A 54,453-nucleotide genomic window follows, 5' to 3' on the forward strand; every position below is an offset into this window, starting at 1 on the left:
GCTTTCAACGACACCTCGACGATCGCGTAGCCGCTTTGCTTGTGCGGCTTGACGTTGTTGCGGGCGAAGCGTTGCAGGGCCGGGCTCAGCGCCCTGGCGGCCTCGAAGCTTTCGGAACGGGCCGGCAGGGTTTCGAACCTGGTCTGGGAGAAGGCGGCGCGGACGCGGGCCAGCTCGGCGGCCGGCAGGTCGGCGCGCTCGGCGCTGATCTTGCCCCACTCCTCGTCCACCTGGCGGCCGAACTCCTCGGCCCCGAGGGCGGCGACCAGGATCTTGATCCGGGCCTTGTAGATATTGTCGCGGCGGCCGTGGCGGTTGTAGACGCGCAGCACGGCCTCGACATAGCTCAACAGCCGCTCGGCTGGCAGGAACGGCTTGATGGTCGGACCCACATAGGGCGTGCGCCCCTGCCCGCCGCCGACGATCACCTCAAAGCCGATCTGGCCTTCTCGGCCGTGGCGCAGGATCAGGCCGATATCGTGCACCTTCACCGCCGCGCGGTCGCTCAAGGCGCCGGTGATGGCGATCTTGAACTTGCGCGGCAGGAAGCTGAACTCGGGATGCAGGGTCGACCACTGGCGCAGCACTTCGGACCAGACGCGCGGGTCGTCGATCTCCTCGGCCGTGGCGCCGGCATAGGGATCGGCGGTGACGTTGCGGATGCAGTTGCCGCTGGTCTGGATGGCGTGCAAGTCCACCTCGGCCAGGGCGTCGAGGATGTCGGGCGTGTCCTTCAGCTTCACCCAGTTGAACTGGATATTCTGACGCGTGGTCATGTGCCCGTAGCCCTTGTCATAGGTACGGGCGATCCAGGCCAGGCGGCGGGCTTGGCGGGCGTTCAGCGAGCCGTAGGGGATGGCCACGCGCAGCATGTAGGCGTGGAGCTGCAGATAGAGGCCGTTCATCAGCCGCAGCGGCTTGAACTGGTCCTCGGTCAGTTCGCCGGCCAGGCGGCGGGCCACCTGATGCCGGAACTCGTTGGAGCGGTCGGTCAGGAACTCGCGGTCGATGACGTCGTACTGATACATCTTACTTCCTGCGGATCAGGTCTACGCGGCCGGTGGAGCGGGCGGCGCCGTGGGCATGGCGCAGCGCCTCGATCACCTCGCCGCCGACGGCCTGCTTGCCGTGGGTGGGTTCGTTGGTAGGGCCCAGGGCCCGGATGCGTTCGCGGTAGCTGACCGGGGCCAGGCCGCCCTCGACCTGCGCCACGTCGATCAGATAGGCGTCGATGACCGTGGTCGCCTGGGTCTTGCCCTTGGCGACCGCCGCCTCGGCGTCGGCCTCATGCGCTTCGTCGAACAGCTCGGCCTCGCCGAAGCCCTCGACCCAGCGGCCGGCCTTCCAGAACACGACGTCGCCGTCGATCAGCCGATTGGCGGTGAGGACCTTCATGACCGGGGGCTCGCGCGCTGGAGGGTGGAGGAGATGATGTCGGGCGCCGCCTCGACGGCCATGGCCATCGATTCGCCGACCATCAGCAACGCCGGACCTCGCAATCCGTCGGCGGCGACGGCCATCTGGCCGAGCGTGGTGAGGATACGGCGCTCGTCGGGGCGGCTGGCGTTCTCGACGATCAGGGCCGGGGTGGCGGCGTCGCGGCCGGCCGCCGTCAGACGCGCAGAGATCAGGGCGGCGGTGCTGACGCCCATATAGACGACCACCGTCTGGTTCGGTCGCGCCAGCGCGGTCCAGTCCAGATCGGGATCGCCGTGCGCCGCATGACCGGTGACAAAGGTCACGGCCTGGGCCGAGCCGCGATGGGTCAGCGGCGCGCCGGCCCCTGCCGAAGCGGCCAGGGCGGCGGTGACGCCGGGGATCACCAGGCATTCGACGCCCGCCTCGCGACAGGCGGCCAGCTCTTCGCCGCCGCGACCAAACAAGAACGGGTCGCCGCCCTTCAGCCGGACGACGACCAGACCCTCCAGGGCCAGGGCCACTAGCAGCTGATTGATGTCATCCTGCGGCAAGGTGTGGCGCGACTTGCGCTTGGCGACATTGATCCGCTGAGCGCCGCGCGGCGCCACGTCGAGGATCTCGTCGGACACCAGGCCGTCATGGACGATGACGTCGGCCGCTTGCAGGGCCTTCAGGGCCTTGATCGTCAGAAGCTCAGGATCGCCGGGGCCGGCCCCGACCAAGGTCACGCGACCCGGCGCGCGGACGCTCTCGCCGCCGCCGATGACGACGAGGCCGGGGGTCGTACGGGCGGAGGCGGATCGGACCGTGGGCCGAGCCATGATTCAGGTCCTCTATAAGCCAAACGCCATCGACGAAACGCCGGGCCGGCCTCTTGGCCAAACCGGTTAGCGCCAAAGCATTACGGGGCGAACCCTAGGGTCCGCCCCGCTCGCGTTCACCGATGAAAAGGGCCGTCTCCATCAGCGAACGCTTGCAAATTGGTCGCGACCGGGTCACTTCGCAAACAAGGTCTTCTGCCGGGGCGTTTAGTAAAACTCATGGAAAGACAGTCGGAACGGCGTCGCCTACCGCCCCTCAACGCCCTGCGCGCGTTCGAGGCCGCCGCGCGCCATCTGAACTTTAGCCGCGCGGCCGACGAGCTGTCGGTGACGCCCGGCGCCGTCAGCCAGCAGATCCAGAACCTTGAGGACTATGTGGGCGCGGCCCTGTTCAAGCGCACGCCCAAGGGCCTGCTGCTGACCGACGCCGCCCAGACCGCCCTGCCCGCCCTGCGCGAGGCTTTCGACCGTCTGGCCGAGGCCGCCTCTCTGCTGACCGCCGCCGTCGATGGCCGCCGCCTGACCCTGACCGCCGCGCCCTCCTTCGCCGCCAAGTGGCTGGTGCCGCGCCTGGGTAAGTTCGAGCAGGCCCAGCCCCAGGTCGATGTCTGGCTGTCGGCCGGCATGGAGGTCGTCGATTTCGGGGCCGGCGAGGTGGATCTCGCCATCCGCTACGGTTCGGGCCGCTATCCGGGGCTGGAGGTCATCCGCCTGCTCAACGAGACGGTGATCCCGGTCGCCTCGCCTGAGCTGCTGGCCAGCAACCCGCTCGAATCGCCCGAGGGCCTTGCCCACCACATCCTGCTGCATGACGGCTCGCCCGACGCCGACGACAGCTGCCCCGACTGGGCCATGTGGCTGGCGGCGCGCGGCATCCGGTCGGTGGACGGGGCGCGCGGGCCGCGCTTCAACCAGTCGAGCATGGTGATCGAGGCCGCCGCCAATGGACGGGGTATCGCCTTGGCCAAACAGACCTTGGCCCAGGCCGATCTGGACGCCGGCCGACTGGTCATCCCCTTCGAGATTCCCACGGCCGTCGACTTCGCCTATTACGTCGTCCATCCCAAGGCCAAGGGACGACTGCCGCAAGTCAAGGCGTTCGTTTCCTGGCTGCAGGCCGAGGCGGCCGCCCACGAGGCGGCCCTCCTCACCATGGACAACGGCGCGGGCATCTAGGGCTAAATGGTCAAGACGAATATCGAGGTCGGCGAACGGCTGGTTCCCGCCGACTGTCAGTCCATGGCCGACGTGCGCCAGGGCGTCGACGCCCTGGACCGGGCCCTGGTGGCCCTGCTGACCGAGCGCCAGGGCTACATGGACGCCGCCGCCCGCATCAAGCCCGACCGCGGCAAGGTGTTCGACCGGGCGCGGATCGAGGACGTGGTCGCGAAGGTTCGCGCGGCGGCCCGCGAGTCGGGGCTATCCGAAGCCATCGCCGAGCCAGTGTGGCGCACCCTGGTCGACCGCTGCATCGCCTATGAGTACGACAGCTGGGACCGGACGAAGGGCTCATAGGCCTTCTGAGTCAGTCACGGCACCACCGCGTCGGCCTGCAGGCTCGAGACATCAATGGCTGCGACGAGATCAGAAAGGCCCTTGGCTGCGGTCGGGCATTCCTCCGCTAAGCAAGCGATGCTGAACTTGATAAAGCTGTCGGTGCCTTTGACGAAAACTGTTCCACGCTCTTGGATGGCGTGTCCCTCAAAGGTCCCGCTACGCTCGCAGTCAACTTTGAGCATTCCAAGGGTGGTGGACGAGGTACAAACGATGGCAGCCGGGTCGCCCTCGGGCATCATGCCCCCCCTCAGCAAACGCCGAGCGAGGTCCTCGGGACCTGCATAATCTTCCGGGCCACCGATATCGACTTCGAGGCTGAAGTTCACAAAGGCGGGGCCATGGTCCGGATCACAGGTGTAATAACCCCGTCCACCATGCTGGAAACTCAGGAATTCGCCGAAGCCTGCCACCTGAACACGCACCCCATAAAAGCCCCTCATAGCGCAATGGTCGGTACGAAGCGGCAACGTCAGGCCGGTCGCTACGTGCCGCACCCGGTCGTCGGTTACGTCAAGCGCGCTGTCGAGCATGTTTTGCGAGAAGTCAGGCGTTCGCCCTGCCACAAAGACGTCTGAACCAAGGTAGGCCCGCCCATCGGGGTGGGTTTTGATAGCGTAGATCGCGGCCCCAGCGCTGGCGTTCGCCGGCAACAATACACTTAGGACAATAAGAAATCCGATGATGGCCGAGCGCATGTGGTTCCCCGATAAGCGTGGCCTTTCCATGCCCTAGGGTCGGCCAGCGCGCAACCTTGAGACGCCCTAACCCTTCAACGACCGCAGCGCCCGTTCGTGCGCGTAGGCGGCGATGTCCATCAGCGCCAGGTCCAGCGCGTTGCGCACCGCTTCGAGGCTTCCACTGCCGTCCTCCGCGTTCTGGCACACGTCGCCCAGCGCGAAGGCCCCCACGCCGCGCGCAGCGCCCTTGACCGTGTGGACCGCATCGCCCCAGCCCGGATGGCTCTTGCTAAGCATCGGCGACCACAGGGCGGCCTGTTCGCGAAACAGGGCCAGCACCTCGTCTATGACCGCCGAATCGCCGGCCGCGAACCCTTCCAGATAGGCGAAATCGACCGCGCCGCTGATGTCTCGTCTGGCCAAAAAATAGTCCCTTGCGTTCCAAGATTCTTTGCGTATGTTCCGCGCCTCGCCGCCGAGGCAGACCACCGCTTCGGGCCGGACGGGCGCATAGCTCAGTTGGTAGAGCAGCTGACTCTTAATCAGCGGGTCGTAGGTTCGAATCCTACTGCGCCCACCATTCTCCCCCTCGTAATCTAGTTATACCCCTGTGGGGAATGACGCACGGATCGCGTGAGCCCAAACGCGGACAATCGTTTGCATGGGGTCTCGATAGGCAACCGGGACCGCCGCCGCGCGGTTTAAGGCCCCTAACGCGACTCCATCGCGGAAAGGGAACCATGCTCGCCCAACCCGCCGATCCCGTCGCGCCGTTCTTCGACATGGTCGGCCTGGCCGCGTCCGGCGATCCGGTGATGCTGCGAAACCTGGCCGCCACCCTGGGCGCCTTCTCGGTGCGCATCCTGGTCGCCGCCCTGATCCTGGCCGGCACCCTGTGGGCGGCCAACCGCCTGGGCCGCCTGGCCGAGGCGGGACTCGAACGCGTTCAAAGGCAGCAGCACCCGGCCGACAAGGCCCTGGGCAGCTTCGTCTCGGCCCTGGTCAAGTACGTCATCGTCGCCATCGGCCTGATCGCGGTTCTGCAGCAGCTGGGCGTGCAGGCCACCTCGGTGATCGCGGTGCTGGGCGCGGCGTCACTGGCTATCGGCCTGGCCTTGCAAGGCACGCTGAGCAATGTCGCCGCCGGGGTGATGCTGCTGCTGCAGCGCCCCTATCGGGTGGGTGACAAGGTCGAGCTGAACGGCCGCCAGGGCGTGGTCCAAGCCATGGACCTCTTCAACACCAGGCTGCTCGACTATGACGGCCTGACCCTGTTCCTGCCCAACGGCAAGGTGTTTGGCGACATGATCGTCAACATCACCCGCGCCGGGCGCCGGCGCATAGAGCTGGCGTTCAATGTCGACTACGAGGACGATCTAGACCTGGCCCTGGCCACCCTGCTGGAGGTGGCCAACAGCGACCGCCGGGTGCTGTCGGAGCCCAAGCCCTGGATAAAGGTGACCGCGCTGCTCGACAGCAGCGTCAGCGTGACCCTGCGCTGCTGGGCCGCGCCAGGCGACTGGATGGACACCCGGTTCGACCTGCTCAAGGCCGGCAAGGAACGGCTGGAGGCCCAGGGGCTGAGCTTTCCCTATCCCCACCAGGTGGCGATGGAGCGCAATTCGGGCCGGCCGGCGTCCGCTGAGTCCGCTGAGCTCAAGGCCAAGGTCCGCGACCGGGCCTCGGCGCCGTAGCGGCACGGTGGCGCGGCTCGCCGTTCCGTCGGATGCTCAGCGGAGAAGCCAGAGGCCCCTGGATGATCACGCTCTATCACTGCGTCGGCGCGCGCTCGTTCCGGGCCCTTTGGGCGCTTGAGGAGCTGGGCCTGCCCTATGAACTGCGGCTGACGGCCTTCCCGCCGCGAGTCCGCGAGCCGGGCTATCTGGACGTCAACCCGCTCGGCACGACCCCGACCCTGTTCGACGGCGACACGATGATGAGCGAGTCGGCGGCGATCGGCGAGTATCTGGCCCGCCGCTACGGGCCGTCCGACCTGACCGTCGGGCCTGAGGAGCCGGGGTTCGGGGCCTATCTGAACTTCCTGCACATGGGCGAGGCCACCCTCACCTTTCCGCAGACCATTCACCTGCGCTACGCGGTGTTCGAGCCGGAGGAGCGCCGCCTGCCGCAGGCGGCGGCCGACTATGTGCAGTGGTTCCTGTCGCGGCTCAAGGCGGCGGCCAAGCTGCTGGACGATACGGGCTATGTCGCCGCCGGGCGCTTCACCATGGCCGACATCTCGGTAGCCTACGCCCTGAAGCTCGGCGAGAGCCTGGGCTTCTCTGACAAGTTTCCCAAGGCCTTCACGGATCACCTGGAGCGGATGAAAGCCCGTGCCGGCTACCAGCGCGCCCTGATCGCCGAAAGCCACGGGGAGCCCGTGCTGTGAACGCCCCTCTTGCGGATCTTGGCCGCATCCCCGTCATCGTCGGGATCGGCGAGGCGCTCGACCGGCCGACCGACCTGAGCCAGGCCCTCGACCCGTTGGCCCTAATGGCCCAAGCGCTGCGCGAAGCCGATAGCGACGCGGGCGGCGGGTTCCTGGCCAAGGTCGGCTCACTGGATGTCGTCAACCAATTGAGCTGGCGCTATGCCGACCCCGCCGCCGAGCTGTGCGCCCGGCTGGGCATCGCCCCGGCCCGCGCCGTCTACGGCCCGGTCGGCGGCGAGAGCCCGGTGCGGTTCCTGCACGAGGCCGCCCAGCGGATCGCCCGGGGCGAGGCGCAGGTCTGCGCCGTGGTCGGGGCCGAGGCGCAGTGGAGCGTCAACAAGGCCCGCGCCGCAGGGGTCGACCTGCCCTGGCCGGCCAAGCCGCCGGCGACGGGCGGCGGTCCGCGCATCGAGGTCCACCCGCTGGCCCTAAAGCTGGGCGTCTTCCTGCCGGTCAGCGTCTATCCGTTCTACGAGAACGCCAGCGCCCATCATTGGGGCCAGACGCCGCGCCAGGCCCTGGCCGAGTCCGGCGCCCTGTGGTCGGCCTATGCGGCGGTGGCGGCGGAGCAACCCAACGCCTGGATCAAGCGCGCCTTCACCGCCGAGGAGATCACCACCCCGCGCCCCGACAACCGGCCGATCGCCTGGCCCTATACCAAGCTGATGGTCGCCAACATGGCGGTGAACCAGGGCGCGGCGGTGATCCTGACCAGCCTTGCTGCGGCGCGGGCCGCCGGGATCGCCGACGAACGGCTGGTGTTCGTCTGGGGCGGGGCGTCGGCGCGGGAGCCTGGCGACTATCTGCAACGAGACCACTATTACGGCTCGGCGGCCCAGGACGCGGTGTTGGAGGCGGTCGGCGGCATGGTTGCCCAAGGTTTGGGTGGCTTCGACGCCCTGGAGCTCTACAGCTGCTTCCCCTGCGTGCCGAAGATGGCGCGGCGCACCCTCGGCTTGCCAGAAGGCCTGACCCCGACCGTGACCGGCGGCCTGACCTTCTTCGGGGCGCCGATGAACGACTACATGACCCACGCGGCGGTCGCCATGACCCGGCGACTGCGCGACGGCGGCGGGACCGGCCTGCTCTACGGCCAGGGCGAGTTCGTCACCAAGCACCATGGCCTGGTGCTCGGTGACCGGCCATGCCCTGACGACGGAGCCCTGCTAAGGCCGGCCAGCGTGCAGGCGCAAGCCGACGCTCGGCGCGGCTCCGTTCCGGCCTTCCTGGAAGCCGCCGAGGGGCCGGCGCGGCTGGAGACCCACACCGTGCTCTACGAGCGCGACGGCGCCCCGACCCACGGGGTGGCCATCGTCCGCACGGCAGGGGGCCGCGTCCTGGCCCGCGTGCCTGGTGACGATGGTGACACCTTGGCGGCCCTGACCGCTCAGGACGCCTTCGCCATCGGCCGAGTGGGGACGTTGAGGGCAGGCGGCGACGGGGTCACCGACTGGCGGTTGTGAACCTGTAAGCTCTACCGGCGTTCTCCTAACGAAGGGGAACCCGCCCATGTCTCGCCGCCTGATCGCGCCCGCCCTGTTTCTGGCCCTCGCCCTTGGCGCCTGCGCCTCGGAAAGATCGTCGGCGCCCGGCTACGGCTGGAGCTACATGGACAATACGGGCGACGGCCTGAAACTGGCCTATGGCCGTCCCAACAGCGACGACGTGGTGATTATGCTGGCCTGCGCGCCGGGCACCTCGGCGGTCACCGTGACCGCGACCAGCCTATCTGGTCGCGAAATCGCCCTGGCCTCGGGTCGCGTCGTCACCCGCCTGCCGGCCCAGCGAATGGCCTCGGACATGGCGGAAGGCCTGCTGCAGGCCCGAACCACGACCGACGCCTCGGCTCTCAGCGCCTTCCGCCGCACCGGCGACCTGACCCTGCTGGTCGCCGACGAACGCCACAACCTCGACGCCGCGCCGAGCGACCGGGCGGGGGTGAAGGCGTTCTTCAAGGCATGTGGGGCCTGACGCCTTCCTTGGGGTGATTGGCGCTTTGAGCTTTGAGCGACCGACCTGCTCCAAGCCATCTCCTTTTTTTGACCGTCATTCCCGTCCTTGTGGCGGGAACCCCTGGTTCAGCCGACGGTGAAGCGCCTTGGCGCGCGGGCGCGCCACACCCCTGCCCTTGCGGCGGACAGAGGGGTTCCCGCCACAAGGGCGGGAATGACGGTCGAATGGGGGCGCGCGGCTGAATGTCGACAGCTTCACCGCCCCTGCTGATAGACCCGCACATAGTCCACCTCGAACCGGGCCGGGAGCGCGGCGTCGTCTATGCCCTTCTGGCCGCCCCAGCCGCCGACCGCGAGGTTGAGGATCAGATATTGCGGCTTGTCGAACGGCCAGGCGCCGACATCGCCCGGCTGGTCGTTGTCGATCCGCACGAAGGCGCGGTCGTCCACGCCGATCAGGATACGGTCCTTGTTCCAGTCCAGCTGGTAGCGGTGAAAAGCCCCGCAGACGTCGGGCAACTTGGCCGCCCCGCCGCGCGCCTTGCCGACCGCGTGGTTGTATTTCCCGGTATGCAGCGTGCCGTGCACCACGCCCTCGTCCCAGCCGACATGCTCCATGATGTCGATCTCGCCGCCCTGCGGCCAAGGCGCCTTGGGGTCGGCGGGCATCATCCAGATCGCCGGCCAGGTTCCGCGACCGCAGGCCAGCTTCGCGCGCACCTCGAAGAAGCCGTAGGTCCAGCCGGCCAGGCCCTGGGTCATCAGCTTGGCCGAGCTGTAGCGCTGGCCGCCCCAGTCGGTCGGCTTCGGATCGGCCAGGTCGTCGTGGCGCGCCTCGATGATTAGCCGCCCGTCCTCCACCCGCACGTTCTCGCGGCGACCGGCGGCATAGTACTGCCGCTCGTCATTCCACCAGCCCAGCTTGTTGCGCGAGATGTCGAACCGCCATTTGCGCGGGTCCACCGCGCCGGGGCGGTCGAACTCATCGGCCCAGACCAGTCGTGCGTCGGCCGGGCGGCCGCCGGGCTGGTCGACGGTGTAGCGGGTCTCGCCCTTGGGATCGGCCAAGGCCGGGCTGGCGGCGAGGAGCAGCAGGCTCGTGATGATCAGATTACGCATCGTCCCTCCCTTGGATGGTAGCCACGTCCGGCATCAAAACGTGCCGCGGAAGGCAACCGAAGCCATCCGCTCGAACGAGTGTCCACGCCCCCAATGCTGCAGAGTGTCGCCCCGCTTACGAGGCCAATGTGGAACGGAGCGTGTGGCTATCTACTTCGATCTCATTGTCGGCTTCACCCAACCTGTGCGAGATCTCTCAACTCTAGAGCGGAGTCCATCCCTCCGCAGACGCTGGCCGCAGCGTCCGCTATTACGGGTAAAGGCATATTTATCCATGCAAACAACATCGCCGCACACTTGTCGTTCGCCGCCGCGTCACTCGCGTTCAGTTCATATCTAGGCACGTTCAACATCGCCACACGCCCCGGACTGCCATTGAGTCCAGCAATATACTGAGTGATTTGTGTCGAGCCCCGAACCGCCATAGCGCGTTGGCGCCAATTCGCTGACCGCTCGAGATCGACCGGAACTCCGCGTAGACCTCGGGCGGTTAACACCGATAAGCCGTACTGCGCTTGGGCATCTCCAGCTTCGGCGCGCGCCCGCAGTTCATTGACGGGCGCGGTCAAGGCTAGGCGCAGCGCCGATAGACTTTTTGCTCCCGTGTCAGGCGCCGTTGTCGCGCACCCGGACAGACCAAGCAGCCCAGCCAAGGCGAAGCCCAGGACGCGGCAATAGGTCCGACCTGATTTCACCGCTCGCTCCCCCCGCAACGCCCGAGCACCCTAGGGGGCGCTAGTCTAAGCCCGCCGCCCCGCCGCGCTGATGTTGTCGATGCCCAGCGCCGACAAACACCCGCGCAGGATGCCCTCGGCGTCGAGGCCGGCCTGGGCGTACATGATCTCGGGCTTGTCCTGGTCCTGGAAGACGTCGGGCAGGACCAGGGTGCGGATCTTCAGGCCGCGATCGAGCGCGCCGTGCTGGGCCAGGGCCTGGAGCACGAAGGCCCCGAAGCCGCCCATGGCGCCCTCTTCCACCGTGATGATCGCCTCGTGCTCGCGGGCCAGCCGCAGCAGCATATCCACATCCAGCGGCTTGGCGAAGCGGGCGTCGGCGACGGTGGCCGAGAGACCGCGCGCGGCCAGCAGGTCGGCGGCCTTCAGGCATTCGGCCAGGCGGGTGCCCAGCGAAACGATGGCGACGCTGGTCCCCTCGCGGACGATGCGGCCCTTGCCGATCTCCAGCGGCTCGGCCAGGGCCGGCAGGGTCAGGCCCAGGCCCTCGCCGCGCGGATAGCGGAAGGCGCTGGGGCGGTCGTCGATGGCCACGGCCGTGGCGACCATGTGGGCCAGCTCCAGCTCGTCAGCGGCGGCCATCAGCACCATGCCGGGCAGAGCCCCCATAAAGCCGATGTCGAAGGTGCCGGCGTGGGTCGGGCCGTCGGCGCCCACCAGGCCAGCCCGGTCCATGGCGAAACGCACCGGCAAGCGCTGGATGGCGACGTCGTGGATCACCTGATCATAGCCGCGCTGCAGGAAGGTGGAATAGATCGCCGCGAACGGCTTCATGCCGTCGGCGGCCAGGCCGGCGGCGAAGGTCACCGCGTGCTGCTCGGCGATGCCGACGTCGAAGGTGCGCTCGGGATAGACCTTGCCGAACAAATCCAGCCCTGTGCCCGAGGGCATGGCGGCGGTGATCGCCACGATGGTCGGGTCGATCGCCGCGTGCTTGATCAGCTCCTGGGCGAAGACCTTGGTGTAGCTGGGCGGGCCGGCGGCGGCCTTGTGCTGCTGGCCGGTGACCACGTCGAACTTGACCACCGCATGGAGTTTGTCGTCGGCGCCCTCGGCCGGGGCGTAGCCCTTGCCCTTCTGGGTGACGACATGGACCAGCACCGGCTTCTCGTCGAAGTTCTTGACGTTCTTCAGCACGCTGACCAGGGCGTCCATGTCGTGGCCGTCGATCGGGCCGACATAGTGGAAGCCCAGTTCCTCGAAGAAGGTGCCGCCGGTGACCATGCCGCGGGCATATTCCTCGGCCTTCTTGGCCGCGTCGCGCAGCGGCGTGGGCAGCTTCTCGACCACGGTCTTGCCCAGCTTGCGCACCTTGCGATAGGCGCCGCCGGAAACCAGGTTGGCCAGATAGGCGCTCATGCCGCCCACCGGCGGGGCGATCGACATGTCGTTGTCGTTGAGGATGACGATCAGGCGCTTGGTGGTGTCGACCGCGGCGTTCATCGCCTCATAGGCCATGCCGGCGCTCATCGAACCGTCGCCGATCACGGCGATGACGCTGTTGTTCTCGCCTTTCGCATCGCGGGCGGCGCAGAAGCCCAGGGCCGCCGAGATCGAGGTGGCCGCGTGGGCCGCGCCGAACGGGTCGTATTCGCTCTCGGCCCGCTTGGTGAAGCCCGACAGGCCGCCGCCCTGGCGCAGGGTGCGGATGCGGTCGCGGCGACCGGTAAGGATCTTGTGCGGATAGGCCTGGTGGCCGACGTCCCAGATGACGATGTCCTTGGGCGTCTCGAACACGTGGTGCAGGGCGACGGTCAGCTCGACCACGCCCAGGCCCGCGCCCAGATGGCCGCCGGTCACCGAGACGGCGTCGATGGTCTCGGCCCGCACCTCGCTCGCCAACTGCTTGAGTTCAGCCACGCTGAAGCCGCGCGTGTCGGCCGGTGACGAGATGGTGTCGAGAAGAGGGGTCAAAACAGGCATGTCCGAAGAAAGCGCGGTCAGTTGCGTCGGTCCAGCACGAAATCCACGCTGCGGCGTAGATGATCGGCTCGTTCGCCGAATATATCGAGATGTGACTTGGTTTGCACGGCCAACAGGTTGACCCGCTCCTTGGCCGCGTCGAGGCCCAGCAGCGTGACATAGTTGGCCTTGCCCTTGGCGTCGTCCTTGCCGCCGGCCGCCTTGCCCAGCACAGCCTCGTCGCCCTCGACGTCGAGAATGTCGTCGACGATCTGGTAGGCCAGGCCGAGGTCCTGGGCAAATCCCATCAGGGCCGAGCGCTCTTCCGGCTTGGCCCGGGCGATGATCAGCGGAATCTCGAAGGCAAACGCGATCAGGGCGCCGGTTTTCAGGCGCTGCATGCGGGCCACGGCCCCCAGGTCGTCGCGGACGCCCAGCAGGTCGATCATCTGGCCGCCGCACATGCCTTTGGCGCCCGAGGCGATGGCCAGCTTGCGCACCAGCTCAGAGCGCACATTGCCATCGTCGTGAGTGTCGGGGTGGGCCATGATCTCAAAGGCCGCAGTCTGTAGCGCGTCGCCGGCCAGGATGGCCGTGGCCTCGTCGTACTGGATATGCACGGTTGGACGGCCGCGACGCATGTCGTCATCGTCCATGGCCGGCAGGTCGTCATGCACCAGGCTGTAGGCGTGGATACATTCCAGCGCGCAGGCCGCCCGCAGCACCGGTCGCTCGGGCAGGTCGAACATCTTGCCGGTTTCCAGGGCGAAGAATGGCCGCAGCCGTTTGCCAGGACCCAGGGCCGCATAGCGCATGGCCTCGGTCAGCCGGCTTTCCGGGCCCTCGGCGCGCGGCAACAGCTCGTCCAGCGCCACGGTGACGATATCGGCAGCTTGGACGATGCGCTTCTCGAGGTCGATCAAAACAGTTTTCCCCCGTTGGGAACGTCACGGTCCACATCGACCAGCACCACCCCGCCCTCGGCGTCGGGGAAGCCCAGGCACAGGACCTCCGACTTCATGGGTCCGATCTGGCGCGGCGGAAAATTGACCACGGCGGCCACCCGGCGGCCGACCAGCTCGTCCAGCTGGTAGTGCTTGGTGACCTGGGCCGAGGACTTCTTGATCCCGATCGCGGGACCAAAATCGATAGTCAGCTTGTAGGCCGGCTTGCGCGCCTCCGGAAATGGCGCGGCCTCGATGATCGTGCCGATGCGAATATCGACGCGCTCGAAATCCTCATAGCCGATCTGGGGAGAGGCCTGACCCATCAGTTGAACTCGGCCGCCTCGGCGGTCACGGCCCCGCCTTGGCCGAGCACGATCTTTTCGACCTTCAGGCGAGCGGCTTCCAGCTTCTTCTCGCAATGGGCCTTCAGCGCAGCGCCATCTTCGTAGATCTCGATCGAGCGCTCGAGCTCGGCCTTGCCGGACTCCAGCTCGCCGACGATCTGCTCCAGCCTGGCCAAGGCCTGCTCGAAGCTCATGCCTTCAAGATCTTGCGGACTGATCATTTCTACTCCGGGGCGAACCGGCGCACCCTAGTGGCGGGGCGCCGCTCGGGCAACGCCGTTGGCTCGGCATTTGGTGAACGAAGTTCAGGGGATGGACGCGGCTGACGCTCTGACGGGCGCCTAGACCCGCTCGAAGCGCTTCACGCACCAGTATTTGAACCCCTGGTCCAGGGTCTTCTTTAGGCCGCGCTTCTGCAGGGACAAGCCGATCATGGTGTTGAAGAAGCCATGGGCGATCAGCAACACTTCCTGGCCGTTCTCGGACAGGCCGATCAGCAGGTCGGCGGCCTGGTCTGCGCGGGTGTCGGCTTCGGCGCGGCTCTCCTGGCCGGCATGGTGATCGAAGAACCACCACCAGAAACGGGCGAAAAAGCCCCAGTTCTTGGGCGACATGCGGATCCAGGGCGGCCAGGGCGGCGGCGGCAGCGGAGCCTCGATGAACAGCGGATCGCGCGCGAACACCCTGCCGGCGGCGACCGCGTCAGCGGTCTCGATCGAGCGGCGGCGGGTCGAGGCGACGATGACGCCGGCCCGCTGGGCGGTGGTCAGCAGCGAGGCGGGCGGCGTCTGGCCGGGCAACAAGCCGCCCTCCTCGTAGCGCGCCCACCATTCGCCATAGGCCGGAGCGTTGAAGCGGATCTTGCGCGACAGGGCCGGTTCGCCGTGACGAGCCAGCGTGATGGCGCCGGGCCGGACAGCCGGGAAAAGGTGGTCGGCGCTGGGTTCGTCGGCCATAGATTCTGGAAGCTCGACTTCGCGCCGTGCGCGAATCCCTGAGCCCTTCACCCCTCCTGCAACGCTTTGACATGGGCGGCCGCCGAGCGGCCGAGCGCTTCTAGGTCGTAGCCGCCCTCGAGCGAGGAAACAATACGCCCGCCGCATCGGCGGTTGGCCACCGAGACGATCGCCCGGGTCGCCCAGGCGAAATCCTCGGCCTCCAGGCTTTGCTGGGCCAAGGGGTCGCGGACATGGGCGTCGAAGCCGGCCGACACCAGGATCAGGTCCGGCGCGAAGCCATCGACCTGATCCATCAGCCCCTCGAAGCCGTAGCGCCAGGCTTCTCGAGGCGCATGGGGCGGCACGATGGCGTTGGCGACATTGCCGACTCCGGTCTCCGCCGGATCGCCGGTGCCCGGATAGAGCGGCGACTGGTGGATCGAGGCGAAGAAAACCGAGGCGTCGTTCTCGAACGCGGCCTGGGTGCCGTTACCGTGGTGAACGTCGAAATCGACGATGGCCACGCGCTTCAGGCCCGAGGCCTGGGCCACGCGAGCGGCCACGGCGATGTTGGAGAACACGCAAAAGCCCATCGCGGCGTCCGGCTCTGCATGGTGCCCCGGCGGGCGAACGGCGCAGAAGGCCCGGGTGCGTTGGCCCGCCGCCACGGCCCGCACGGCGGCGGCAACCGCCCCGGCCGCCCGGCGCGCGGCCTTCAGGCTGCCGGTCGACAGGATGGTGTCAGGGTCCAGGGCCCGGGTCCCGCCATGCGGAGCGGCGGCCAGGATGGTCTCGATGTAGTCCTGCGGATGCACCAGGGCCAGATCGGCCAGATCGACCAGCGGGGCCTCGAAGATCTCCAGGTCCAGCCCGCCGTCGTCCTCCAGCGCGTCGATCACCGCCCGCAGGCGCTCTGGTCGTTCGGCATGGCCGTCGCCGGGCCGATGGTCGAGCATGTCGGCATGGGTGTGAAGCGCCACCTCCATGATCAGCCCACCTTGCGCGACGTGAAGACGACCGGCGGACTGGCCAACAGGTTGGCGTCGCCCCAGGCCTTGAGGGCCACGATCACCGGCTCCAGACTGCGGCCGCGCGCCGACAGGGCGTAGTCGACGCGTGGCGGGACCTGGGCGTGAACGGTGCGGACAATCAGACCGTCGCGCTCCAGCTCCCGCAATTGCTTGGTCAACATCCGCTGGGTCACAGCGCCCAGTCGCCGCCCCAGGGCGCTGAACCTCAGCCCGCCGCTCAGCAGGTGGTAGAGGATGACGCCCTTCCACTTGCCGTCGATCAGACCCAGCGTCGCCTCGACGCCGCACTCCTTCGGATCGTCCACGGCTCGCTCCTTGGTATCCCGATGGATACTACGTACAGAAAAAGTCCGTACTTGCGAAGTTGGCTGCGGCAAGCGATCTCGTGCGGCGCGGCGGCGCCGCAATTTCGGAGACACTGCCCATGAAGATCGTTGGCTTCCGCGAGCCCTTGCCTCTCACCGAGCCGAGCGCCTTGCTGGATCTTGAGGCCGCCGAGCCGACGGCGACGGGCCACGACCTTCTGGTCCGCATCAAGGCGGTTTCGGTGAACCCGGTCGACACCAAGGTCCGCAGTAGCGCCGAGCCGCCGGCCGGCGAGCCCCGGATCCTCGGCTTTGACGCGGCCGGTGTCGTCGTGGCTGTCGGCGAGGCCGTCACGCTGTTCGCGCCCGGCGACGAGGTCTTCTACGCCGGCGCTATCGGCCGGCCGGGCTCGAACGCCGAGTTGCAGGTTGTCGACGAGCGTATCGTCGGCCGCAAGCCAGCAAGCCTAGGCTTCGCCGAGGCGGCGGCCATGCCCCTGACCTTCATCACCGCCTGGGAGATGCTGTTCGACCGGTTCGACGTAGCCCGTGACGGCGGTGAGGGCCAGACCCTGGTGATCATCGGCGGGGCCGGCGGGGTGGGGTCGGCGATGATCCAACTGGCGCGCAAGCTGACCCAACTGACAGTGGTCGCCAGCGCCTCGCGCGGCGAGACCCGCCAATGGGTCGGCGAGCTCGGCGCGCATCAAATCTTCGACCATTCGCAGCCCCTGGCCGACGAACTGGCCCGGTTGGGCGCCACCGACCCGGCCTATATCGCCTGCCTGACCCATAGCGCCGAGCATTTCCCGGCCGTCACCGCGGCCATTGGCCTGCAGGGCAAGATCGGCATCATCGAGGCCGACGGACCGATCGACATTCGCCCGTTGCATTACAAGAGCGCCTCGATCCATTGGGAATTCATGTTCGCCCGACCGCAAGGCACGCCGGACATGATCGCCCAGCACCATCTGCTCAATGCCGTGGCCGACCTGGTCGATCAGGGCGTGTTGCGCACCACCCTGACCGCCGTGGTCGGCAAGATCCGCGCCGCCGACCTGATCGAGGCCCATCGTCAGGTGGAAGGCGGCCGGGTCATCGGCAAGCTGGTGCTCGAGGGCTTCTAGACGATCGGCGCGCGCGGCGGCTATGTCTCGGCCATGAGCCTCGACATCCGCCGCGCCACGCCCGCCGACGCCGACACCCTGTCCTCGCTGGGGGCCCGCACCTTCAGCGAAACCTTCGGCCATCTCTACCCGTCCGAGGACCTGGAGACCTTCCTGGCCTATGCCTACGGCCTGGAACGCACCCGGCGAGACCTGGCCGATCCAGCGAAGGCGAGCTGGCTGCTGGAGGACGAGGACGGCGAGGCCATCGGCTACGCCACCGCCGGACCCTGCGGCCTGCCCCATGCGAAGGCCTCGGCCGAGCACGGGGAATTGCACCGGCTCTATGTGCTGAAGGCCATGCAGGGTGGAGGCCGAGGGTCACTGCTCCTGACCACCGCGCTCGACTGGCTGGTGAAGGCCGGTCCTCGCCCACTGTGGATCGGCGTTTTCTCGGAGAACCTGGGCGCGCAGAAGCTTTATGCGCGGCTGGGGTTCGAGAAGGTCGGGGAATATCGCTTCCCGGTCGGCGAGACGCAGGACCTGGAGTTCATCCTGAGACGGGGGTGAAAACCCAATTCCTCCCCCCATGGGGCATGGCAATCGCAGATGAGCGCGAGACGACTTCCCCCTTCCCCCTTTGATGGGCGAAGGGCCGGGGATAGGGGTGAAAGACTGTCCGGACGGGGGCGCGCAAGGACGAATATCTCGGGCGCCTTGCCTGCGAAACCGCAGCATCACCCCCACGCCCGCCCCTCCCCCATCAAGGGGGAGCGAGAAAAAGTCAGCTCCAAACCATATGCGATAGACCTGCCCACAAGGCCCATAGGGGGAGGACCTGTTGCCTTGGCCGCCCGAACCCGCCATCCTTCGAACAACCGTTCGAAAGCACGCCTGCCATGTTCCTCCGCTTCTTTTCCGAGCTCCGCGCCGCCAAGGTGCCGGTCTCCCTGCGCGAGTACCTCCTGTTGATGGAGGCGCTGGACAAGGACGTCATCGATCGCCGCATCGAGGACTTCTATTTCCTGTCGCGGGCCAGCCTGGTGAAGGACGAGAAGAACCTCGACAAGTTCGACCGAGTGTTCGGCCATGTGTTCAAGGGGCTTGAAACGGTCGAAGACGGCCTGACAGCCGACATCCCGGCCGAGTGGCTAAAGGCCCTGACCGAAAAGTTCCTGACCGACGAAGAGAAGGCCCAGATCGAGGCCATGGGCGGCTTCGACAAGCTGATGGAGACCCTGCAGGAGCGCCTGAAGGAACAGAAGGAGCGCCACGAGGGCGGCTCAAAATGGATCGGCTCGGGCGGCACCTCTCCCTTCGGAAACAACGGCTACAACCCCGAGGGCGTCCGCATCGGCCAAGACAAGAGCCGGCACGGCAAGGCGGTTAAGGTCTGGGACAAGCGCGAATACAAGAACCTCGACGACAGCGTCGAACTGGGCACCCGCAACATCAAGGTCGCCCTGCGCCGCCTGCGCAAGTTCGCCCGCCAAGGCGCGCAGGAGGAGCTGGACCTCAACGGCACGATCCGCGGCACAGCGGAAAAGGGCTATCTCGACATCCAGATGCGCCCCGAGCGGCGCAACACCATCAAGGTTCTGTTGTTCTTCGACATCGGCGGTTCGATGGACGGCCATATCAAGCTCTGCGAGGAGCTGTTTTCCGCCGCCAAGACCGAGTTCAAGCACCTGGAATTCTTCTATTTCCACAACTGCCTGTACGAGGCCGTCTGGAAGGACAATCGCCGCCGCCAAGCCGAGAAGACCCCGACCTTCGAGGTGCTCAACAAGTTCCCCCACGACTACAAGGTGATCTTCGTCGGGGACGCCACCATGAGCCCCTACGAGATCACCTATCCGGGCGGCAGCGTCGAGCATTGGAACGAAGAGGCGGGGGCCATCTGGATGACCCGCCTGACCGACATCTACCAGAGCGCCGTCTGGCTGAACCCGACGCCCGAGCGGCACTGGGACTACACCCAGTCGATTGGGGTGATGAAGCAGTTGATGAACAACCGGATGTTCCCCCTGACCATCGACGGCCTGGACAAGGCGATGCGGGAACTGGTGCGAGGCTAGTCGGCCTGGTCCGGCTCGCACGCCGCTTCGGGCCTGGCCAGATCGTTCAGGAGTACTTGGCGGCTTCGAGGTCGTGGAGGCGGCGGTCGACCGGGCAGCGCGGCCTGGGTTTGCGGTCTTCGGGCATGGACGTCGGCTCCTTCCAAAGCCTCCCCCTGGGTAAGGTGGTCGCGCAGCGACCGGTGAGGGGTCTCTCGGACCTGTCCGGACAAGGCTTTCGACCCCTCATCCGACCTGCTTCGCAGGCCACCTTCTCCCGCAAGGGGGAGAAGGAAACTCCGGCAGCAACCCGCCCCCAACAGTCCTTCCCGACGTCCGCTTGTGAACAGTCTCGAGCCCTCTGGCGTTGCCCATGGCAAGCCCTTGCAACGGCGGCGAACCATCAACGATCCGCACGACCTCGACCGCTTCGTGACCGCCCAGGCGTCGACCTATGACACCGCCTTGGCTGAGCTTCGCCGCGGCCGCAAGGCTAGCCACTGGATGTGGTTCATCTTCCCGCAGGTGGCCGGACTCGGCTTCAGCGCCACCTCGCAACGCTACGCTATCGGCTCGCTTGACGAGGCCCGGGCCTATCTGGACCATCCGGTGTTGGGCCCGCGCCTGGTCAGGGCCGTCGAGGCCGTCAACGCGGTGGAGGGCCGCGCCCACACCATCTTCGGCGCGCCCGACGACATCAAGTTTCAGTCCAGCCTGACGCTGTTCGAACAGGCCGCGTCCACCCCAGAGGTTTTCGCGGCGGCCCTGTCGCACTATTACAACGGCCAGCGCGACACCCGCTCCCTGGCCCTGTAGGATCGCGGCCGCAGCCGATAAGGCGGGCGCCCGTCACTTTCCTCCGCCCACCGCCCATCTTGACGCTTGCGCCAATTTCGAACGGCCGTAAGACTTCCCCGCAGGTAAAGGGGGATACCGTCAGTGAGTCCGAAGAGCGAGGCCGTGGCCGCTGCCCAAGCGCCCGAGGCCGACATCGAGAGCATCGACAACGAGGCCGTCACCAAGAACCTGGTGTTCGTGGCCGCCGAGCGTCTGTTCGCGCTGCACGGCTTCCAGAACGTGTCGGTGCGCGACATCACCGCGGCGGCGGGGGTGAACCTGGCCTCGGTGAACTATCATTTTGGCTCCAAGGACGCTCTGATCTACGAGATCTTCCGTCGCCGCACGGTCGAGCTGAACCGCGAACGGGCCAAGAAGCTGCACGAGGCCATCGACCGCCACGCGGGTTCGCCCCCGGTGCGCGAAATCCTGGCCGCTCTTCTGACCCCGCCGCTGACGTGGCTGGCGCCCGACCATGAGCGCCGCATCTCGTTGCAGTTCCTGATCCGGGCCCGCAGCGAGGGCACCGATGAGATCCGCAAGGTGCTGCAGACCGACGTCACCCACCTGCGCCGCTTCTCCGACGCCCTGCTGAAGGCGCGTCCAGACTTGCCGGCCGAGCAGATCTACTGGCGGCTGCACTTCACCCTGGGCATGCTGCACAACAACCGCTTCGCTGAGTTCGACCGCCTGAACGTACTGTCGGAAGGCACGACCAGCGAGGCCGACGTCGAAGCGCTGCTCTCCCGCATGCTGGCCTTCGCCGAAGCGGGCTTCGCGGCCTAGGACTCTTCTGTCGCCAGCGTCCAGGCCTGCTTCAAGTCCTCGACCAGCTGTGCATAGGCGCGAGCCTTGGCGTCGGGGTCGGGCACGCGCAGCAGGTAGGAGGGATGCCAGCTGACCAGGCCCTGGCCGCCGTCGCTCAGCGGTTGGGGTTGGCCCCGGCTCTGGCCGATCGGCACGGCCTTGCCGAACACCGCCAGTCCGGCCGTCGCGCCCAAGGCGAGGATCACCTTGGGTGCTACCAGCCGGCGCTCGGCGTCGAGCCACCAACGGCAAGCCTGGACCTCGCCCCGGTCGGGGGTCTTGTGGATCCGCCGCTTGCCGCGCGGCTCGTGCTTGAAATGCTTGACGGCGTTGGTGACGAAGGTCTGGGCGCGAACGACGCCGGCCTCGGCCATGGCCTTGGCCAAAAGCTGGCCGGCGGGACCAACGAAGGGCGCGCCCTGCAAATCCTCCTGGTCGCCCGGCTGCTCGCCGACGATCATCAGATTGGCCCCTCTTCCACTCAGGAGGGCCGGCCCGACGCCCGGCACGCCCTGGGTGGCGTCGCGCCACAGGTCGCAGCGGCGGCAGACCTGCACCCCGGCGGCCACCTCTTCCAGGTTCACCAGGTTGCTCTCGCCGTAAGAGCCATCGCGGCTATGGCGCAAGGCGGCCTTGAGCACCCGTTCCGAGGGCTTGGTCGGTTGGGCGGTGACCATCAGATCGGTCCGGTTCTGGGCTTGCTCGATCAGCTGCGGAATGAGCGCCGCCTCCGGCAGGTTCCGCCAATAGCGCTTGGGCATCTCCTGTTTCATCATCACCGGGTTCAGCCGGGCCGGGTTGAAGATCGAGGCGTAATAGGTGCGCCACATCTCCTCCTGGGCATCCTGCGACGGCGCGTCGGCCGGATCGGCGCCGGGCGACATCGTCAGGAAGCTGCGGTCCCAGTGGACGCAGGCGTCGGGGGTCAGGATCGACCAATTCATGTTGGCGAACCGCCGGGCGAAGAACGGCGACGCCGCCTCGGTGACCCGGTGGGCAGGCTCGAACCAGGCGACGAAGGTCTCGGGCGTCACGTCCTCCACCAGGCGGAAGCGGACGAAGGCGTGCATCTTGTGGATCGCCCGGCCCACGTTCTTGGCCATGTCGCGGGCCTTGGCGACATTGGCGTCGGCGGGGTTGTCCAGCAGCTTGGGCTGGGCCTCAAGGCGGTGGAGGATGCGGTAGAGCAGCGACAGGCGCTCGGGCGAGCGGTGAAGGATGACAGTCTTGGCGAGATCGACGAAGGCGGCGGGGACCTTAAGAATTCTTCCCTCTCCTATTTCAGGCGCCCTTCCCTCCCCTTTATGGGGAGGGAAAGAACCGGCGCCCTCAAACAGGTCCCGCTCCACCGTCCACACGACCGCCTCCGGCGCCACGCCTTCGGCCCGCAGCGCCCGGGCCGCGTCGCGCCAGCCGTCGAAATCGATCTCGGACTCCAGCCGCACGACCCGCATCAGAACAGGCTCAGCTGCTGTGGCTCGACCAGCGACGCCCGCAGGCCCGCGCCGTCCGTGGCGGCTCCTGGCGTCCAGTCGGCGGTGACGATGAACGGCTTGGCGCGCTTGACCGAACCGCAGACGCGCTTGACGTCTTCCAGGGTGAGCCGCGTCTGGATCCGGGCCAGCAGGATGCGGTCGACCCCCTTGGTCCCCAGGCCCGGCGTGCGCAGTAGGGTCTCGCGATCGGCGGTGTTGACGTCCACCGGGAAGTCGCCCCGGTTTCGCAGGGCCCAGGCGGTCTTGGGGTCCATGGTCAGATCCAGGTCCTCGCCCGGCGCGACGATCTCGCCCTGGCTAAAACCGTAGAACCGCATCAGCCAGTCGGCTTGATAGAGCCGGTGCTCGCGCACCAGCGGCGGGCGGATCAACGGCAGGCGGGCGCTGCTGTCGGCCATAGGGCTGAAGGCCGAATAGTAGACGCGCTTAAGCTGGTAGGAGCCATACAGCGCCGCGCTGCGGGCCAAGATGTCGCCGTCCTTGGTGGCGTCGGCGCCGATGATCAGCTGGGTCGACTGGCCGGTGGCGAACTTGCGAGGCTTGGCGCGCCCGACCTTGACGGGCTCGTTGCGATCCTCGATGGCCAGCCGCATGCGGCCCATGGCCTTCTTGATGCCGGCTGCGTCCTTCTCCGGCGCCAAGGCCGCCAAGCTCTCGTCCAGCGGCAGCTCGACATTGATCGACACCCGGTCGGCATACAGCCCCGCCTCAGCCGCCAACTCCGGCGAGGCCTCGGGGATCAGTTTCAGGTGGATATAGCCGCGGAAGTCATGGTCCAGCCGCAGGCTCTTGGCCACCCGCACCATCTCTTCCATCGTGTAATCGCCGGTGCGGATCACCCCCGACGACAGGAACAGCCCCTCGATATAGTTGCGCTTGTAGAAGTTCAGGGTGAGGTCGACGACCTCCTTCACCGTGAATCGCGCCCGGGTGACATTGGACGACACCCGGTTGACGCAGTAGGCGCAGTCATAGATGCAGAAGTTAGTCAGCAGGATCTTGAGCAGGCTGATGCACCGCCCGTCCGGCGCGTAGGCGTGGCAGATGCCCATCCCCTCCGTCGAGCCAACGCCCTTGCCGTCCGTCGAGTTTCGCTTCTGGGCGCCCGACGAGGCGCAGGAAGCGTCGTACTTCGCCGCGTCGGAGAGGATGGCGAGCTTGCGTTTCAGATCGAGGATAGCCATTCCCCTATCCTATTGTTCTTATTTTGTTCTGTCGACTGCGATCACCTGGCTGTGACGGAACGAAGCGGGTTTCCTCGGGTTATTTTGGCCCATGGCGCGGCTCGGCATCCTTCATGAAACGCGGTACGCCTACGCCCGGCCGGTCGGGTTCGGGGCTCACCGGCTGCTGATCCGGCCGCGCGACAGCCATGCCATCCGCATCGTCAAGGCGTCGCTGCAAACCTCCCTGCCCGGCGAGACCCGCTGGACCTACGACGCCGTTGGCAACTGCGTCTGCTGGTTCACCCCGCGTGGCGAGGCCGACGGCTTGACCATCACCAGCCGCCTGATCATCGACCGCTTTCCCGCGCCCCTCACATCGTTGCAGATCGACGATCCTCACACCATCTCGCCCATCGTCTATTCGCGCGAGGACCGGGCGGTGCTGAACCCGTTCATCACCCCGGCCACCGACGACGACGACCGCTTGCTGCTGCGCTGGCTGCGCCAGCAGATGGAACGGCCCGACGAGCCGGCGATCGACTTCCTGCTGCGGATGAACCGCACGATCCACGACCACTTTACCTATCAAGCCCGGCCCGAGGCCGGTACGCAAGCGCCCGCCGAGACCATCAGCCTGGGCAGCGGCACTTGCCGCGACTTCGCCTGGCTGATGGTCGAGGCCTTGCGCCGGCTAGGCTATGCTGCGGTGTTCGCCACGGGCTACATCTATAGCGGACCAAGCTCGGCCCTGCGGGGCGCGGGCGCCACCCACGCCTGGTGCGAGGTCTTCCTTCCCGGCCTGGGCTGGACCGAGTTCGACCCTACCAACGGCCTGGCGGAGTCGCCGGACCTCATTCTGGTGGCCCATACCCGCACCCCCAGCGAGGCCAAGCCGATCTCGGGCACCATCCTGGACGATCCGGGCGAGGCCAAGCTGAACGTGTCGGTCGAGGTGCGACTGTTGGATGGCCTCAGCGCGGCGGCCTGAAGACAAGAAAAACACAAGGGAGGACCGATATGATCAAGTCTTTCGAACACCAGGCTAGAGCATTTTCGAGCGAAGTGGTTCCGGTTCGCTTGAAGAAAAATGCGTTAAAACAGAAGATTAGAGCTCACGGCCTGACGCAGTCAGGTTGGGAAATGCTCTAGCGCGACTCTGGCTCAGATTGAATCGGCATTCAAAATCTTCCGTCTCCCCGGCGAAGGCCGGGGCCCAGGTGAAACCACGAGAGGCTCTGGATCAATCTGGCTCCCGGCCTTCGCCGGGAAGACGGGGAATAGGAGCGATGCATCTGTGTAAACCAAACGCGCTCTAAGCTGAGCGGCGCCCACCTGCCCTATCCCGTCGCCAAGCCCCAGCACGGCCAGAAGCCGGACGCCGACTGCCTGAAGATCCCGGGACGACGCACGTTCGATCCCCGCCCCGGGCGTTGAGTCACAGTTCCAGGAACGCCTCGAAGCCACCGAAGATCATCCGTTTGCCGTCGAACGGCATGTTTGCCATGTAGCCCTTCAGGCGCTCGTCGGCCATCACCTTGGCCATGATCTCGTCGCGGGCGGCCTTGTCGCGATAGGTGATCCACGAGAACACCACGACCTCGTCCTCGCTGGCCTGCACCGCGCGCGGGAACGAGGTGACCTCGCCGTAGGGCACGTCATCACCGAAGCACTCGACGTAGGACAGGGCCCCGTATTCCATCCAGACCTGGCCGCCGAGGCGAGCCATTTCCTTGTAAGCCTCGATCTTGGCCTTGGGGACCGCGATCACGAAACCGTCGACATAAGACATGACGTTCTCCTTTGCTGTGTTGACCAAGGACGTGCGAGGCGGGGTCGCTCCTACTTCAACCGCCGACCGCCCTTCGAGTGCCCCGCCGTCATCGGATCCGGCTTCTTGGGCGGGATCCAGCCCTCCGGCGGCACATAGCTCGACTGGTTGGTGCCCAGTCCCATCTTTCCCGGCTCCTGGCGCTTCAGGTAGGAGGCCTGGGGCGCGCCGGCCTCCGGTTGCTCCATCACCCGCAGGTCGCGGCGGATCAGGTCGATGCGATCGCGCAGGGCAGCGGCGGTTTCGAAGTCCTCGGCCGCGACAGCCTGGGCCATCTCCGCCTCCAGCTCGGACAGGTGGGTTTGGGACGGCATCGCGGGCTCCGGCGGCGGTTCACGACCATAACGCGCCAGGCTTGAGATCGGCGAACGCCAAGCGTAAGCCCTAGCCGTGTCTTTCGTGCAGCCCGAAGCGCCCGTTCGCGGGACCCGCCTGATCTCCCTAGCCGTCGCCAGCGCGCTGCTGATGGAGTTCATCGACTCCACCGCCCTGTCGACCGCCCTGCCTACCCTGGCCCGGGCCTTCAGCGTCGACCCCATCCACCTGAAGCTGGCCCTGACCTCCTACATCCTGGCCCTGGCGGTGTTCACCCCGGCCAGCGGCTGGGCGGCGGAGCGGTTCGGGGCGCGGCGGGTGTTCATGACCGCCATGGTGGTGTTCCTGGCCGGCTCGGCCCTGTGCGGCCTGTCGCGCAGCCTGGAAACCCTGGTCGCCTCGCGGATCGTCCAGGGAATCGGTGGGGCGATGATGACGCCGGTGGCGCGGCTGATCGTTGTCGGTGCGACCCCCAAGGACAAGCTGATCAAGGCCATGGGCTGGTTCACCATGCCGGCCCTGATCGGCCCGCTGGTCGGCCCGCCCCTGGCCGGCCTGGTGCTGAGCGTCGCCGCCTGGCCGTGGATCTTCTACCTGAATGTCCCCATCGGCCTGCTGGGCATGACGGCGGTGATGCGCTTCGTGCCCAAGAGCCAACCCCAGGAGATGGGCCGCTTCGACTGGCTGGGCTTCACCCTGTCGGCCGTGGCGATCAGCGGCCTGGTGGTGGTGGCCGAGACGGCGGGACTGTCGTTGTTGCCGCTGTGGGGCGTGGCGCTGGTGCTAGCCTTGGCGATCGGATCGGGCTGGCTCTACCTGCGCAAGGCCAAGGTGACGCCCAAGCCGATCCTCGACCTGGGCTTGCTCAAATATCGCACCTTCCGCGCCAGCCTGGTGGGCGGGGCCTTCGTGCGGCTGGGCATCGGGGCCAGCCCGTTCCTGATGCCGCTGCTGCTGCAGGTAGCCCTGGGTTGGAGCCCCCTGAAGGCCAGCATGGTGACCTTAGGGACGGGCGTCGGCGTACTAATCGCCCGCCCGTTCGCCGCCGCCGGCCTGAAGCGCTTCGGCTTCCGCACCTCGCTGGCGGTGTTCGTCACCGCGACCGCGATTCTGACCGCCGCGCCGGGCTTCTTTCGGCCTGAGACGCCGATGCTGCTGATGGCTGGAACCCTGTTCCTTGGCGGCTTCGCGCGCTCCAACCAGTTCATCGCCGCCAACACCATCGCCTATGCCGACGTGCCCCAGGCCCAGATCGCCGCGGCCTCAACCCTGTCGGCGGTCGCCCAGCAGGTGGGCCTGGCCCTTGGCGTCAGCTTCGGCGGCCTGATGCTGCACCTGGCCCGCGGCCACGGCGCCCACCTGACGCCCGAGCGCTTCGTCTGGCCCTATATGGCGATCGGGGTGGTGACCCTGCTGGCTCTGCCCGTCTATCTGCGGCTGGACCGGGACGCGGGCTCGGAACTCAGCGGGCGGGCGCGGACGGTGGGGCCGCTTACTGATTTGGCCCCAACGCCCGCCCATCCCGACCGTTCTTCGCTCGACTAGGGACGGACGCTATATCCGTCCGTTGGCGCGATCCACAGCACGGTGGTCGTCATCGCAGGCGCCGGCTGTCCATCGAGCGTGGCCGAAGCCGACATCGCCCCATTTCCCTGCAGATAGTAGGTGCAGATTTCCTTGCCGAGAATGGGGGCCATGGCTGCCAAAAGCTGCTCGCGCACCTTGGCGGATACAGCCGGATCGGCCGTCTTCCCGCCCACAAAAACCTCCGCGTCATGGAAATCCGAGAACTGGCCGCAAACCGCGCCCGATTTCACGATCACCGGTTCCGCCGTCTTCAGTGTCACCACTGGCGACGACGCGATCAGCACCTCGGCAGTGTTGATGATGGTCCCGTCGGCCTTAAAGACATAGCCGGCGAGGGACTGGCAGGTCTTGGCCGACAGGTTGGGCGCATAGCACTGCTGCATCCCCTTTCGCGCCAGCGCCAAGGGGTCGGCGTCGGCCGAGGCGGCGGCCTGAACCGCCGCCGTCAGGATCAAGGCCAACATCCCTAAACCTCCGTCTTCAGATAGATCTCAGACCCCTGTTCCCGGAACTTGTCGCTCATCTCGGCCATGCCCTGCTCGATGGAGTTCGGCGCTAGTCCCGCCGCGAATTCGCGGACTTCGTGGCTGATCTTCATCGAGCAGAACTTGGGACCGCACATCGAGCAGAAGTGCGCGGTCTTGTGCGCCTCCTTGGGCAGGGTCTCGTCGTGGAAGGCCCGGGCGGTCTCGGGGTCAAGGCCCAGGTTGAACTGATCCTCCCAGCGGAACTCGAACCGCGCCCGGCTGATGGCGTCGTCCCACATGGCCGCGCCGGGGTGACCCTTGGCCAGGTCGGCGGCGTGGGCGGCCAGCTTGTAGGTGATGACGCCGGTCTTGACGTCGTCGCGGTCGGGCAGGCCCAGGTGCTCCTTGGGCGTCACGTAGCAGAGCATGGCCGTGCCGAACCAGCCGATCATCGCCGCCCCGATCGCCGAGGTGATGTGGTCGTAGCCAGGGGCGATGTCGGTGGTCAACGGGCCGAGCGTGTAGAAGGGGGCCTCGTGGCAGTGCTTGAGCTGCTCATCCATGTTGGCCTTGATCTTGTGCATGGCCACGTGGCCCGGCCCTTCGATCATCACCTGCACGCCGTGCTTCCAGGCCACCTTGGTCAGTTCGCCCAGGGTGCGCAGCTCGGCGAACTGGGCCTCGTCATTGGCGTCGGCGGTCGAGCCTGGACGCAGGCCGTCGCCTAGCGAGAACGACACGTCATAGCTGCGCATGATCTCGCAGATGTCCTCGAACCGCTCGTAGAGGAAGTTCTCCTTGTGGTGGGCCAGGCACCACTTGGCCATGATCGAGCCGCCGCGCGAGACGATGCCCGTCACCCTCTTCGCCGTCAGCGGGATGAAGGGGAGCCTGACGCCGGCGTGGATGGTGAAATAGTCCACCCCCTGCTCGGCCTGTTCGATCAGGGTGTCGCGGAAGACTTCCCAGTTGAGGTCCTCGGCCACGCCGTTGACCTTTTCCAGCGCCTGATAGATCGGCACCGTGCCGATCGGCACGCTGCTGTTGCGGATGATCCAGTCGCGGATGTTGTGGATGTTGCGGCCGGTCGACAGGTCCATCACCGTGTCGGCGCCCCAGCGGGTGGCCCAGACCAGCTTGTCGACCTCGTCGGCGACGGTGCTGAGCACCGCTGAATTGCCGATATTGGCGTTGATCTTGACCAGGAAATTGCGGCCGATCGCCATCGGCTCCAGCTCGCCGTGGTTGATATTAGCCGGAATGATGGCCCGGCCGCGCGCCACTTCCTGCCGGACGAACTCGGGCGTCACGAAGTCGGGGATCGACGCGCCGAAGTCCTCGCCATCGCGTACGCAAGGCCGGTCCTGCTCGCGGCGCAGGTTCTCGCGGATGGCGACATATTCCATCTCGGCGGTAATAATCCCGGCCTGGGCGTATTCCAGCTGGGTGACCTTCTGGCCGGCGCGACCCTTGAAGATCGGCCGCTTGGCCATGAACTGCGGGGCCAGGTGCTTGCCCTGGGCGAAGCCGTTGTCCTCGGGCTTCACCTCGCGGGGGTTGAGCACCAGGTCGCAGTCGCCTCGGGCGATGACCCACGGCTCGCGCGAGCGTTCCAGGCCCTTCTCGATGTCGATCACCGCATGGGGGTCAGTGTAGGGGCCCGACGGGTCATAGATGGTGACCGGCGGCTCGTTGGCGCTGGGGTGGACGGCCACCTCGCGGAATGGCACCCGGATGTCGGGAAACAGGCTGCCGGCCTGGTAGACCTTGCGGCTGCCAGGGCGCTCGCCCGTCGGGATCGCGCCGCCAATCTTTTCCTTAAGAAGGGGGGCGTCTTTGATGGGCAGTTGAATATTCATGGTCGGGCGCTCCTCAAGCGTTAAGGAGACCCGGACGTGTCGCGCTAAGTCGGTGTGCGAGCTTGGTTTTCGCCAAGACCGCGTTCCCTCCCTTCGCCGGCATGACCCGGATCAGGTTCGACGGGTCAGGGCTTACGCCCAATCTCAGCCGCGCAAGCGACCCCCCGGTGAACAGGGGGACACTAGGCCGGTTGACGCGGGGGTCAAGGGCGGCCGTGCGTCCTTCGAGGCCCGCTGCGCGGGCACCTCAGGATGAGGAGCTCTGTGGCTCTGAAGTCCTCATCGTGAGATGCGAGGCGGAGCCGGGCCTCGAAGGACGCAACGCGCCTAGAGCGTTCCCGCCGAGAACGTGTCGCAGGCGCCGGGATCACCGGCGTCATAGCCCTTGCCGAACCACTTCATGCGCTGGGCCGAGGAGCCGTGGGTGAAGCTGTCGGGCATCACCCGTCCCTGGGTCTGTTCCTGGATGGCGTCGTCGCCGACCGCCGCGGCCGCGCCCAGGCCGTCCTCGATGTCGGCGCGGTTGATGGCGATCTTGCCGCCCGAGGCTTCCGGCGCGTGCTTGGCCCAGACGCCGGCATAGCAGTCGGCCTGAAGCTCCAGACGCACCGAGCCGCTCTCCGCGCCGCGCGCGCCCATGCGCTGGGCCTGGTCGGAAGCGCCGGTCAGGGTCTGGACGTGGTGGCCGATCTCGTGGCTGATCACATAGGCACGGGCGAACTCGCCCTTGGCGCCGAACCGTGTCTCAAGCTCCTTCCAGAAGGCCAGGTCCAGATAGACCTTGTGGTCGGCGGGGCAATAGAACGGCCCCATGGCTGATTGGCCCGTGCCGCAGCCGGTGGCCGTGGACTGGTCATAGAGCACCACCGCCTCGGGCGGCGTGTACTTGATATTGTGCCGCGCCAGGACCGGACCCCAGACGTCATCGTTGGAGGTCTCGACCACGTCGATGAACTGGCCTTCCTGGTCCGTCACCTGGCCGCGAGCGCCCTCCTGGGCGGCCGGCTGCTGAGCGCCATTGACGGCGTTCATCGTCGTTTCCGGCGGCACGCCGAACACGAAATAGCCAATGATCGCCAGCACCACCGCGCCAATGCCGCCGCCGGCCACGCCGACCGGCCCCAGACCGCGACGGTCCTCGATATTGCCCGAGCGGCGTCCCCCACCCCATTCCATGCGATCGTTCTCCGTGTTGATTATTGAGCAGGCCTGATGGCGCTCAGGCGGGCGCTGTTCTGCGCCAAGCGGGCGTCGGTCAAGCGGTCCATGCGCTCGGCCTGGGCGGCATAGTCGTCGGCCGAGGCTCCGCGCGGTGGAGCAGCCGGCAGGGTCGGGCGCAGGCTGGGCGAAACCGGCGTGGTTGGCGTCAGCGCCAGGTCGCGCAGGGTCAGCTGGGTGGAAAAACGGCCCTGGGCGGCGGCGGCTTCGCGCTGCGCGCCCAAGGCGTTCTGTTGGGCGATATCCTGTTGCTGCACGATGAGGTTCTGATCGCGCAAGGTCCGCAGGTCGACCTGCGCCAGGGCCGGGCCGCCGACGGCCAAGGCCGCCATCGCGGTCGTCGCCCAAAATCGAGCCTTGCTCATCTCGCGCTCCAGTTTCGAGGTCCCGATCGTGGCGCGCAAGGCGTCGTGGTCAAGGTCGCTTGACGGTGAAACGCGCCAACTCCTTTTTCGGCGCATCCCAGGCGGGATCAAGTTCCAACGCCTTGGAATAGTCGCGGTAGGCGGCCGTGACGTCGCCGAGGTTCTCATGGGCGATGGCGCGATTGTAATACGCCTTTTCCGGATCCTTGACCCCCAGGGCCAGGCCTTGGTCGATCTGGCTCAAGCCCTCATCATAGCGCTGGGTTCCGACGAAGGCCGCGCCGCGATTGACGAAGGCCTCGCCCAGGTTCGGATCGATCCTGGAAGCGGAGTCGAAATCACTGACAGCGCCGTTGAAGTCCCGCTGGCGCATGTAGAGCACGCCGCGATTGACATAGGTGCGGGCCCTGTCTCGGAAGTTCAGGGTCTCGATGTCCAACGCAACGGTGCAGGTGGTGACCGAAGCCTTGTCGGCGCGGCCGTTGAGCGCGGCGTTGGAACAGTCCTTGGCCGCGCCGCCGCCGATGATCAGGGTCGAGGCGTGGGCGGTTCCGGCGGCAAGGACCGCAGCGGCGACAAGGACGGTGGACCGGATCGAACTCATGGCGTTCCTCCCAAAGGCGCGCGGCCTTCTGGCGAGGGCGCGGCGGGGGGCCGTCGCGTGCCCGACTTCACGAGGAAGCCACGCCGGGCCGTGCTTTTCTGCGCCCGACCATAGCACGACTGCGCGCGAGGCTGTAGGTGGATCGACGACCGCCGGTTCCCTCAGCAGAGACGCCTCGCATGCACCTGGCCCGCTTCCCCCGCGCCCGTTTCGCCCACCTGCCCACGCCGCTGGAGCCCCTGCCCCGCCTGGGCGCCGAGCTCGGCGTCGACCTGTGGGTCAAGCGCGACGACTGCACCGGCCTGGCCGGCGGCGGCAACAAGACCCGCAAGCTGGAGTTCCTGCTCGGCGAGGCCCTGGCCCAGGGCGCCGACACCCTGGTCACCCAGGGCGCGGTGCAGTCCAACCACGTGCGCCAGACCATCGCCGCCGGCGCGCGCCTTGGCCTGAAGAGCGAGATCATCCTGGAGGAGCGCACAGGCTCCAAGGCGTCGGACTACGTCGGCAACGGCAACGTCCTGCTCGACCGGCTCATGGGCGCTTCGATCCGCTTCGTGCCGGGCGGGACCGACATGGTGGCCGAGCTGGAGGCCTCGGCCGAGGCAGTGCGTCAGCGCGGCGGCAAGCCCTATGTCATCCCCGGCGGCGGCTCCAATACGGTCGGCGCCCTGGGCTATGTCGACTGCGCCCGCGAGTTGGTGGTCCAGGCCGACGCGATGGACCTGAAGATCGATCGCCTGGTCACAGCCACCGGCAGTGCCGGCACCCATGCGGGCCTGGTGGCCGGTTTCGCGGCGCTCAGCGTGGACGTCCCCATCCTTGGCTTTGGCGTCCGCGCGCCCAAGGCCAGGCAGGAGGAGAACGTCTTCAACCTGGCCGTCGCCACCGCCGAGACAATCGGCGCAGCGGGCCGGGTGACGCGCGAAATGGTGGTGGCCGACTGCGACTATGTCGGCGCCGGCTATGGCCTCATCGACCAGGGCGTCATCGACGCCCTGACCCTGGCGGCCCGCACCGAGGGCCTGCTGCTGGACCCGGTCTATTCCGGCAAGGCGATGAAGGGCCTGATCGACCAGGCCCGCAAGGGCGCGTTCGCGGGCGAGCGGGTGGTCTTCCTGCACACCGGCGGCGCCCAGGGGTTGTTCGGGTACCAGAGCGAGATGGAGGCGGCGCTTGTCTAAGACCCTGGGCGTCCTCGGCGGCATGGGCCCCGCCGCCACGCTGGACTTCCTGGCCAAGCTGCAGGCCGCAACGCCGGTCAACCGCGAGCAGGATCACCTGCGGGTGCTGGTCGATATCAACCCCAAGGTTCCCGACCGCAACAACAGCGACGACGCCGCCGGCCCGGTGCTGGCCGAAATGGCCGTGGGCCTGCGCGACGCCGGCGCCCAGGTGCTGGCCATCGCCTGTAACACCGCCCATGCCTATGCGGCCGAGGTGAAGGCCAGCGGCCTGCCCCTGGTCGATCTGATCGAGACTGCCGGGCTCGCCGCCCAGGCCGCGGGGGCCGAGCGGGTCGGCGTGCTGGGCACAAACGGCGCCCTGGCCCTCTATCGCCGCACTTTTTCGCATCAGGCGCTGGAGGCCGTGACCCTGGACGATCACGAGCAGGTGGAGTTCATGGCCCTGCTCTATCGCGTCAAACACGGCGACCTGGGTCCCGACAGCCGCGAAACCATGGCCTCCCTAGCCCACCGCTTGGTCGGCAAGGGCGCGCAGGTCGTCGTCGCGGGCTGCACGGAAGTGCCTTTGGTAATGGGCGCGGCCGATCTGAGCGTGCCGTTCATCGACGCGACGGAGGCCTTGGCCAAACGCTGCGTCGCGGTGTGCCTGGCCGCTGATTAGGCGCTATTCGCCGTCGAGATGGGCGAAGCTGCGAGCCTCGGCCTTGATGGCCACCTGGGCGCGGACTCCCTCGTCAAAGAGCGCGCTGGCATAGTCGAGGGCGGCCTTATAGGCGGCCTCCTGGTTTGAATGGCGCGACAGCACCTGGCCTTCGCGTTCGACCGCCCAGTCGAACGGTTTGGTGACAACCAGGATCGAATCCATGGCCTACTCCTGATCGCCGGCCCCAACGCCGTAATGATCCCCCTACGGACCATTGATGCCCGATTCCGCCACCGCGCCTATGCAGAGCAGTACAGTTTGCGCGCGAAGGCGCTACTTTCGGCCTTAATGGCCGCAACAGCCGCCTTGGCCGCCGGTCGAGCCTCCAGTCGAGCCGCCGCCGTGGCCGTCGCCATGCCCGCCGCCGCCGTAGCGGCCGCCGCCTGACACCGAGACGCTGGACGACGCGCTACCGCTGGCGCTGCTGCTGGCCGAGGCGCTGGTCCCGCCGCCCGACCAAGCGCGGCCGCCGCCATAGGCCCCGCCACCGTAGGACTGGCCGCCGCGACCGCGAGTCGCGCCATAAGCCAGGGCCGCGCCGGTGGCCAGGCCGGCGCCATAGGCCGAGCCGCCGCCGTAGGATTGGCCGCCGCCATAGCCGGACTGGTACCGGCCGTCATAGGCTTGGCCGCCGTAGGCTTGGCCGCCATAGTTGGACTGGTCGTAGCTATGGTCGCCATAGGCCTGACCGCCGTAGCTGGACTGGCCGCCGACCCAGCCGCCGCCGAGCCCGGTACGGGCCGTTGTGCCGCCGTAATAGTAGCCGCCGCCGGCGAGCGCGCCGCCCTGGTCGCTATAGCCGCCACTCTCGCTGTAGCGTTCCGAGCTGGACTCGTAGGTCTGTTCCGAGCGCTCAAAGCCCTGGGCGACCTGGCCATAGGTCTGCCCGCGATCCCGATAGCCACGATCATCATGGGCGCGGTCATCGTCGCAGTCGCAGCCGGGACGCACGACCGTCTGCTGACGATCGACATAGACCGGACGATCGATCGGCACTTCCACGCGGCGCTCGATGATGCGATCGACGGGGCGGTCCACATAGACAGGACGATCCACGGGCACTTCGACGCGCTTTTCGACGACGCGCACCACGGGCACCTCGACCCGCTTCTCGATGACTCGATCGACGGGACGGTCCACATAGACCAGGCGGTCCACGGGCACTTCCACCCGCTTCTCGATGATGCGATCGACCGGGCGATCGACATAGACGGGACGGTCGACTGGCCTTTCGACGATCTTGACGACCGGAACCTCGACCCGCTTCTCGACGATGCGGTCTACCGGGCGATCGACATAGACGGGACGGTCAACGGGCACTTCGACCCGCCTTTCAATATAGACCGGGCGCTCGACGACCTTGACCCGGGCGGACGGCCGGGGCGCGGGCTTGCGAGCGGGCGCCGGCTTGGGCGCGGGCCGGGTGATGGGTGTGACGTGCGCGGGATAGCCGTCGGCCAAGGCGGCCGAGGCCGGCGCCAAGGCGGCGAACGTCAAGCTCGCGGCTCCGACCAGAAGGATTGTCTTCGGGTTCATACTCAACGCCTTTTTTCCGACCAAGCCGCCACGCACCTCGCGGACGCGCCCCCGATGCGTGTCCGAAAAGCGTCCCATTCTGGGTCGCGACAGGGTGTTGGGAGCAAGGCTCGGACCTGTCCAGAATTCCGCTCGTCCGGGCAAAATCCTAGAGGCCGAAGATCCGCCGCAGCCATTTCGGGACATGGCGCGGATGCTCCACCTCGCGATTCTCGTCTGGAACATCGTGCAGGCGCCCCTCGGGCGCGCTGTCCTTCGCGATCAAGCCCGCCTTCAGGCCGCTGGTCATGAAATCCTTCCATATCCGGGCCGGGATGTCGCCGCCGACCACGCGATTCATCGGCGAGTGGTCGTCATTGCCCACCCACACCCCGACCACCAGGTCGCCGCTAAAGCCGACAAAGAGCGCGTCGCGGTAGTCCTGGGTGGTGCCGGTCTTGCCATAGGCCCGCTGCGGCAACCGCGCCGCGCGGCCGGTGCCTTCCTGGACCACGGCCCCCATCAGGTCGAGCAGTTCGGCCCGCATCGCCGGCTCCAGCGGTTTCGTCTGGATCGGTGCGGCAAGCGGACGACCGTAGGGTTGGATCGGCATCTGGCCGGACGCCACGGCTGCGTAGGCGCTGGTCAACTCCAGCAGGTTGGTCTCGGCGGTGCCCAGAGCCAGGGTGGCGTCGTCCTCGCGCAGCGGCGAGGTGATCCCCAGGTCGCGCGCCGCCCGCACCACGGCCTCGCCGCCGGCCTGCTGGTACACCCGGGCGGCAATGATGTTGTTGGACTGGGCGAAGGCGTCGCGCAGGGTCAGATCGCGCCCGCCGCCGCCCTCGTAATTGGCCGGCGTCCAGCCGCCGATCGTCACCGGTTCGCCCACCACCAGGTTGTCCGGCGTGGCGCCGTCGCGCAGGGCGGCGAGGTAGACGAACAGCTTGAAGGCGCTGCCCGGCTGACGCTGGGCCTGAACGGCGCGGTTGAACGGGCTCTGGCGGTAATTGCGCCCCCCGACCATCGCCACCACTTTGCCGTCGGGCCGCATGGCGACCAGCGCCACCTGGCCGTCCTTGGCCTTGCCCGACGCCTTCAGCACCCGCGCCACCGCCTGCTCGGCCTGGCGCTGCAGCCGGCTGTCCAGGGTGGTTGGCACGCGGACCTCGCCATAGGCCGCGCCATCGAAGGCCGACTTCACCTGGGGCGAGATCCAGTCGGCGAAATAGCCTCCAACGGGCAAGGCGGCGCGGGCGACCTGGACATTGACATGGCCGGCGTCCTTGGCCTGCTGGGCCGTGATCACCTTGGTCTCGACCATGGCGTTGAGCACCAGCCGCGCCCTGCGGCCCGCCGCCTCGGGATGATCGACGGGATCCAGATCGACCGGCGCCTTGACAATCCCGGCCAGGATCGCCGCCTCGCCGATGCTCAGTTGCTCTGGGGCTTTGCCAAAATAGTGCCGGGCGGCCGCGCCCAGGCCATAGACCCCGTCGCCGAAATAGATGCTGGACAGGTAGCGCGACAGGATCTGGTCCTTGGACAGCCGCAGTTCCAGCCACAGGGCGATCATCGCCTCCTGGCCCTTGCGGCGCAGGCTGCGCTCGGGCTTGAGGAAGGCGTTCTTGGCCAACTGCTGGGTGATGGTGCTGCCGCCCTGCACCGTGCGATGGGCCTTGGTATTGACGACAAAGGCCCGGGTGATGCCGATCGGGTCGATGCCAAGGTGGTGGTAGAAGCGCCGGTCCTCGATAGCCAGGAAGGCCGCTGGCACGTGCTTGGGCAGCGCCTTGATGACCACCGGCGCCTCCTTGTAGGCGCCGCGCCGGGCGAAGGGCTGGCCCTGGTTGTCGAGCAGGATGATCGCCCGGCTGGGCAAGGGTTCCAGGGCCCGCGAGATCGGCAGGCTCGCCCCCAACCAGACCAGCAGGATCAACAGCGGCAGCAAGGCGCCCGTCGCTGCGCCGACCAGGATGCGATGCCGGACCACAAAGGCGCTCAAGGCCAGCCAGGCCGCCTTCAGCCGGGCGTTCCAGTCCTCAGGGATCATCAGCGACGCGCCTCCTCGGCTCAGCGCCGCTCAAGCTTGCAGAACGGGTTGAGAGGCTGGGGGTTCATTCGCGCCGTCCGTCGCGCGAACTTCCCGCCTCGGCCGGTAACTGCATGAAGGCGTCGACCTTGTTCAAGGCCGACAGCGGCGAGCTGATTCGGCAGTGCAAACCCTCGGCGCGATAGTCGACCTCGACCTGGCCGCCCAACTCGCCTGGTAAGGCGAGCTCGACGATCCGCGAGCCGAAACCGCGCCGCTCGGGCGGCCGCACGGCGGGACCGCCCTGCTCGGTCCAGTCGATGTTCAGCCGATCGCCGCCCTCCACCGCCCAGTGGATATCGACATGGCCGCTCTCCACCGACAGGGCGCCGTACTTCAGGGCGTTGATCGCCAGTTCGTGAAAGGCCAGAGCCATCAAGACAGCCGGTTTGGGCGAGACCATCAGGTCCTCGCCTGTGATGGTCAGCTGGCCGGCCTGGCCGCGATAGGGGGTCACCGAACCGTCGATGATCTGGCGCAGGCTGGCGGCGGACCAGTTCTTGTCGGTCAACACATTGTGTGTCGCGGCGATGGCCATCAGTCGCCCCTCGAACGCGCAGCGCACGGCCACGTCGACGCCCGCGTTGCGCAGCGACTGGCTGGCGATCGACTGGATGGTGGCCAGGGTGTTCTTGACCCGGTGGTTCAGCTCATTGACCAGCAGTTGGCGCTGCGACTCGGAACGCATCTCGCCGGTGACGTCGCGCGAGGTGGCCAGCACCCGGGTCACGCGGCCAGCCTCCAGGATCGGCGAGACGGTGGTGTCCCACCAGCGTGGCTCGCCCTTGGCGGTCGGGCAGAAGGCGCGAAAGGCGCTGGATTCGCCGGCCATCGCGCGCAGCAGGCCCGCCTCGACTTGGGCGCGGCTGTCGCCGGGCCACATGTCGGGCCAGTATTTACGGCGGTTGCGGCCCTCGAAATCGTCGATCTCGAACAGGGCCTGACCCTGGGCGTTCATGTATTCGACGAAGCCATCGGCGCTGATCACCCGGATGCAATCGCGGCTGGCCTCGACGACGCTGAGGAAATAGGCCCCCGCGCGTTCCAGAACGGCCTTGTCCGATCCCTCGTCCGCCACCCGGGTCTCCCTGCACGCGCCCATGATCACCGGCTGGCGCGGCAATTCAAGCGATGCATGTATCGAGACGCGGTTTATCTGAAAGCGTGGGCGAGGCGGGTCAGCCCGGATGGTCTTCCCGACTGGCTTCCAGCATGCCGACCAAGGCGGCCGACAGGCGTGAGGTCTGGGCCATGCGTCGCAGGGCGTCGCGAGCGTGATCGCTGTCGGCGATCTCGGCTTGCCGCTCCAGGCGCTCGGCCTCGTTCAAGTGATCATGTTGGCTAGGCATGGCGAATATTTACGGGGGATGAACGGGCCGTCCTATGTGACCACTGGTCGCATAACAGTGTAAATTCACGCAAATACAGCGCCTTAGCCCTGCCACCGGTGTCAGAAAAATCAAAACGGCCCCAGGTCATTGCTGACCTGGGGCCGTCGTCCTGTTCCCCAACAGGACGGCGTCGCGGGCTGCCAAATCTGGCGCGGCGGTGTCGCCTCAAAAACCAATGGCCCGTTCTCGCCGAGCACGAGCCGACGTGCAACGCGGCGACCTGTCACAGGATGACGCCGGCGTCATCTAACCTTGCTATGTCAAAAGACACTGGTCAAGTCATGACACCGGTATCATAACTTCTCGAACAACGCGCCGACCAACGGCGGCAAAGGTATCGGCGACGCGGACCAGGAGGAAACCAGGGGACCAGAAGGCTTATGAGCCCTCACGCTCCGCCTCCACGCCCAGATCGCCGCGCCCTAGCGTCGCGGGCCTGACGCCTGGGATCCCTCGGAGTCACACCCATGCCGCTAAGCCCGCTGACGCGCCGCCGCCTGCTCGCCACCACCACCGCCACCTTCGCCGTCGCCGCCGCCATGGCCCCGCTGAGGGCCCTGGCCCAAGGCGTGGCGCCGTCGAAAGACCAGGTGCTAGCCACCATGAAGAAGGCCTCGACCTTCATGGCCGAGAAGGCCGCCCATGAGGGCGGCTATGTCTGGAGCTATCTGCCCGACTTCTCGCGCCGGTTCGGCGAGATGGAAGCCTTCCCAACCATGATCTGGGTCCAGCCGCCCGGCACGGCGACCATGGGTCACCTGTTCCTCGACGCCTATCACGCGACCGGCGACGAGTACTATTACCAAGCCGCCGCCAAGGCCGCCGGCGCGCTGATCAAGATCCAGCACCCAGCCGGCGGCTGGAACTATATGGGCGACCTTGCCGGGCCGGCGTCGCTGCAGAAGTGGTACGACACCATTGGCAAGAACGGCTGGCGGCTTGAAGAATTCCAGCACTATTACGGCAACGCCACCTTCGACGACGAGGGCACCGCCGAGAGCTGCCAGCTGGTGCTGCGCATCTACATGGAAAAGAAGGACAAGGCCTTCAAGCCTGCTCTGGACAAGGCCATCAAGTTCGTCCTCGACAGCCAGTATCCGAACGGTGGCTGGCCCCAGCGCTTCCCGCTATCGGGTGGTTTCGAGAACAAGAGCCATCCGGACTATACCGGCTACATCACCTTCAATGACGGCGTCGTCGACGAGAACATCAAGTTCCTGCTGATGGTCTGGCAGACCCTGGGCGACAAGCGGGTGCTGGACCCGATCCAACGCGCCATGGACATCTATATCGCCGCCCAGCAGCCGCAGCCGCAACCGGGCTGGGGCCTGCAGCACACCGTGGCCGACCTCAAGCCGGCCGGCGCGCGCACCTATGAGCCCAAGGCCTTCGCCAGCCACACCACGGCCGGCAACCTCGAAAACCTGATGGACTATTACCAGCTGACGGGCGACCCGAAGTACCTGGCTCGCGTTCCGGAAGCCATCGACTGGCTGGCCAGCCTGAAGCTCAATGACAAGATCGCTCCGGGCAAGCCGCGTTACCCCACCTTCATCGAGATCGGCACGGGCGACCCGCTGTACGTGCACCGCCGCGGCTCCAACGTGTTCAACGGCGAATACTTCGTCGACAAGCACTGGGAAAACACGATCGTCCACTACTCGTCGTTCCGGGCGGTCAATATCGACAAGCTGCGCAAGCGCTACGCCGCGCTGAAGGCCACCCCGCCCGAGGTGGCCAGCAAGGACTCGCCGCTGAAGGGCGGCCGCCGTCCCCTGCCCCGCTACTTCACCACCAAGGACATCTCGGTGTCCGACCTTAATGTCGGCGCCCTGAAGACCAGCGACAGGACCACCGACGCCGACGCCGCCAAGCTGATGGCCGAGCTCAACGCCGAGGGCTGGTGGCCGACCGAGATGAAGGCGGTCAGCAACCCCTATATCGGTGACGGTTCGAACACCGTGACCCCGGGCGAGTTCTCCACGACCCGCGTAGGCGATCCCACCGACACCTCGCCCTACATCGCCGACGTGCCCAAGCCGGGCATCTCTACCGGCGCCTATATCGAAAACATGGCGGCGCTGATCCGCTATCTGGGGGCTTAGGTTTGGAATGGGGACACGCGCAGGCGCGTGTCCCCAAACGCTAGAGCATTTTTCGAGCGAAGTGGTTCCGGCTCGCGTGAAGAAAAATGCGTCAAAACAAAAGATTAGAGCTCACGGCCTGACGCAGTCAGGTCGGGAAATGCTCTAGGCCAGCACCTTGCGCATGAACCAGCGCGGATAGATCGGTTCCGATCCGTCCAGTTGGCCGAACACCTCGAAGCCCAGGCGTTCGTAGAACGGGCGGGCCTGGAAGGCGTAGGTGTCGAGCCACATCAGGTGGCAGCCGCGCCCGCGGGCCTCGGTCTCCGCGCGCTGCATCAGGCTCGTGCCCATGCCCATGTGCTGCAAGTCCTCGGGCACCACCAGCATGTCCACATAGAACGCGCCCCACCGCGACTGTCCCCACAGGCCGCCGCGCACCGTCGTGTCGCCGGGCCCCGTGATCAATAGCGCGAAGTCGTGGTTGTCGGGCGGGCCGACCGCGTCGGTCGTGGTCGCGCGCAGGACCTTCAGGCCTTGCTGATAGGAGGCTAGCGACGGCTTGTCGGTCTCGCGGATCACGGGGGTGAAGGTCATGGGAGACGCTAGCCCAGATCTCCTCACCCATGAAACGGGGGAGGTGGCTGCGAGGACTGATCTTGATCCCACGCCGAGGGTGGCTAGGGTGTGTCAAACACCCGTTCGAAAGCCACCGCCCATGACCGACGCCTTCATCTGCGACGCCATCCGCACGCCGATCGGCCGCTACGGCGGGGCGTTGTCGAGCGTACGGGCCGACGACCTAGCGGCGATCCCGTTGGCGGCGCTGATGGCCCGCAACGGCGGCGTCGACTGGGGCGCGCTGGACGACGTGGTGCTGGGCTGCGCCAACCAGGCCGGCGAGGACAACCGAAACGTGGCCCGCATGGGGGCCCTGCTGGCCGGTTTGCCCGCGACCGCCAGCGGGTCGACCATCAACCGGCTGTGTGGCTCGGGCTTGGACGCCCTGGGCGTGGCCGCGCGGGCCATCAAGTCGGGCGAGGCCCAGTTGATGATCGCCGGTGGCGTCGAGAGCATGAGCCGCGCGCCCTTCGTGATGGGCAAGGCCGACAGCGCCTTCTCGCGCAACGCCGAGATCTTCGACACCACCATCGGCTGGCGGTTCGTCAATCCGGCGATGCGCAAGGCTTACGGCGTCGATTCCATGCCCGAGACCGCCGAGAACGTCGCCACCGACTGGAACGTCAGCCGCGCCGACCAGGACGCCTTCGCCCTGCGCAGCCAGGCCCGCGCCGCCACCGCCCAGGCCAGCGGCCGTTTCGACGCCGAGATTGTCCCCGTCACCCTGCCCCAGCGCAAGGCCGACCCGGTGGTTGTCAGCAAGGACGAGCACCCGCGCACCACCACCATCGAGGCGCTGTCGGCGCTGAAGCCCATCGTCCGTCCCGACGGCACGATCACCGCCGGCAACGCCTCGGGCGTCAATGACGGCGCCGCCGCCTTGATCGTCGCCTCCGAGGCCGCCGTGAAGGCCCACGGCCTGACGCCGCGCGCCCGGGTGCTGGGCGTGGCGGCCGGCGGGGTCGAGCCCCGGGTCATGGGCATCGGCCCCGTGCCGGCGACGCGCAAGCTGCTGGCCCGGCTGGGCCTGTCGATCAACGATATCGATGTGGTGGAGCTCAACGAGGCCTTCGCCGCCCAGGGCCTGGCCGTGCTGCGCGACCTGGGCCTGCCCGACGACGGCGACCACGTGAACCCCAACGGCGGCGCGATCGCCCTGGGTCACCCCCTGGGCATGAGCGGGGCGCGGCTGGGCCTGACCCTGGTCGAGGAACTTCACCGGCGCGGCGCCCGGTATGGCTTGGCGACCATGTGCATCGGCGTCGGCCAAGGCATCGCCATGGTCGTAGAGCGCGTTTAGGGCCTCGCCTCTTCCTCTCCCCACGCGCTAAGCATCGTGGAAGATCAAGGAGGACCAAGATGGACAGCGCAACGATCCGCCGTCGAAGCCTGCTGGGCGCCGCCGGACTGCTGGCGGCTAGTCCCCTAGACGCCCTGGCGGCGACAGCTAAGCCGCGCGTGGTCATCCAGACCAATCACGGCGCCATCGTGGTCGAGCTGGAAACCGCCAAGGCCCCGATCACCGCCGGCAACTTCCTGCGCTATGTGGACGCCCACAAATACGACGGCGGCACGATCTATCGGGCGGCGCGCACCAAGGGCGTCAAGGGCGCGGGGACGATCCAGGGCGGACCCGCAGCTCGGGCCCGGCGTTTCGCCCCGATCGCCCATGAAAGCACGCGGACAACCGGCCTGAAGCACAAGGCCGGGACGATTTCGATCACTCGCAATGCGCCCGGCACCGCCACGGCCGACTTCTTCATTTGCGCCAATCCCCTGCCCTATCTCGACGCCCATCCGGGCGCGCCTGGCGACAACCAGGGCTTCGCGGCGTTCGGCCAGGTCGTCGAGGGCCTGGCGATCGTCAAGACGATCCTGGCCCTACGCAGCGACGGTCCCGCTCCCGTGCCGGCGATGAAGGGCGAGTTCCTGAACCCCCCGGTTCAAATCCTCAGCATGAAACGGGCCGCCGCATGATCCGCGCCTTCGCCCTGCCCTTGCTGGTCCTGGCGTTGCTGGCCACACCCGCCGCCGCCCAGACCTTGAAGGTCACTGGCGGTGAGATCGCCGCCACCCCCGCCGCGCCTGACGGCGTGCGCGTCTACAGGGGCCTGCCCTACGCCGCCCCGCCGACCGGCGAGCGCCGCTGGAAGCCGCCGGCCCCCGTCCAGCCCTGGACCGGCGTGCGTCCCGCTGACGCCTTCTCCCCCAACTGCCTGCAGCCCAAGCGCTACGCCGACCTTGACCCCTTCACCCCGTCGATGAGCGAGGACTGCCTATATCTGAACGTCAGCACCGCCGCGAAGCCGGGCCAGGCCCTGCCGGTGTTCTTCTGGATCCACGGCGGCGGCTATGGCGCGGGGTCGGGCGCCGAGCCGCGTCACGACGGCGCGGCCCTGGCCCGCAAGGGCGTGGTGGTGGTGACCATCAACTATCGCCTTGGCGCCTTCGGCTTCCTGGCCCATCCCGAACTGACGGCCGAATCGCCGAACCACGCCAGCGGCGACCAGGCCCTGGCCGACATGATCGCCGCCCTGCGCTGGGTGCGCGACAACGCCAAGACCTTCGGTGGCGACCCGAACAACGTCACCATCGCCGGGGAGTCGGCGGGATCAGACGCCGTCAGCCGACTGATGATCTCGCCCCAGGCCAAGGGCCTGTTTCACCGCGCCATCGGCGAGAGCGGCTCGGCCTTCGGCATGCTGGGCGATGACAAGACCCTGGCCCAGGGCGAGGCGGTGGGCGTGGCGTTCGGCAAGGCCCTGGGCGGCCAGACCCTGGCCCAGCTGCGCGGCCGCTCGTCGGCCGAGATCCTGGCCTTATGGGTCGCGCCCGACACCGGCCTGAACTTCGGCCCCGTCCTCGACGGCTGGATCCTTCCGGCCTCCGCCCCCGCTACCTTCGACGTTCACCAGCAGTCGGACGTGCCGCTGCTGGTCGGCTGGAACCATGACGAGGGCAGCCTGATGGAAGGCGGCGTGTTTGGCGCCAAGGCCCTGCAGCAGGTGCTGGCCGAGCGCTTTGGCGCGCGGGTCGGCGAGGCCCTGGCGCATTATCCGGCCGCCACGGCCCAGGCCTCGCGGGTCATGTATGCCGGCGACCTGTGGATGGGCCTGCCAACCTGGCGCTGGGCCACGGCCCAGTCCCGCACAGGCAAGGCGCCCGTCTATGTCTACCGCTTCGACCATGCGCCCAAGACGCCGGACGACTGGTTCGGGGCGAACAATCGCGGCAAGAGCTTCGGCGCCTTCCATTCGGCCGACATCGTCTATGTGTTCGACCACCCGGAGATCCTCAAGACCTGGACGGTGGACGCCGTCGATCGCCGCGTGGCCGACCAGATGTCGTCCTATTGGGTGAATTTCGCGCGGTCTGGCGACCCCAATGGCCCGGGCCTGCCACCGTGGACCGCCTACACGCCTGAGACGTCGCCGAAGAAGATGCTGATCGGGCCGGAGACGCGGCTGGTGGCCGATCCGGACATTGCCCGGCTGCGGCTGCTGGAGAGCGTGGGGAAGTAAAATCCTGCCCCTGTGGGGGAGGACCTACTTTGCCGCCGCCTTGATCGCATTTTCCAGGGCCGCCCGCCGCGTCGCAAAGCCTTCGTTGGCCGCCGCCTCTTCGGCCTCCAGCGTCCCGCGCCGCTCGGCGAAGGCCACTTCGGAGGCCTCGGCCTCGTCCTCCAGCGCCTTCAGTTCGGCCCGCAGCCCGGCCAGCGCCTCGGCCCGCGCGGTCTCCGCCTTGGAGGGTTTGCGGCGGGCCTTGGCCGGCAGGGCCTTCAGCGCCGCGCTCAGTCCGCCGGCGAGCCGGGTGATCACCGTGTCTGGCGTGGCCACCGCGGCGTCGAAAGCGGCGCCCGTCTCGACCGCCTTGGCCGTGCCGTCCTTGAACAGGTCGTGGCCGACATCCCAGGCCTCCAGGGCCTTGGCGCGCGACGTCGTGGCCACCGTGTAGTCGTGGAGGCCGTCGGACCAGGAAAATACCTTGAGCTTGCGCGCCATGGCCTCGCAACGATCGACGCCGCCGTGGTGTTCCGTGCGGTCAAGGTCGGAACTCAGGGCCGCGTCGAAGGCTTTCCTTTCCATGCATTGGCAAGGAGCCAACATGGCCGACAAGATCAACAGCCCCGGCCGCGAGGCTAATGCCGCCCTACCCCTTGGCGACCGCCCAGGGCTGGTCTCCGAGCACGACACGGTGAAGACCGGTCACAAGGAACGCCGCACGGCGGGTCCCGACGGCGGCGACGCCGCCGAGGTGGGCGACACCTTCAAGAACAGTCCCGGCGGCAAGGTCTAGGGCATTTTTCGAGCGAAGTGGTTCCGGTTCGCCTGAAAAAAAATGCGTCAAAACAAAAAACTAGAGCTCACGGCCTGACGCAGTCAGGTCGGGAAGTGCTCTAGGGCGGGGTCCTATTCCTTATTCAGTCCACCGCCCAAGGTCGGTCCCATGCCGTCGGCATAGCCGCCGAACGCATTATGGTTTCGCTCGAGCGACGCCTTTTCCAGCCGGGCTCTCAGATCCGCGTCCAGCGTCAGTTCGGCCGTGCAAACGGGGTCGTCCTCGTCGAGCGGACCATCAACGATCGAGGCCGCCAAGACCTGCAGCAAACGCTGCCCGAACCGGGCGTCCTCCGGGGTGTCCCTAGCGGGGGGGCTGGCCATGAACTCCATGACCTCCGTCAGGGCGGTCTCGTTGGCGACGCGGTCGGTCATCGGGGTGCTCCAAGCCAGATTTCACGGCCCCTGAAACGGCCAAGGTCCCATGGCGGTTGCCCAGACCCGCCTCGCGGCCCTAGACAGGCCCGCTCACTCCTCTGGACGCCCCGCCATGGCCTGGACCCGCCTCTATGACGAAGCCGAGCCGCAGCGCGTCAACCGCTGGCTGGCCCAGAACGGCGTCTGTTCGCGCCGCGAGGCCGAGGCGCTGATCAGCCAGGGCCTGGTGTCGATCGACGGCCTGCGAGTCGACGACGTTGGCCGCAAGATCGAGCCGGGCCAGACCCTGGTGCTATCCGACCGCGCCCAGGCGCAGCTGGAAGGCGCCCTGACGGTGATGATCCACAAGCCGATCGGCATCGTCTCGGCCCAGCCCGACACCGGCCAGGTTCCAGCCGTCCGCCTGCTGACCCGCGAGGCGCTGTACGGCCAGAGCCCCGTGATCCCCGGCTTCGACAACAAGCTGGCTCCGGTGGGACGCCTGGACATGGATTCGCGCGGCCTGCTGATCCTCTCCGAGGACGGGGTGGTGGCCAAGGCGGTGATCGGCCCGGCCTCCGAGCTCGAAAAGGAATATCTGGTCTGGGTCGATGGCTGGATCACCGACGAAAAACTCGCCCTGTTGCGGCACGGGCTGGAGCTGGACGAGCGCGCCCTGCGCCCGGCCGGGGTCGAGGTGGTGGGCCGCCAGCAGCTCAAGTTCATCCTGACCGAAGGCCGCAACCGCCAGATCCGCCGGATGTGCGAGCTGGTCGAGCTGGTCGTCGTCGATCTGCTGCGGATCCGCATCGGCGATCTGCTGCTGGGCGACCTGCCCGAGGGCCGCTGGCGGCCGCTGAGCACGGAGGAACGCACCAGCCTGATCGCCTCCGGACGTTGACCCCCGGCCCGGCGAAAGGCAGGGTCGGATTCCCGCTTTGGGGATCGCGCCGGGAGGCTTAATCCGGTGATCCGTCGCCCGCAGTTCGTACAGTCATGATCGCCCTCACCCCCGCCACCGCCCATCCGATCCGCAAGAAGAACCGCAACCGCCACCGCCCGTCGGTGCGGGCCTTGCGCCTGCTCCTGCCGGTCATCGCCATCGGCGTGGCCGTGACCATCGTCGGCCAGGGCACGATCCGCGCCCTGGCCGCCAAGGACGCGCCCGTCGCCTCGGGCGCGTCGCTGCGCATGGACAATCCCCGCTTCACGGGCGCGATGAAGGACGGCCGCGCCTTCCTGATCACCGCCAGTTCGGCCACGCGCGATCCGGCCAATCCCGACCAGGTGTTTCTCAAGACCCCTCAGCTGACGCGCGGCTACGGCTCCGACGCCCCTACCCACGTCGCGTCCAAGGACGGCGTCTATAAGGAGGAGAAGGGCTCGCTGCTGCTGACCGGCGACGTCAAGATCGACAATGGCCAGGGCTATCAGTTCGCCTCGCAGAAGGCCCTGATCGACACCCGCACCGGCGATCTGGTCGGCGGCGCCGCCGTGCAGGGCCTGGGCCCGAACAACAGCGCCGTCCAGGCCGACAGCTATTCGGCCAGCGACAAGGGCGACCGGGTAATCTTCAAGGGCCGGGTGCGCACGCGCATCACACCGCAAAAGTGATCCAGACCGACGCCAAGGCGAACGGCGCCAGGCCCCGGGTCTGTTTCCTGTTCATCGCCCAGACCCACCAGATCCTGCACAGCCTGCCGATCGCTGTCGCTCTGGCGCGCGGCTGGCCGGACGTCGAGGTCGAGATCGCCGCCACCACGGCCGAGCACCTGGACTATGTGCGTGGTTTGCTGGCCCAGCTTGGCGGCGCGCCGATCACCTCGCGTTTGCTACCGCCAAGCTGGCTGCGGAACCTGCGGCTAAAGGGCGCCTCGACCCCGCCCAAGGCCCTCATGCTGGCCGCCAACGCCCAGCGCTTGGGCCGTTACGACGCCGTCGTCACGCCCGAGCGCACCACCGCCCTGCTGCGCAAGCTCGGGGTCAAGGACTGCAAGCTGGTCTACACCCAGCACGGCGCCGGCGATCGCGGCGGGCCGTTCGAGCCGCGCCTGAAGGCCTTCGACCTGGTCATGGCCGCCGGACCCAAGCAGTACGAACGGATGATCGCCGAGGGCTGGGTGACGCCCCAGACCTGCGCCATGGTCGGTTATCCCAAGTTCGACATCATCGACGCCCTGCCCGGCTCGCCGCTGCCGGTGTTCGCCCAGGCCAGGCCGGTGGTGCTGTACAACCCGCATTTCCATCCCACCCTGGGTTCGTGGCCGCGCTGGGGTCGGCAGGTGCTTGAGGCCTTCGCGGCGGACGACCGTTACAATCTGATCTTCGCCCCCCATATCCGCCTCTTCGACGGCGCGGATCCGCGGACGGTGGACGCCCTGGCCTCGTTCGTCGATCATCCGCGCATCCATCTGGACCTTGGGGGGCCCGCCGCGATCGACATGACCTATACCCGCGCGGCCGACCTCTATCTGGGCGACGTCTCCAGCCAGATCTACGAGTTCCTGCGCACGCCCAAGCCGTGCCTGTTCCTCAATGCCTCGGACGCCGCCTGGCAGGGCGATGAGAGCTTTCATCACTGGCTCTATGGTCCGGTGCTGAACAGCGTCGAGGGCCTGGTTGACGCGATCGCTTCAGCGCGGCGCGGCCACGGCGCCTATAGCGACGTCCAGGTGCGAGGCTTTGCTGAAAGCTTCGACCTGCAGGAAACGCCCTCCTCGGTCCGCGCCGCCCGCGCGATCGTCGAGCGGCTGCCGATGTCGAGCCGCCACGGACGATGACCCAGGACTCTCGTGTTCTGAAGCGGGTCCTGGCCAATGCCGGCACCCTGCTCGGCGGGCGCACCGTCAACGCCTTGGTCGGACTGGCCTATATCGCCCTGACCGCGCGCGGCCTTGGCGCGGTTCAACTGGGCATGCTGGTGCTGATCAACGCCTTCGCCCAGTTCCTCGGCGACGTCGCCAAGTTCCAGTCCTGGCAGACCGTGCTGCAGTACGGGACCGGGCCGTTGCTGCAAGGTGATCGATCCCGCTTCCAGCAAGTCCTGCGGTTCACGCTGCTGCTCGACCTGATCGGCGCCGCCGTTGGCGTGAGTCTGGGCGTCAGCGGCGCGTTGCTGCTGGGCGGAGCCCTGGGCTGGCCGCGCGAGCTGGCGCCGGCCGCCGCGCTCTACGCCCTATCGATCGCCATGATGACCTCGGCCACCGCCGTCGGCCTGCTGCGCCTGTTCGACCGCTTCCGCTTCCTGGCCGCCGAGCAGGCGGTCAGTTCGGCGGTGCGCCTGGTCGGCTGCGCCGTGGCCTTCGCGCTGCACGCGCCGATCGGCGGGTTCCTGGCCGCCTGGGCGGCGGGGACGGTGACCTCGTTCCTGTATGTGATTGGCGTGGCCTGGTGGGACCTGGCGCGGCGCAAGCTGCTGGACGGGTTCACCTTCCGGGGACCGCTCAGCGAGGGCCTGCCCGGCGCCTGGCGCTTTGCCTGGGCGACCAATTTCAACGGCAGCCTCGACACCGCCTTCACCCAGGTGATCACCCTGGTGGTCGGGGCGGTGCTGGGCCCGGCCCAGGCGGCGCTATGGCGGGTTGGCCGACAGGTGGCCGACGGCATGGCCAAACCCGCCAAGCTGCTGGTGCCGGCGCTCTATCCTGAACTGGCCAAGTTGCGGGCCACGGGCGGCGAGATGGCCATGCGCAGGCTGGCCGGCCAGATCGCGCTGATGGGTAGCGCGGTGGCCGGGGCCCTGCTGCTGGTCACTGCCCTGTTCGGCGAGCCTCTCCTGGCGCTGGTGATGGGCAAGCCGTTCGCCGCCGCCGCCGGGATCATGACCTGGCAGGTCGCCGCCGCCGCCATCGGCCTGCTAGCCCTGCCGCTGGAGCCGATGCTGGTCTCGCTGAACCAGGCGGGGGCCGCCTTGCGGGTCCGCGTGGTGGTCTGCGCCCTCTATCTGCTGGCCCTCGTGCCTCTGATCAAGAACCTCGGCCTGAGTGGGGCCGGGGCGGCGTTGGTGGCCGCTGCCGCCGCCATGGCGCTGGGCATGTTCCTCACTCTGCGGCAAAGCTTGGGCCGGATGTCCGCCGCGCCGGGCGATGAACAAACTTGCGCCGATGACAAAAACGGCGCCAAAGGCGTGCCCTGATGATGACTCCGACGTCCCCTTCGCGAACCGTTCGCCTCGCCGACTTCCCCACCCTGACCGCCGCTCTCGACTTCGCGGCGAGCGGTGAGACGGGGGTCAACCTCTATTCCCTGCGCGGCGAACTGGTCGAGGCCCTGCCCTACGCCACCCTGCGCGAGCAGGCTTTGGACCTGGCTGGACGGCTGCTGGCCAGTGGCGCAAAGCCCGGCGACAGCGTGGGACTGATCGCCGACACCGAGGGCGATTTCGTACGCGCCTTCTTCGCCTGCCAATATGCGGGCCTGGCCCCCGCGCCCCTGCCGATGCCCGCGCCGCTGGGCGGCCGCGAGGCCTATGTCGAGCAGATCGCCCGCATGCTGACCACGGCGCGCGCCAAGCGGCTGATCGGTCCGTCGGGCATGAAGGACTGGGTAGCCGAGATCGCCGCCAAGACCCCGCTGGACTTCGCCGGCGCGCTGGCCGACCTGCCCGAGGCGCCCACTTCCCAAGAGGACGGGGCCGCGCTGCCCGATATCCTGCCGGCCGCCACCTGCTACCTGCAGTTCTCGTCGGGCAGCACGCGCTTTCCGACCGGCGTGTTGGTCACCCACCGGGCCTTGATGGCCAACGCCGTGGCCATCACCCGCGACGGCCTGCAGGTGAAGCCCCACGACCGCGCCGTGTCGTGGCTGCCGCTCTATCACGACATGGGGCTGATCGGCTTTCTGCTAAGCCCCATGACCAGCCAGATGTCGGTCGATCTGCTGCCGACTGGGGCCTTCGTCCGCCGGCCTCTGCTGTGGCTGGATTTGATCACCAAGAACGGCGGCACCATCTCCTACAGCCCGACCTTCGGCTACGAACTGTGCGCGCGCCGCGCGGAGGTGGCCTCGATCGAGCACCTGGACCTGTCAGGCTGGCGCAGCGCCGGCCTGGGCGGAGACATGATCCGCACCGGCCCTTTGAAGGCCTTCGCCGAGCGCTTCGCCGCCGTCGGCTTCTCGGACAAGGCCTATGTGGCCAGCTACGGCATGGCCGAGGCGACCCTCGCCCTGTCGATGGCTCCTCTGGGCGGCGGCCTCAGGGTGGAGCGCCTGGATGTCGAGCGGCTGGAACGCGAGAACCTAGCCGTCACCAATGACGACGCCGAACGCTCGCGCGACTTCGCCCGCAACGGTCCCGCCCTGCCCGGCCACGAGCTGGAAGTGCGTGACGAGACCGGCGTGGTGCTGCGCGAGCGCGGCGTCGGCCGTATCTATGCGCGCGGCCCCAGCCTGATGCGGGAATATTTCGAGCAGCCGGAGGAGACAGCCCGCGTCCTATCGACCGACGGCTGGCTGGACACCGGCGACATAGGCTTCCTGATCGACGGCGAGATCGTCATCACCGGGCGCGGCAAGGACCTGATCATCCTCAACGGCCGCAACATCTGGCCGCAGGACCTGGAATGGACCGCCGAGGCCGAGGTCGAGAGCCTGCGCAGCGGCGACGTGGCGGCCTTCTCCGTGCCCGGCGACGGCGAAGAGACGGTGGTGGTGCTCGTCCAGGCGCGGGGCGGCGACGCAGACACCCGCGCGGCCCTGGTCGACAAGGTCACCGGCGTCCTGCGCCTGCGCCACAGCGTCGAGACCCAGGTTCAACTGGTCGGCGCCCATGCCCTGCCCCAGACCTCGTCCGGCAAGCTGAGCCGCTCCAAGGCCCGCGCCGCCTATCTGGCCGGCGCCTACGGCGAGAGCGGCTGAAAGATGGACCCTACGCCCGTCAGGGGGCTCGTTGCCGTCACCGGCGCCACGGGCTTTCTTGGCCGGCGCGTGGTCACCGCCCTGGCGGCCGACGGCTGGACCGTGCGGGTGTTGGCCCGCCGCGACATCGCCGACCCCGCCTGGACCGACCTTGAACCACAGCTGGTGATCGGCGACCTGGCCGACGCGCCAGCCCTCGCGGCGCTGTGCGACGGGGCCAAGGTCGTTGTCCACGTGGCCGGCCTGATCAAGGCCCCCTCCCGCGCGGCGTTCGACCGGGCCAATGTCGATGGCGCGCGGCGCGTCGCGGGGGCGGCCAAGGCGGCCGGCGCGCGACTGATCCTGGTGTCCAGCCTGGCGGCGCGCGAGCCTCACCTGTCGGACTATGCCGGCAGCAAGCGCGGCGGCGAGGACGCGGCGCGCGAGGCGTTCGGCGACGCCCTGACCATCGTCCGCCCGCCCGCCATCTACGGCCCCAGCGACATGGAGACGTTGAGGCTGTTCGAAATGGCGTCGCGAAGCGCCTTCCTGCCCGTACTCGACCCCGCGGCGCGGATGGCCTGGATCCATGTCGACGACGCCGCCGCGCGTTTCGCCCATCTGGTCAAATTGCCGCGTCCTGGCCTGCTCAGCTTGTCCGACGACCGTCTTGGCGGGTATGGCTGGATCGAACTCATGCAGACCGCTTCCAAGGCGGTCGGCACGTCGCCCCGATTGATCCGTATTCCCGCCTGGGTGATCAAGTCTTTGGCGAATTTCTCAAAATGGGTCTCGATCGCCACCGGGAGCGACTCAATCTTCACCCCCGGCAAGGCCCGGGAGTTGCTTCACGGGGATTGGGCCCTATCTAGCAACGATCCGATTCCGGACTTTCCCCCGGTGCGTTACGCTCTGGCGGAGGGATTCGCGCACAGCGTGCGGTGGTATCGCTCCAAGGGTTGGTTGAAGGATAAAAAAGCTCAGAAGTCGCCGAATACGGCGATTTTCTGACAGGACGGCTGTTACAATTCGGTTATGTAGGTTTTTGGTCGGGGATATCGGCGCGTTCGATGGAAGCAGTTACGGATCTCACTTTGCGTGAAATTGGCTTGGCGACGGGCAAGGTGCTCGGACGTTCGGTCGAGGTGACGAACGTTACCCATATCGGCCGCGATCTGGCCGTCGATTCCTTGGCCTTGATGAACATCATCATGGAGCTCGAAGACACCTTCGACATCTCCATTCCTCTGGATCGCCTGGGTTCGGTCGAAACGGCCGGAGACTTGGCGGACCTGATCAAAGACCTTCGGAATAGGGCCTGAGCAATGGGGCTTTTCGACAAGCACATCGCATATCGCGACGCCTACAACGCCATCCGGCTAGCGGGCGCCGATCCCTTCAGCGTGCGCTTCGACGCCGTCACCTCGCCCACCGAGGGCGTGATCAACGGCAAACGCACCATTCTACTGGGGACGAACAACTATCTGGGCCTGACCTTCGACGCCGAGGCGATCGCATCTTCCGTCAAGGCCGTGCAGGAACGTGGCACCGGCACCACCGGTTCCCGCATAGCCAACGGCAGTTTCGAGGCCCATGTCGAGCTCGAGACGGCGCTGGCCAAGTTCTACAAGCGCAAGCACGCCATGGTGTTCACCACCGGCTACCAGGCCAATCTGGGCGTGCTGTCCACCTTGGTGGGCCGGGGCGACCATCTGATCCTCGACGCCGACAGCCACGCCTCGATCTATGACGGCGCGCGCCTGGGCCATGCCGAGGTCATCCGCTTCCGCCACAACGACCCCGAAGACCTGTACAAGCGCCTGCGCCGCATGAAGGACGTGCCCGGCGAGCGCCTGATCGTGGTCGAGGGCATCTATTCAATGATCGGCGACATCGCGCCGCTCAAGGAAATCGCCGCCGTGAAGCGCGAGCTGGGCGGCTATTTGCTGGTCGACGAGGCCCACTCGATGGGCGTGCTCGGCGAGCACGGCCGCGGCCTGGCCGAACTGGCCGGCGTGGAAGACGACGTCGATTTCGTGGTCGGCACCTTCTCCAAGAGCCTGGGCGCCATCGGCGGATTTTGCGTGTCCGACATGGACGACTTCGACGTCATGCGCGTCACCTGCCGTCCCTACATGTTCACCGCTTCGTTGCCCCCGGCCGTGGTCAGCTCGACGATCACCGCCCTGCGCCGCCTGGAAGAACAGCCCGAGCTGCGCCACAAGCTGATGGCCAACGCTCTCCGCCTGTATGACGGCTTGAGCGGCCTGGGCTACATGACCGGACCGACCTCCAGCCCGATCGTGGCGATCACCATGCCGAATGTCGAAAGCGCGATCGGCATGTGGAACGCCTTGCTGCAGAGCGGGGTCTATCTGAACCTAGCCCTGCCGCCCGCCACCCCGGACAGCCGCCCGCTGCTGCGCACCAGCGTCAGCGCCGCCCACA

Annotated in this window: 58 protein-coding genes, 1 tRNA gene and 1 riboswitch (2 of these 60 only partly in view); of the genes, 29 read left to right on the top strand and 30 right to left on the bottom strand. The window is 67.5% G+C overall.

The features are described 5' to 3' along the window. The 3 genes in view from ACP696_RS02780 to cobA are tightly spaced (at most 1 nt apart) and all read right to left on the bottom strand, a layout consistent with a single transcriptional unit that may run on beyond the window. Nucleotides 1–1,028, bottom strand: the 5' portion of a protein-coding gene (locus ACP696_RS02780; RefSeq protein WP_426012703.1) for a nitrite/sulfite reductase. 631 nt of this gene lie to the left of the window's left edge; only the first 1,028 of its 1,659 coding nucleotides appear in the window; its start codon is at nucleotides 1,026–1,028; the stop codon falls past the left edge of the window. Nucleotide 1,029: 1 nt separating this feature from the next. After that, entirely contained in the window at nucleotides 1,030–1,395 is a 366-nt protein-coding gene (locus ACP696_RS02785) for a DUF2849 domain-containing protein (RefSeq protein WP_426012705.1), read from the bottom strand. Beyond that, nucleotides 1,392–2,240, bottom strand: coding sequence for a uroporphyrinogen-III C-methyltransferase (gene cobA / locus ACP696_RS02790; protein ID WP_426012706.1), 849 nt, complete (start codon nucleotides 2,238–2,240; stop codon nucleotides 1,392–1,394). Before cobA ends, ACP696_RS02785 begins: the two co-directional genes overlap by 4 nt. Before the next feature lie 219 nt (nucleotides 2,241–2,459). Here cobA and gcvA point away from each other — a divergent pair, with 219 nt between their 5' ends. Both gcvA and ACP696_RS02800 read left to right on the top strand, forming a co-directional pair. Continuing rightward, nucleotides 2,460–3,416, top strand: a complete 957-nt coding sequence (gene gcvA / locus ACP696_RS02795) for a transcriptional regulator GcvA (RefSeq protein ID WP_426012708.1) — start codon at nucleotides 2,460–2,462, stop codon at nucleotides 3,414–3,416. A gap of 6 nt (nucleotides 3,417–3,422) precedes the next feature. Continuing rightward, nucleotides 3,423–3,755: a chorismate mutase gene (locus ACP696_RS02800; RefSeq protein WP_426012709.1), complete on the top strand. Its 333-nt coding sequence runs from the start codon at nucleotides 3,423–3,425 to the stop codon at nucleotides 3,753–3,755. A gap of 14 nt (nucleotides 3,756–3,769) precedes the next feature. Here the strand turns inward: ACP696_RS02800 and ACP696_RS02805 are convergent, their stop codons facing one another. After that, on the bottom strand, nucleotides 3,770–4,492 hold the full coding sequence (locus ACP696_RS02805; RefSeq protein WP_426012711.1) for a hypothetical protein: 723 nt from the start codon (nucleotides 4,490–4,492) through the stop codon (nucleotides 3,770–3,772). A gap of 66 nt (nucleotides 4,493–4,558) precedes the next feature. Next, nucleotides 4,559–4,897, bottom strand: coding sequence for an Hpt domain-containing protein (locus ACP696_RS02810; protein ID WP_426012713.1), 339 nt, complete (start codon nucleotides 4,895–4,897; stop codon nucleotides 4,559–4,561). A gap of 81 nt (nucleotides 4,898–4,978) precedes the next feature. Here ACP696_RS02810 and ACP696_RS02815 point away from each other — a divergent pair. The 5 genes from ACP696_RS02815 to ACP696_RS02835 all read left to right on the top strand — a co-directional run bounded on the left by ACP696_RS02815 (nucleotide 4,979) and on the right by ACP696_RS02835 (nucleotide 8,876). After that, nucleotides 4,979–5,054 (top strand) — tRNA-Lys (locus ACP696_RS02815). 160 nt (nucleotides 5,055–5,214) lie between these two features. Next, nucleotides 5,215–6,168: a mechanosensitive ion channel family protein gene (locus ACP696_RS02820; RefSeq protein ID WP_426012715.1), complete on the top strand. Its 954-nt coding sequence runs from the start codon at nucleotides 5,215–5,217 to the stop codon at nucleotides 6,166–6,168. A gap of 62 nt (nucleotides 6,169–6,230) precedes the next feature. Next, a complete protein-coding gene (locus ACP696_RS02825; protein ID WP_426012717.1) occupies nucleotides 6,231–6,863 on the top strand; it encodes a glutathione S-transferase family protein in 633 nt (210 codons plus the stop codon). Further along, complete coding sequence (locus ACP696_RS02830) at nucleotides 6,860–8,368, top strand: acetyl-CoA acetyltransferase (RefSeq protein WP_426043438.1); 1,509 nt, start codon at nucleotides 6,860–6,862, stop codon at nucleotides 8,366–8,368. The genes ACP696_RS02825 and ACP696_RS02830 overlap by 4 nt, the downstream gene beginning before the upstream one ends. Nucleotides 8,369–8,414: 46 nt before the next feature. Beyond that, nucleotides 8,415–8,876 carry a hypothetical protein gene (locus tag ACP696_RS02835; RefSeq protein ID WP_426012721.1) on the top strand — a complete coding sequence of 154 codons (462 nt, stop codon included), beginning with the start codon at nucleotides 8,415–8,417 and terminating at the stop codon, nucleotides 8,874–8,876. Between the two features lie 236 nt (nucleotides 8,877–9,112). Here the strand turns inward: ACP696_RS02835 and ACP696_RS02840 are convergent, their stop codons facing one another. The 8 genes from ACP696_RS02840 to ACP696_RS02875 all read right to left on the bottom strand — a co-directional run bounded on the left by ACP696_RS02840 (nucleotide 9,113) and on the right by ACP696_RS02875 (nucleotide 16,177). Then, on the bottom strand, nucleotides 9,113–9,976 hold the full coding sequence (locus ACP696_RS02840; protein WP_426012723.1) for a glycoside hydrolase family 16 protein: 864 nt from the start codon (nucleotides 9,974–9,976) through the stop codon (nucleotides 9,113–9,115). Between the two features lie 740 nt (nucleotides 9,977–10,716). Further along, entirely contained in the window at nucleotides 10,717–12,633 is a 1,917-nt protein-coding gene (gene dxs, locus ACP696_RS02845) for a 1-deoxy-D-xylulose-5-phosphate synthase (protein ID WP_426012725.1), read from the bottom strand. Nucleotides 12,634–12,650: 17 nt separating this feature from the next. Then, nucleotides 12,651–13,535 carry a polyprenyl synthetase family protein gene (locus ACP696_RS02850; protein ID WP_426012727.1) on the bottom strand — a complete coding sequence of 295 codons (885 nt, stop codon included), beginning with the start codon at nucleotides 13,533–13,535 and terminating at the stop codon, nucleotides 12,651–12,653. Beyond that, on the bottom strand, nucleotides 13,532–13,882 hold the full coding sequence (locus ACP696_RS02855; RefSeq protein ID WP_426012729.1) for a tRNA-binding protein: 351 nt from the start codon (nucleotides 13,880–13,882) through the stop codon (nucleotides 13,532–13,534). Before ACP696_RS02855 ends, ACP696_RS02850 begins: the two co-directional genes overlap by 4 nt. Next, complete coding sequence (locus tag ACP696_RS02860) at nucleotides 13,882–14,124, bottom strand: exodeoxyribonuclease VII small subunit (RefSeq protein ID WP_056761797.1); 243 nt, start codon at nucleotides 14,122–14,124, stop codon at nucleotides 13,882–13,884. The genes ACP696_RS02855 and ACP696_RS02860 overlap by 1 nt, the downstream gene beginning before the upstream one ends. 120 nt (nucleotides 14,125–14,244) lie before the next feature. Further along, complete coding sequence (locus ACP696_RS02865) at nucleotides 14,245–14,859, bottom strand: histidine phosphatase family protein (RefSeq protein ID WP_426012731.1); 615 nt, start codon at nucleotides 14,857–14,859, stop codon at nucleotides 14,245–14,247. A 47-nt stretch (nucleotides 14,860–14,906) separates the two neighbouring features. Beyond that, complete coding sequence (locus tag ACP696_RS02870; RefSeq protein WP_426012732.1) at nucleotides 14,907–15,827, bottom strand: histone deacetylase family protein; 921 nt, start codon at nucleotides 15,825–15,827, stop codon at nucleotides 14,907–14,909. 2 nt (nucleotides 15,828–15,829) lie between these two features. After that, nucleotides 15,830–16,177 carry a winged helix-turn-helix transcriptional regulator gene (locus ACP696_RS02875; RefSeq protein WP_426012734.1) on the bottom strand — a complete coding sequence of 116 codons (348 nt, stop codon included), beginning with the start codon at nucleotides 16,175–16,177 and terminating at the stop codon, nucleotides 15,830–15,832. Nucleotides 16,178–16,296: 119 nt separating this feature from the next. Between ACP696_RS02875 and ACP696_RS02880 the strand changes: the two genes are divergently transcribed. From ACP696_RS02880 to ACP696_RS02900, 5 genes are all read left to right on the top strand, one after another. Then, nucleotides 16,297–17,304: a zinc-binding alcohol dehydrogenase family protein gene (locus ACP696_RS02880; RefSeq protein WP_426012735.1), complete on the top strand. Its 1,008-nt coding sequence runs from the start codon at nucleotides 16,297–16,299 to the stop codon at nucleotides 17,302–17,304. A gap of 33 nt (nucleotides 17,305–17,337) precedes the next feature. Then, the gene (locus ACP696_RS02885) at nucleotides 17,338–17,853 is read left to right on the top strand and encodes a GNAT family N-acetyltransferase (RefSeq protein WP_426012737.1); all 516 of its coding nucleotides are present in this window, start codon (nucleotides 17,338–17,340) and stop codon (nucleotides 17,851–17,853) included. 329 nt (nucleotides 17,854–18,182) lie between these two features. After that, the gene (locus tag ACP696_RS02890; RefSeq protein ID WP_426012739.1) at nucleotides 18,183–19,361 is read left to right on the top strand and encodes a vWA domain-containing protein; all 1,179 of its coding nucleotides are present in this window, start codon (nucleotides 18,183–18,185) and stop codon (nucleotides 19,359–19,361) included. Nucleotides 19,362–19,724: 363 nt separating this feature from the next. After that, nucleotides 19,725–20,156, top strand: coding sequence for a DUF1810 domain-containing protein (locus ACP696_RS02895; protein WP_426012741.1), 432 nt, complete (start codon nucleotides 19,725–19,727; stop codon nucleotides 20,154–20,156). 144 nt (nucleotides 20,157–20,300) lie between these two features. After that, entirely contained in the window at nucleotides 20,301–20,963 is a 663-nt protein-coding gene (locus ACP696_RS02900) for a TetR/AcrR family transcriptional regulator (RefSeq protein WP_426012742.1), read from the top strand. Here ACP696_RS02900 and ACP696_RS02905 read toward each other — a convergent pair. Beyond that, entirely contained in the window at nucleotides 20,960–22,438 is a 1,479-nt protein-coding gene (locus tag ACP696_RS02905; protein ID WP_426012744.1) for a UdgX family uracil-DNA binding protein, read from the bottom strand. The genes ACP696_RS02900 and ACP696_RS02905 overlap by 4 nt on opposite strands. Continuing rightward, on the bottom strand, nucleotides 22,438–23,664 hold the full coding sequence (locus ACP696_RS02910) for a putative DNA modification/repair radical SAM protein (RefSeq protein ID WP_426012745.1): 1,227 nt from the start codon (nucleotides 23,662–23,664) through the stop codon (nucleotides 22,438–22,440). The genes ACP696_RS02905 and ACP696_RS02910 overlap by 1 nt, the downstream gene beginning before the upstream one ends. A 91-nt stretch (nucleotides 23,665–23,755) precedes the next feature. Here ACP696_RS02910 and ACP696_RS02915 point away from each other — a divergent pair, with 91 nt between their 5' ends. Further along, on the top strand, nucleotides 23,756–24,634 hold the full coding sequence (locus ACP696_RS02915; protein WP_426012747.1) for a transglutaminase family protein: 879 nt from the start codon (nucleotides 23,756–23,758) through the stop codon (nucleotides 24,632–24,634). Between the two features lie 447 nt (nucleotides 24,635–25,081). On the opposite strand, the gene ACP696_RS02920 is transcribed toward ACP696_RS02915, so the two are convergent. After that, nucleotides 25,082–25,435 carry a DUF1428 domain-containing protein gene (locus tag ACP696_RS02920; RefSeq protein WP_426012749.1) on the bottom strand — a complete coding sequence of 118 codons (354 nt, stop codon included), beginning with the start codon at nucleotides 25,433–25,435 and terminating at the stop codon, nucleotides 25,082–25,084. A 50-nt stretch (nucleotides 25,436–25,485) separates the two neighbouring features. Then, nucleotides 25,486–25,788, bottom strand: coding sequence for a UvrB/UvrC motif-containing protein (locus ACP696_RS02925; RefSeq protein WP_426012750.1), 303 nt, complete (start codon nucleotides 25,786–25,788; stop codon nucleotides 25,486–25,488). A gap of 76 nt (nucleotides 25,789–25,864) precedes the next feature. On the opposite strand from ACP696_RS02925, the gene ACP696_RS02930 reads away from it, so the two are divergent. Further along, nucleotides 25,865–27,334 carry an MFS transporter gene (locus ACP696_RS02930; RefSeq protein WP_426012752.1) on the top strand — a complete coding sequence of 490 codons (1,470 nt, stop codon included), beginning with the start codon at nucleotides 25,865–25,867 and terminating at the stop codon, nucleotides 27,332–27,334. Here the strand turns inward: ACP696_RS02930 and ACP696_RS02935 are convergent. From ACP696_RS02935 to ACP696_RS02955, 5 genes are all read right to left on the bottom strand, one after another. Further along, nucleotides 27,331–27,840, bottom strand: a complete 510-nt coding sequence (locus ACP696_RS02935) for a hypothetical protein (protein ID WP_426012753.1) — start codon at nucleotides 27,838–27,840, stop codon at nucleotides 27,331–27,333. The two genes, ACP696_RS02930 and ACP696_RS02935, sit on opposite strands and share 4 nt — an antisense overlap. Nucleotides 27,841–27,842: 2 nt before the next feature. Then, nucleotides 27,843–29,702, bottom strand: a complete 1,860-nt coding sequence (gene thiC / locus ACP696_RS02940) for a phosphomethylpyrimidine synthase ThiC (protein WP_426012755.1) — start codon at nucleotides 29,700–29,702, stop codon at nucleotides 27,843–27,845. 71 nt (nucleotides 29,703–29,773) lie between these two features. Then, nucleotides 29,774–29,879, bottom strand: a riboswitch (TPP riboswitch). A gap of 150 nt (nucleotides 29,880–30,029) precedes the next feature. After that, a complete protein-coding gene (gene ypfJ / locus ACP696_RS02945; protein ID WP_426012757.1) occupies nucleotides 30,030–30,878 on the bottom strand; it encodes a KPN_02809 family neutral zinc metallopeptidase in 849 nt (282 codons plus the stop codon). A 20-nt stretch (nucleotides 30,879–30,898) separates the two neighbouring features. Further along, the gene (locus tag ACP696_RS02950; RefSeq protein ID WP_426012758.1) at nucleotides 30,899–31,285 is read right to left on the bottom strand and encodes a hypothetical protein; all 387 of its coding nucleotides are present in this window, start codon (nucleotides 31,283–31,285) and stop codon (nucleotides 30,899–30,901) included. 49 nt (nucleotides 31,286–31,334) lie between these two features. Next, a complete protein-coding gene (locus ACP696_RS02955; RefSeq protein ID WP_426012760.1) occupies nucleotides 31,335–31,889 on the bottom strand; it encodes a tetratricopeptide repeat protein in 555 nt (184 codons plus the stop codon). Between the two features lie 179 nt (nucleotides 31,890–32,068). On the opposite strand from ACP696_RS02955, the gene ACP696_RS02960 reads away from it, so the two are divergent. Together ACP696_RS02960 and ACP696_RS02965 are read left to right on the top strand one after the other, a co-directional pair. After that, a complete protein-coding gene (locus tag ACP696_RS02960; protein WP_426012762.1) occupies nucleotides 32,069–33,070 on the top strand; it encodes a D-cysteine desulfhydrase in 1,002 nt (333 codons plus the stop codon). Continuing rightward, nucleotides 33,063–33,734, top strand: coding sequence for an aspartate/glutamate racemase family protein (locus tag ACP696_RS02965; protein ID WP_426012764.1), 672 nt, complete (start codon nucleotides 33,063–33,065; stop codon nucleotides 33,732–33,734). Before ACP696_RS02960 ends, ACP696_RS02965 begins: the two co-directional genes overlap by 8 nt. A gap of 3 nt (nucleotides 33,735–33,737) precedes the next feature. On the opposite strand, the gene ACP696_RS02970 is transcribed toward ACP696_RS02965, so the two are convergent. The 5 genes from ACP696_RS02970 to ACP696_RS02990 all read right to left on the bottom strand — a co-directional run bounded on the left by ACP696_RS02970 (nucleotide 33,738) and on the right by ACP696_RS02990 (nucleotide 38,729). Further along, entirely contained in the window at nucleotides 33,738–33,938 is a 201-nt protein-coding gene (locus tag ACP696_RS02970) for a hypothetical protein (protein WP_426012766.1), read from the bottom strand. Between the two features lie 123 nt (nucleotides 33,939–34,061). Next, nucleotides 34,062–35,312: an IMCp domain-containing protein gene (locus ACP696_RS02975; RefSeq protein WP_426012767.1), complete on the bottom strand. Its 1,251-nt coding sequence runs from the start codon at nucleotides 35,310–35,312 to the stop codon at nucleotides 34,062–34,064. Between the two features lie 148 nt (nucleotides 35,313–35,460). Continuing rightward, nucleotides 35,461–37,341: a transglycosylase domain-containing protein gene (locus ACP696_RS02980; protein ID WP_426012769.1), complete on the bottom strand. Its 1,881-nt coding sequence runs from the start codon at nucleotides 37,339–37,341 to the stop codon at nucleotides 35,461–35,463. Nucleotides 37,342–37,405: 64 nt separating this feature from the next. Further along, the gene (locus tag ACP696_RS02985) at nucleotides 37,406–38,458 is read right to left on the bottom strand and encodes a sensor histidine kinase (RefSeq protein WP_426012770.1); all 1,053 of its coding nucleotides are present in this window, start codon (nucleotides 38,456–38,458) and stop codon (nucleotides 37,406–37,408) included. A 100-nt stretch (nucleotides 38,459–38,558) separates the two neighbouring features. Next, the gene (locus ACP696_RS02990; protein ID WP_426012771.1) at nucleotides 38,559–38,729 is read right to left on the bottom strand and encodes a hypothetical protein; all 171 of its coding nucleotides are present in this window, start codon (nucleotides 38,727–38,729) and stop codon (nucleotides 38,559–38,561) included. A gap of 509 nt (nucleotides 38,730–39,238) precedes the next feature. Here ACP696_RS02990 and ACP696_RS02995 point away from each other — a divergent pair. Then, nucleotides 39,239–40,876 (top strand): pectate lyase, encoded by a 1,638-nt coding sequence (locus ACP696_RS02995; RefSeq protein WP_426012772.1) that lies wholly within the window; start codon nucleotides 39,239–39,241, stop codon nucleotides 40,874–40,876. 144 nt (nucleotides 40,877–41,020) lie between these two features. On the opposite strand, the gene ACP696_RS03000 is transcribed toward ACP696_RS02995, so the two are convergent. Further along, nucleotides 41,021–41,452, bottom strand: a complete 432-nt coding sequence (locus tag ACP696_RS03000) for a GNAT family N-acetyltransferase (RefSeq protein WP_426043439.1) — start codon at nucleotides 41,450–41,452, stop codon at nucleotides 41,021–41,023. Between the two features lie 121 nt (nucleotides 41,453–41,573). On the opposite strand from ACP696_RS03000, the gene pcaF reads away from it, so the two are divergent. The 3 genes from pcaF to ACP696_RS03015 are packed head-to-tail and all read left to right on the top strand — an operon-like array spanning nucleotide 41,574 to nucleotide 44,997. Continuing rightward, nucleotides 41,574–42,776 carry a 3-oxoadipyl-CoA thiolase gene (gene pcaF, locus ACP696_RS03005; RefSeq protein ID WP_426012776.1) on the top strand — a complete coding sequence of 401 codons (1,203 nt, stop codon included), beginning with the start codon at nucleotides 41,574–41,576 and terminating at the stop codon, nucleotides 42,774–42,776. A 59-nt stretch (nucleotides 42,777–42,835) separates the two neighbouring features. Continuing rightward, nucleotides 42,836–43,453, top strand: a complete 618-nt coding sequence (locus tag ACP696_RS03010; RefSeq protein ID WP_426012778.1) for a peptidylprolyl isomerase — start codon at nucleotides 42,836–42,838, stop codon at nucleotides 43,451–43,453. Further along, entirely contained in the window at nucleotides 43,450–44,997 is a 1,548-nt protein-coding gene (locus ACP696_RS03015) for a carboxylesterase/lipase family protein (protein ID WP_426012779.1), read from the top strand. Before ACP696_RS03010 ends, ACP696_RS03015 begins: the two co-directional genes overlap by 4 nt. Before the next feature lie 24 nt (nucleotides 44,998–45,021). On the opposite strand, the gene ACP696_RS03020 is transcribed toward ACP696_RS03015, so the two are convergent. Continuing rightward, nucleotides 45,022–45,561, bottom strand: coding sequence for a hypothetical protein (locus ACP696_RS03020; RefSeq protein ID WP_426012781.1), 540 nt, complete (start codon nucleotides 45,559–45,561; stop codon nucleotides 45,022–45,024). A 19-nt stretch (nucleotides 45,562–45,580) separates the two neighbouring features. Between ACP696_RS03020 and ACP696_RS03025 the strand changes: the two genes are divergently transcribed. Further along, nucleotides 45,581–45,772, top strand: coding sequence for a hypothetical protein (locus ACP696_RS03025; protein ID WP_426012783.1), 192 nt, complete (start codon nucleotides 45,581–45,583; stop codon nucleotides 45,770–45,772). A 113-nt stretch (nucleotides 45,773–45,885) separates the two neighbouring features. On the opposite strand, the gene ACP696_RS03030 is transcribed toward ACP696_RS03025, so the two are convergent. Continuing rightward, nucleotides 45,886–46,188: a hypothetical protein gene (locus ACP696_RS03030; RefSeq protein WP_426012784.1), complete on the bottom strand. Its 303-nt coding sequence runs from the start codon at nucleotides 46,186–46,188 to the stop codon at nucleotides 45,886–45,888. A 115-nt stretch (nucleotides 46,189–46,303) separates the two neighbouring features. Here ACP696_RS03030 and ACP696_RS03035 point away from each other — a divergent pair, with 115 nt between their 5' ends. The 8 genes from ACP696_RS03035 to spt all read left to right on the top strand — a co-directional run. Next, the gene (locus ACP696_RS03035; protein ID WP_426012785.1) at nucleotides 46,304–47,071 is read left to right on the top strand and encodes a pseudouridine synthase; all 768 of its coding nucleotides are present in this window, start codon (nucleotides 46,304–46,306) and stop codon (nucleotides 47,069–47,071) included. A gap of 95 nt (nucleotides 47,072–47,166) precedes the next feature. Continuing rightward, the gene (lptC, locus tag ACP696_RS03040) at nucleotides 47,167–47,784 is read left to right on the top strand and encodes an LPS export ABC transporter periplasmic protein LptC (RefSeq protein ID WP_426012787.1); all 618 of its coding nucleotides are present in this window, start codon (nucleotides 47,167–47,169) and stop codon (nucleotides 47,782–47,784) included. Then, the gene (locus ACP696_RS03045; protein WP_426012788.1) at nucleotides 47,781–48,950 is read left to right on the top strand and encodes a glycerophosphotransferase; all 1,170 of its coding nucleotides are present in this window, start codon (nucleotides 47,781–47,783) and stop codon (nucleotides 48,948–48,950) included. Before lptC ends, ACP696_RS03045 begins: the two co-directional genes overlap by 4 nt. Continuing rightward, the gene (locus tag ACP696_RS03050) at nucleotides 48,947–50,305 is read left to right on the top strand and encodes a lipopolysaccharide biosynthesis protein (protein ID WP_426012790.1); all 1,359 of its coding nucleotides are present in this window, start codon (nucleotides 48,947–48,949) and stop codon (nucleotides 50,303–50,305) included. The genes ACP696_RS03045 and ACP696_RS03050 overlap by 4 nt, the downstream gene beginning before the upstream one ends. Continuing rightward, nucleotides 50,305–52,026, top strand: coding sequence for a fatty acyl-AMP ligase (locus ACP696_RS03055; protein WP_426012791.1), 1,722 nt, complete (start codon nucleotides 50,305–50,307; stop codon nucleotides 52,024–52,026). Before ACP696_RS03050 ends, ACP696_RS03055 begins: the two co-directional genes overlap by 1 nt. Before the next feature lie 3 nt (nucleotides 52,027–52,029). After that, nucleotides 52,030–53,016: an NAD-dependent epimerase/dehydratase family protein gene (locus ACP696_RS03060; protein WP_426012793.1), complete on the top strand. Its 987-nt coding sequence runs from the start codon at nucleotides 52,030–52,032 to the stop codon at nucleotides 53,014–53,016. A gap of 59 nt (nucleotides 53,017–53,075) precedes the next feature. Beyond that, nucleotides 53,076–53,327: an acyl carrier protein gene (locus ACP696_RS03065; protein ID WP_426012795.1), complete on the top strand. Its 252-nt coding sequence runs from the start codon at nucleotides 53,076–53,078 to the stop codon at nucleotides 53,325–53,327. 3 nt (nucleotides 53,328–53,330) lie between these two features. Then, nucleotides 53,331–54,453: the 5' portion of a serine palmitoyltransferase gene (gene spt, locus ACP696_RS03070; protein ID WP_426012796.1), read on the top strand. Its footprint extends 95 nt past the window's final position; the window shows 1,123 of its 1,218 coding nt (coding positions 1–1,123); its start codon is at nucleotides 53,331–53,333; the stop codon falls past the right edge of the window.

It is taken from the genome of Caulobacter sp. DWR3-1-2 (assembly GCF_049896225.1).
Lineage (GTDB): Bacteria > Pseudomonadota > Alphaproteobacteria > Caulobacterales > Caulobacteraceae > Caulobacter.

Coding starts and splice junctions, on each gene's coding strand:
- ACP696_RS02890 (WP_426012739.1), top strand. CDS start 18,183: ATGTTCCTCCGCTTCTTTTCCGAGCTCCGCGCCGCCAAGGTGCCGGTC.
- ACP696_RS03015 (WP_426012779.1), top strand. CDS start 43,450: ATGATCCGCGCCTTCGCCCTGCCCTTGCTGGTCCTGGCGTTGCTGGCC.
- ACP696_RS02915 (WP_426012747.1), top strand. CDS start 23,756: ATGGCGCGGCTCGGCATCCTTCATGAAACGCGGTACGCCTACGCCCGG.
- ACP696_RS03030 (WP_426012784.1), bottom strand. CDS start 46,188: ATGACCGACCGCGTCGCCAACGAGACCGCCCTGACGGAGGTCATGGAG.
- ACP696_RS02950 (WP_426012758.1), bottom strand. CDS start 31,285: ATGAGCAAGGCTCGATTTTGGGCGACGACCGCGATGGCGGCCTTGGCC.
- ACP696_RS02800 (WP_426012709.1), top strand. CDS start 3,423: ATGGTCAAGACGAATATCGAGGTCGGCGAACGGCTGGTTCCCGCCGAC.
- ACP696_RS03010 (WP_426012778.1), top strand. CDS start 42,836: ATGGACAGCGCAACGATCCGCCGTCGAAGCCTGCTGGGCGCCGCCGGA.
- ACP696_RS02880 (WP_426012735.1), top strand. CDS start 16,297: ATGAAGATCGTTGGCTTCCGCGAGCCCTTGCCTCTCACCGAGCCGAGC.
- ACP696_RS02825 (WP_426012717.1), top strand. CDS start 6,231: ATGATCACGCTCTATCACTGCGTCGGCGCGCGCTCGTTCCGGGCCCTT.
- ypfJ (WP_426012757.1), bottom strand. CDS start 30,878: ATGGAATGGGGTGGGGGACGCCGCTCGGGCAATATCGAGGACCGTCGC.
- ACP696_RS02820 (WP_426012715.1), top strand. CDS start 5,215: ATGCTCGCCCAACCCGCCGATCCCGTCGCGCCGTTCTTCGACATGGTC.
- ACP696_RS03035 (WP_426012785.1), top strand. CDS start 46,304: ATGGCCTGGACCCGCCTCTATGACGAAGCCGAGCCGCAGCGCGTCAAC.
- ACP696_RS02995 (WP_426012772.1), top strand. CDS start 39,239: ATGCCGCTAAGCCCGCTGACGCGCCGCCGCCTGCTCGCCACCACCACC.
- ACP696_RS02805 (WP_426012711.1), bottom strand. CDS start 4,492: ATGCGCTCGGCCATCATCGGATTTCTTATTGTCCTAAGTGTATTGTTG.
- ACP696_RS03000 (WP_426043439.1), bottom strand. CDS start 41,452: ATGACCTTCACCCCCGTGATCCGCGAGACCGACAAGCCGTCGCTAGCC.
- ACP696_RS02835 (WP_426012721.1), top strand. CDS start 8,415: ATGTCTCGCCGCCTGATCGCGCCCGCCCTGTTTCTGGCCCTCGCCCTT.
- ACP696_RS03025 (WP_426012783.1), top strand. CDS start 45,581: ATGGCCGACAAGATCAACAGCCCCGGCCGCGAGGCTAATGCCGCCCTA.
- ACP696_RS02865 (WP_426012731.1), bottom strand. CDS start 14,859: ATGGCCGACGAACCCAGCGCCGACCACCTTTTCCCGGCTGTCCGGCCC.
- ACP696_RS03055 (WP_426012791.1), top strand. CDS start 50,305: ATGATGACTCCGACGTCCCCTTCGCGAACCGTTCGCCTCGCCGACTTC.
- ACP696_RS02870 (WP_426012732.1), bottom strand. CDS start 15,827: ATGGAGGTGGCGCTTCACACCCATGCCGACATGCTCGACCATCGGCCC.
- ACP696_RS02935 (WP_426012753.1), bottom strand. CDS start 27,840: ATGTTGGCCTTGATCCTGACGGCGGCGGTTCAGGCCGCCGCCTCGGCC.
- ACP696_RS02960 (WP_426012762.1), top strand. CDS start 32,069: ATGCACCTGGCCCGCTTCCCCCGCGCCCGTTTCGCCCACCTGCCCACG.
- ACP696_RS02905 (WP_426012744.1), bottom strand. CDS start 22,438: ATGCGGGTCGTGCGGCTGGAGTCCGAGATCGATTTCGACGGCTGGCGC.
- ACP696_RS02840 (WP_426012723.1), bottom strand. CDS start 9,976: ATGCGTAATCTGATCATCACGAGCCTGCTGCTCCTCGCCGCCAGCCCG.
- ACP696_RS03065 (WP_426012795.1), top strand. CDS start 53,076: ATGGAAGCAGTTACGGATCTCACTTTGCGTGAAATTGGCTTGGCGACG.
- pcaF (WP_426012776.1), top strand. CDS start 41,574: ATGACCGACGCCTTCATCTGCGACGCCATCCGCACGCCGATCGGCCGC.
- ACP696_RS02855 (WP_426012729.1), bottom strand. CDS start 13,882: ATGGGTCAGGCCTCTCCCCAGATCGGCTATGAGGATTTCGAGCGCGTC.
- thiC (WP_426012755.1), bottom strand. CDS start 29,702: ATGAATATTCAACTGCCCATCAAAGACGCCCCCCTTCTTAAGGAAAAG.
- cobA (WP_426012706.1), bottom strand. CDS start 2,240: ATGGCTCGGCCCACGGTCCGATCCGCCTCCGCCCGTACGACCCCCGGC.
- ACP696_RS02925 (WP_426012750.1), bottom strand. CDS start 25,788: ATGCCGTCCCAAACCCACCTGTCCGAGCTGGAGGCGGAGATGGCCCAG.
- ACP696_RS03020 (WP_426012781.1), bottom strand. CDS start 45,561: ATGGAAAGGAAAGCCTTCGACGCGGCCCTGAGTTCCGACCTTGACCGC.
- ACP696_RS02970 (WP_426012766.1), bottom strand. CDS start 33,938: ATGGATTCGATCCTGGTTGTCACCAAACCGTTCGACTGGGCGGTCGAA.
- ACP696_RS03050 (WP_426012790.1), top strand. CDS start 48,947: ATGACCCAGGACTCTCGTGTTCTGAAGCGGGTCCTGGCCAATGCCGGC.
- ACP696_RS02860 (WP_056761797.1), bottom strand. CDS start 14,124: ATGATCAGTCCGCAAGATCTTGAAGGCATGAGCTTCGAGCAGGCCTTG.
- ACP696_RS02920 (WP_426012749.1), bottom strand. CDS start 25,435: ATGTCTTATGTCGACGGTTTCGTGATCGCGGTCCCCAAGGCCAAGATC.
- ACP696_RS02910 (WP_426012745.1), bottom strand. CDS start 23,664: ATGGCTATCCTCGATCTGAAACGCAAGCTCGCCATCCTCTCCGACGCG.
- ACP696_RS02980 (WP_426012769.1), bottom strand. CDS start 37,341: ATGATCCCTGAGGACTGGAACGCCCGGCTGAAGGCGGCCTGGCTGGCC.
- dxs (WP_426012725.1), bottom strand. CDS start 12,633: ATGCCTGTTTTGACCCCTCTTCTCGACACCATCTCGTCACCGGCCGAC.
- ACP696_RS02990 (WP_426012771.1), bottom strand. CDS start 38,729: ATGCCTAGCCAACATGATCACTTGAACGAGGCCGAGCGCCTGGAGCGG.
- gcvA (WP_426012708.1), top strand. CDS start 2,460: ATGGAAAGACAGTCGGAACGGCGTCGCCTACCGCCCCTCAACGCCCTG.
- lptC (WP_426012787.1), top strand. CDS start 47,167: ATGATCGCCCTCACCCCCGCCACCGCCCATCCGATCCGCAAGAAGAAC.
- ACP696_RS02975 (WP_426012767.1), bottom strand. CDS start 35,312: ATGAACCCGAAGACAATCCTTCTGGTCGGAGCCGCGAGCTTGACGTTC.
- ACP696_RS02785 (WP_426012705.1), bottom strand. CDS start 1,395: ATGAAGGTCCTCACCGCCAATCGGCTGATCGACGGCGACGTCGTGTTC.
- ACP696_RS02885 (WP_426012737.1), top strand. CDS start 17,338: ATGAGCCTCGACATCCGCCGCGCCACGCCCGCCGACGCCGACACCCTG.
- ACP696_RS02955 (WP_426012760.1), bottom strand. CDS start 31,889: ATGAGTTCGATCCGGTCCACCGTCCTTGTCGCCGCTGCGGTCCTTGCC.
- ACP696_RS03060 (WP_426012793.1), top strand. CDS start 52,030: ATGGACCCTACGCCCGTCAGGGGGCTCGTTGCCGTCACCGGCGCCACG.